32 protein-coding genes and 3 pseudogenes are annotated in these 47,599 nt (G+C 74.3%); 12 read left to right on the forward strand and 23 right to left on the reverse strand.

Annotated features, from left to right (window positions below; all coding sequences use genetic code 11):
• Positions 1-634, reverse strand: a pseudogene (locus AB0E96_RS05980) (hypothetical protein); the annotation flags it as partial.
• 547 nt (positions 635-1,181) lie between these two features.
• On the opposite strand from AB0E96_RS05980, the gene AB0E96_RS05985 reads away from it, so the two are divergent.
• From AB0E96_RS05985 to AB0E96_RS06000, 4 genes are all read left to right on the forward strand, one after another.
• Entirely contained in the window at positions 1,182-2,333 is a 1,152-nt protein-coding gene (locus AB0E96_RS05985; RefSeq protein ID WP_359819137.1) for a 3-deoxy-7-phosphoheptulonate synthase, read from the forward strand.
• A gap of 128 nt (positions 2,334-2,461) precedes the next feature.
• Positions 2,462-3,232, forward strand: coding sequence for a 2,3-dihydro-2,3-dihydroxybenzoate dehydrogenase (locus AB0E96_RS05990; protein ID WP_359819061.1), 771 nt, complete (start codon positions 2,462-2,464; stop codon positions 3,230-3,232).
• A 27-nt stretch (positions 3,233-3,259) separates the two neighbouring features.
• Positions 3,260-3,883: an isochorismatase family protein gene (locus AB0E96_RS05995; RefSeq protein WP_359819064.1), complete on the forward strand. Its 624-nt coding sequence runs from the start codon at positions 3,260-3,262 to the stop codon at positions 3,881-3,883.
• Positions 3,880-5,868, forward strand: coding sequence for an anthranilate synthase family protein (locus AB0E96_RS06000; protein WP_359819067.1), 1,989 nt, complete (start codon positions 3,880-3,882; stop codon positions 5,866-5,868). The genes AB0E96_RS05995 and AB0E96_RS06000 overlap by 4 nt, the downstream gene beginning before the upstream one ends.
• A 69-nt stretch (positions 5,869-5,937) precedes the next feature.
• Here AB0E96_RS06000 and pcaB read toward each other — a convergent pair whose 3' ends face one another.
• The 5 genes from pcaB to AB0E96_RS06025 all read right to left on the reverse strand — a co-directional run bounded on the left by pcaB (position 5,938) and on the right by AB0E96_RS06025 (position 12,730).
• A complete protein-coding gene (pcaB, locus tag AB0E96_RS06005) occupies positions 5,938-7,314 on the reverse strand; it encodes a 3-carboxy-cis,cis-muconate cycloisomerase (RefSeq protein WP_359819139.1) in 1,377 nt (458 codons plus the stop codon).
• Positions 7,315-7,397: 83 nt separating this feature from the next.
• Complete coding sequence (locus AB0E96_RS06010) at positions 7,398-9,377, reverse strand: FAD/NAD(P)-binding protein (protein WP_359819070.1); 1,980 nt, start codon at positions 9,375-9,377, stop codon at positions 7,398-7,400.
• Positions 9,374-10,588, reverse strand: coding sequence for an FAD-dependent monooxygenase (locus AB0E96_RS06015; protein ID WP_359819073.1), 1,215 nt, complete (start codon positions 10,586-10,588; stop codon positions 9,374-9,376). The genes AB0E96_RS06010 and AB0E96_RS06015 overlap by 4 nt, the downstream gene beginning before the upstream one ends.
• A 2-nt stretch (positions 10,589-10,590) precedes the next feature.
• Entirely contained in the window at positions 10,591-12,168 is a 1,578-nt protein-coding gene (locus AB0E96_RS06020) for an AMP-binding protein (RefSeq protein WP_359819076.1), read from the reverse strand.
• Positions 12,169-12,187: 19 nt separating this feature from the next.
• Complete coding sequence (locus AB0E96_RS06025; protein WP_359819078.1) at positions 12,188-12,730, reverse strand: SRPBCC family protein; 543 nt, start codon at positions 12,728-12,730, stop codon at positions 12,188-12,190.
• A gap of 146 nt (positions 12,731-12,876) precedes the next feature.
• On the opposite strand from AB0E96_RS06025, the gene AB0E96_RS06030 reads away from it, so the two are divergent.
• Both AB0E96_RS06030 and AB0E96_RS06035 read left to right on the forward strand, forming a co-directional pair.
• Positions 12,877-13,887: an NADPH:quinone reductase gene (locus tag AB0E96_RS06030; RefSeq protein WP_359819081.1), complete on the forward strand. Its 1,011-nt coding sequence runs from the start codon at positions 12,877-12,879 to the stop codon at positions 13,885-13,887.
• Between the two features lie 96 nt (positions 13,888-13,983).
• Complete coding sequence (locus tag AB0E96_RS06035; protein ID WP_359819083.1) at positions 13,984-15,621, forward strand: MFS transporter; 1,638 nt, start codon at positions 13,984-13,986, stop codon at positions 15,619-15,621.
• Here AB0E96_RS06035 and AB0E96_RS06040 read toward each other — a convergent pair.
• The 4 genes from AB0E96_RS06040 to AB0E96_RS06055 all read right to left on the reverse strand — a co-directional run bounded on the left by AB0E96_RS06040 (position 15,549) and on the right by AB0E96_RS06055 (position 19,579).
• Positions 15,549-16,382 (reverse strand): class I SAM-dependent methyltransferase, encoded by an 834-nt coding sequence (locus AB0E96_RS06040; RefSeq protein ID WP_359819085.1) that lies wholly within the window; start codon positions 16,380-16,382, stop codon positions 15,549-15,551. The two genes, AB0E96_RS06035 and AB0E96_RS06040, sit on opposite strands and share 73 nt — an antisense overlap.
• A gap of 267 nt (positions 16,383-16,649) precedes the next feature.
• On the reverse strand, positions 16,650-17,141 hold the full coding sequence (locus AB0E96_RS06045; protein ID WP_359819088.1) for a DoxX family protein: 492 nt from the start codon (positions 17,139-17,141) through the stop codon (positions 16,650-16,652).
• Positions 17,142-17,318: 177 nt separating this feature from the next.
• Complete coding sequence (locus AB0E96_RS06050) at positions 17,319-18,881, reverse strand: 4-hydroxyphenylacetate 3-hydroxylase N-terminal domain-containing protein (protein WP_359819091.1); 1,563 nt, start codon at positions 18,879-18,881, stop codon at positions 17,319-17,321.
• Between the two features lie 38 nt (positions 18,882-18,919).
• Positions 18,920-19,579 (reverse strand): NAD(P)H-dependent oxidoreductase, encoded by a 660-nt coding sequence (locus AB0E96_RS06055; protein WP_359819093.1) that lies wholly within the window; start codon positions 19,577-19,579, stop codon positions 18,920-18,922.
• 331 nt (positions 19,580-19,910) lie between these two features.
• Between AB0E96_RS06055 and AB0E96_RS06060 the strand changes: the two genes are divergently transcribed.
• The 3 genes from AB0E96_RS06060 to AB0E96_RS06070 are packed head-to-tail and all read left to right on the forward strand — an operon-like array spanning position 19,911 to position 22,011.
• Positions 19,911-21,194 carry a Rieske 2Fe-2S domain-containing protein gene (locus AB0E96_RS06060; protein ID WP_359819096.1) on the forward strand — a complete coding sequence of 428 codons (1,284 nt, stop codon included), beginning with the start codon at positions 19,911-19,913 and terminating at the stop codon, positions 21,192-21,194.
• Positions 21,195-21,229: 35 nt separating this feature from the next.
• A complete protein-coding gene (locus AB0E96_RS06065) occupies positions 21,230-21,715 on the forward strand; it encodes a nuclear transport factor 2 family protein (protein ID WP_359819099.1) in 486 nt (161 codons plus the stop codon).
• A complete protein-coding gene (locus AB0E96_RS06070; protein ID WP_359819101.1) occupies positions 21,715-22,011 on the forward strand; it encodes a ferredoxin in 297 nt (98 codons plus the stop codon). The genes AB0E96_RS06065 and AB0E96_RS06070 overlap by 1 nt, the downstream gene beginning before the upstream one ends.
• Positions 22,012-22,077: 66 nt before the next feature.
• Here AB0E96_RS06070 and AB0E96_RS06075 read toward each other — a convergent pair whose 3' ends face one another.
• Positions 22,078-23,133, reverse strand: a complete 1,056-nt coding sequence (locus AB0E96_RS06075) for an alpha/beta hydrolase (protein WP_359819104.1) — start codon at positions 23,131-23,133, stop codon at positions 22,078-22,080.
• A gap of 623 nt (positions 23,134-23,756) precedes the next feature.
• Between AB0E96_RS06075 and AB0E96_RS06080 the strand changes: the two are divergent.
• The 3 genes and pseudogenes from AB0E96_RS06080 (at position 23,757) to AB0E96_RS06090 (ending at position 28,540) form a co-directional block, all read left to right on the forward strand.
• Positions 23,757-25,477, forward strand: a pseudogene (locus AB0E96_RS06080) (amidohydrolase).
• A 442-nt stretch (positions 25,478-25,919) separates the two neighbouring features.
• On the forward strand, positions 25,920-26,285 hold the full coding sequence (locus AB0E96_RS06085; protein ID WP_359819142.1) for a LuxR C-terminal-related transcriptional regulator: 366 nt from the start codon (positions 25,920-25,922) through the stop codon (positions 26,283-26,285).
• A gap of 350 nt (positions 26,286-26,635) precedes the next feature.
• Positions 26,636-28,540 carry a DUF4157 domain-containing protein gene (locus tag AB0E96_RS06090; RefSeq protein WP_359819145.1) on the forward strand — a complete coding sequence of 635 codons (1,905 nt, stop codon included), beginning with the start codon at positions 26,636-26,638 and terminating at the stop codon, positions 28,538-28,540.
• 113 nt (positions 28,541-28,653) lie between these two features.
• On the opposite strand, the gene AB0E96_RS06095 is transcribed toward AB0E96_RS06090, so the two are convergent.
• From AB0E96_RS06095 to AB0E96_RS06150, 12 genes and pseudogenes are all read right to left on the reverse strand, one after another.
• Entirely contained in the window at positions 28,654-30,120 is a 1,467-nt protein-coding gene (locus tag AB0E96_RS06095; protein WP_359819107.1) for a DUF6519 domain-containing protein, read from the reverse strand.
• A gap of 56 nt (positions 30,121-30,176) precedes the next feature.
• On the reverse strand, positions 30,177-32,411 hold the full coding sequence (locus tag AB0E96_RS06100; RefSeq protein ID WP_359819109.1) for a hypothetical protein: 2,235 nt from the start codon (positions 32,409-32,411) through the stop codon (positions 30,177-30,179).
• On the reverse strand, positions 32,408-36,151 hold the full coding sequence (locus tag AB0E96_RS06105; RefSeq protein WP_359819112.1) for a putative baseplate assembly protein: 3,744 nt from the start codon (positions 36,149-36,151) through the stop codon (positions 32,408-32,410). Before AB0E96_RS06105 ends, AB0E96_RS06100 begins: the two co-directional genes overlap by 4 nt.
• On the reverse strand, positions 36,148-39,414 hold the full coding sequence (locus tag AB0E96_RS06110; RefSeq protein WP_359819115.1) for a putative baseplate assembly protein: 3,267 nt from the start codon (positions 39,412-39,414) through the stop codon (positions 36,148-36,150). Before AB0E96_RS06110 ends, AB0E96_RS06105 begins: the two co-directional genes overlap by 4 nt.
• Positions 39,411-39,818 carry a GPW/gp25 family protein gene (locus tag AB0E96_RS06115; protein WP_359819118.1) on the reverse strand — a complete coding sequence of 136 codons (408 nt, stop codon included), beginning with the start codon at positions 39,816-39,818 and terminating at the stop codon, positions 39,411-39,413. Before AB0E96_RS06115 ends, AB0E96_RS06110 begins: the two co-directional genes overlap by 4 nt.
• A gap of 64 nt (positions 39,819-39,882) precedes the next feature.
• Positions 39,883-40,215: a hypothetical protein gene (locus AB0E96_RS06120; RefSeq protein ID WP_359819120.1), complete on the reverse strand. Its 333-nt coding sequence runs from the start codon at positions 40,213-40,215 to the stop codon at positions 39,883-39,885.
• A 14-nt stretch (positions 40,216-40,229) separates the two neighbouring features.
• Positions 40,230-40,739: a phage baseplate assembly protein V gene (locus AB0E96_RS06125; protein WP_359819123.1), complete on the reverse strand. Its 510-nt coding sequence runs from the start codon at positions 40,737-40,739 to the stop codon at positions 40,230-40,232.
• A gap of 68 nt (positions 40,740-40,807) precedes the next feature.
• On the reverse strand, positions 40,808-41,965 hold the full coding sequence (locus AB0E96_RS06130) for a hypothetical protein (RefSeq protein ID WP_359819126.1): 1,158 nt from the start codon (positions 41,963-41,965) through the stop codon (positions 40,808-40,810).
• Complete coding sequence (locus tag AB0E96_RS06135) at positions 41,958-42,311, reverse strand: hypothetical protein (RefSeq protein WP_359819129.1); 354 nt, start codon at positions 42,309-42,311, stop codon at positions 41,958-41,960. Before AB0E96_RS06135 ends, AB0E96_RS06130 begins: the two co-directional genes overlap by 8 nt.
• Complete coding sequence (locus tag AB0E96_RS06140; RefSeq protein ID WP_359819131.1) at positions 42,308-42,955, reverse strand: hypothetical protein; 648 nt, start codon at positions 42,953-42,955, stop codon at positions 42,308-42,310. The genes AB0E96_RS06135 and AB0E96_RS06140 overlap by 4 nt, the downstream gene beginning before the upstream one ends.
• A complete protein-coding gene (locus AB0E96_RS06145; RefSeq protein ID WP_359819134.1) occupies positions 42,952-43,548 on the reverse strand; it encodes a hypothetical protein in 597 nt (198 codons plus the stop codon). The genes AB0E96_RS06140 and AB0E96_RS06145 overlap by 4 nt, the downstream gene beginning before the upstream one ends.
• Positions 43,549-43,583: 35 nt before the next feature.
• Positions 43,584-47,599: pseudogene (locus AB0E96_RS06150) on the reverse strand (hypothetical protein); the annotation flags it as partial.

The raw sequence follows: 47,599 nt of genomic DNA on the forward strand, positions 1-47,599 counted from the left end.
GACACAGTAAGGGGGCCCGTATGGACGCCTTCACGGCCGGAATCCGGCAGCGCCGGGCCGGGCCCGGCCGCCCGGCGTCGTACGGGTCCCGCGGCCCGCCGCCGTACGGGGCGCCGGGCGCCTCGCGCAGGCTCTGGCACAGCCGGCTGAGCACGTCCACGACGGTGTCCGGCTCCAGGCCGAACTCCGCCGCCACCTGGTGGACCGGCGTGCTGGGCTGCGGTGCGGGCGGTGCCACGGTCCCGGTGAGCCCGGTGTGGCGCTGCGCCGCCGGGCGGGGGCGGTCCAGCCGGACCAGGTTGTTCGGCGGGGGCCCGGGCGCCTCCGGCTCGTCCCCGTCGAAGAAGACCACGTCGATGGACTGGTCGCCGCGCAGTTCCGCGGCCTTCAGCCGGTGCATTCCGTCCAGGATCCGCATCGTCCTGCGGTGCACGAAGATCGGCGGCAGCCGGACCGGCGACCGGGCGAGCGTGGTGATGTATTCCCGGTTCTCCCCGCGGTTCCCGGGGGATTCCCCGGGCCGCAGAATGCGAATGGGAATCGTGCAGGTCTGCGGAGCCGTCGGCGGCTCCGGGGTCGAAAGGACCTCGGCCGCGCTGTCGACCTGGGTGACCGCAGCTTGTTCCCGGCGCATCGGTGTCCCCTCATCCAGTGAGTCCGTGTGGGTGTACCTGGAGAAAGCGAATCGGTGGGATGGCCGGCCGGTGTGCCGCGTGCCGGGCGCGAACGAAGTGCGCCACGCGGTACTCGATTCGGGAGATTCCCCCGACGGATCCCCGGCTCATACTGAATTCACAGATCGTGGCTCCAGGCTATACAAGCACCCGAAGGACAACAAGGGTCCGAGTCGATCACCCCGGCACCCGCGCCGCGGATTTCCCCTCCCCAGTCGGACGGTACCCGAAATGCCCAGTCGGACGGGAAGCGCGGAAACCGGGAAAATGCTTCGGGGTGGTCGTCGGCCGCCCCGGGGGCGCACCGCCGAAGTCCGACCTGATGCGGAAGCACCCCACCTGACACAGTGCCCGGACGGGCATTGGCCCCACCGCGGACGAGCCGTGAGACTGAGGCGCAGCCGGCCCCGCCGAATCCCACCGGGGCGAGTGCACCCGCCGCTTCGGGAGACCACCGTGCCCACTCGTTCATCACCCAAGGACGCACCGGCCGCCGCCGGGCGCGTCCTGGAGCCGGGCCCGGCGGACCAGCAGCCCCGGTGGCCCGACCCGGAACTCGCCCGGCGGGTCCGCTGCCAACTGGCCGCTCTCCCGGGGCTGCTCGAGGCCGAGGAGGTGCTCGCGCTGCGCACCCACCTGGCCGCGGTCGCCACCGGTGCGGCCCTGGTGGTGCAGGCGGGCGACTGCGCGGAGGACCCCGCCGACTGCACGCCGGGCGACGTCGCCCGCAAGGCGGAGCTGCTGGGACTCCTGGCCGGCCGGATGGCGCGGGGCACCGGCCGGCCGGTGCTGACGGTCGGCAGGCTGGCCGGCCAGTTCGCCAAGCCCCGCTCCGCGCCGACCGAACGGATCGGCGGCCTCGAACTGCCCGTCTACCGCGGCCACCTGGTGAACGGGCCGGAGCCCTCCGCGCGGTGCCGGCGCCCCGATCCGACCCGGATGCTCTCCGGCTACCGGCTCGCCGACGCCGTCCTGCGCTACCTGGGCTGGGCCGACCGGGGCGCGCACCCGCGCCCCGAGCCCGGGGTGTGGACCAGCCACGAGGCCCTGTTGCTCGACTACGAGGAGCCCCTGGTGCGCCGCTCGGCGGCGGGCCGGGCCTGGCTGTCGTCCACCCACTGGCCGTGGATCGGCGAGCGCACCCGGCAGGTCGACGGGGCCCATGTCGCCCTGCTCGCCCGGGTCGTCAACCCGGTGGCCTGCAAGGTCGGCCCGACGGTGACGGCCGGTGAGCTGCTGGCCCTGTGCGCACGGCTCGACCCGCACCGGGAGCCCGGCCGGCTCACCCTGATCGCCCGGATGGGAGCCGACCGGGTCTCCGGCCGGCTGGCCGTCCTCGCCGCGGCGGTGCGGGCCGCGGGGCATCCGGTCATCTGGCTGTGCGACCCGATGCACGGCAACACCGTCACCACCCCGGACGGGTTCAAGACCCGCCTCCTGCACCGGATCGTGCGGGAGGTGACCCGCTTCCAGGACGCGATCGGCGAGGGCGGCGGCGTCGCCGGCGGCCTGCACCTGGAGACCACCCCGGACGACGTCACGGAGTGCGCCCGGACCTGGGCGGACGTCCCGCACGTCGGGGACACGTACACCAGCCTCTGCGATCCGCGCCTCAACCCGGACCAGGCCGTCGAGGTGGTCTCGGCGTGGCGGACGTGAGCACCGGCCGGTCCGTGACCGGTGGGCCCGCGACCGGGCCCCTCGCGGCCGGCCCGCAGCCAGCCGGCGGCCGCGGCCGGCAGGAACCCGAACGAACTCGCGCACACCCTGCATGGGAGGTCCGAACGATGGAGGACGCAGTCGCCCTGGTCACCGGGGCAGCGGGCGGGATCGGCGCGGCCGTGGCCGGCGCCCTGGCCCGGCGCGGCACGCCGGTGGCCGCGGTGGACCGGGACGCCGGACGGCTGGCGGAGGTGACGGGCAGGATGGCCGCCGAAGGCCTGCCCGTCACGGCGTTCCCCGCCGACGTCACCCGCGCCGCCGAGGTCGCGGAGCTGGTGGACGCCGTGGAGCGCACGCTGGGACCGGTGGACCGGCTGGTCAACGCCGCCGGGGTGCTTCACCTGAGCCCGGTGCGCCGGCTGACCGACGAGGACTGGGCCGCGACCTTCGCCGTCAACACCACCGGGGTGATGAACGTGTCCCGCGCGGTGGTCGACCGCATGGTGCCGCGCGGCCGCGGCGCGATCGTCACCGTGGCGTCCAACGCGGCCGGCACCCCCCGTACCGAGATGGCCGCCTACGCCGCGTCGAAGGCCGCGGCGACGATGTTCACCAAGTGCCTGGGCCTGGAGGTCGCCCGGTACGGCATCCGCTGCAACGTCGTCGCCCCCGGCTCCACCGACACCGCGATGCTCCGCTCCATGTGGCACGACGAGACCGGCCCGCGGGCGACGATCGACGGCCGGCCCGAGGCCTACAAGGTGGGCATCCCGCTGGGCAAGCTGGCCCGGCCGGCGGACATCGCCGACGCCGTGGTCTTCCTGCTCTCCGAACAGGCAGGGCACATCACCCTGCACGACCTCACCGTCGACGGCGGCGCCACCCTGGGCGTGTGAGGAACCTTGGGCGTGAAGGAGAAGGCGATGGCAGGGATACCCCCCATAGAGCCCTACCCGATGCCGTCCCCGGGCGAGCTGCCCGCGAACGTCGCCGGCTGGGAAGTCGATCCGGACCGGGCGGTGCTGCTCGTCCACGACATGCAGCGCTACTTCCTGCGGCCGTTCCCGGACTCCCTGCGCGACGAACTGGTCGGCAACACCGCGCAGTTGCGGGACCGCTGCGCGAGCCTCGGGATGCCGGTCGCGTACACCGCCCAGCCGGGCGGGATGACCGAGGAGGACCGCGGCCTGCTCAAGGACTTCTGGGGCCCCGGCATGAAGGTCGACCCCGCCGACCGCCGGATCGTCGACGAACTGGCGCCGGCTCCGGAGGACTGGCTGCTCACCAAGTGGCGCTACAGCGCCTTCTTCCGCTCGGACCTGCGCGAGCGGATGGCCCGCCACGGCCGCGACCAGCTCGTCATCTGCGGCGTCTACGGACACGTCGGGGTGCTGACGACCGCCGTCGAGGCGTTCACCCGCGACCTCCAGACCTTCCTCGTCGCCGACGCGATCGCGGACTTCTCCGCGGACCACCACCGGATGACGCTCGGCTACGCCGCCCAGCGCTGCGCGGTGGTCACCACGGTCAAGGCGCTCTGCGCATGACCGGGCCCAGGAGAGCCGCGGCGCCGGACCTGCTCGGACTGGTCCGGTCGCCGCGGCCGCCGGCGTTCGCGCTGATCCACCGGCCGGAGCGGACCGGCGGCGAGGTCTTGGACGTCCTCGTCGGCGAGGTCGCCGAGGTGGCCGCGCTCGCCGACGTCCCGCTGCCCGAACGGGCCCCGGACGCGGGCCACGAGGTCCTGGTGCTGCTGCCGTTCCGGCAGCTCGCCGAGCGCGGCTTCGCCTGCCCCGACGACGGCGAGCCGCTGCTGGCGATGACCGTTACCGCCCAGGCCCGGGTGTCCTGCCGGGAGGCGCTGGAGCGACTGCCCGACCTGCCGCTGCGGTTGACCGGCGAGCACTTCGACGTCTCCGACGAGGCCTACGCCGAGCTGGTGCGGACCGTCGTCACCGAGGAGATCGGCCGCGGCGAGGGCGGCAACTTCGTCCTCAAGCGCTCCTGCCTCGCGGAGATCACCGACTACACGCCCGCGCACGGCCTGTCGCTGTTCCGCCGGCTGCTCCGGCAGGAGACCGGCGCCTACTGGACGTTCATCGTGCACACCGGCGAGCGGACGTTCGTCGGCGCCACCCCGGAGCGGCACATCAGTGTGCACGGCGGCACCGCCGTGATGAACCCGATCAGCGGCACCTACCGGTACCCGCCGGGCGGCCCGAACCTCCCGGAGGTGCTGGCCTTCCTCGACGACCGCAAGGAGACCGACGAGCTTTACATGGTCCTCGACGAGGAGCTCAAGATGATGGCCGGGATCTGCGAGCGCGGGGGCCGGGTCGTCGGCCCGTACCTCAAGGAGATGGCCCGGCTGGCGCACACCGAGTACTTCATCGAGGGGCGCACCGACCTCGACCCGCGCGAGATCCTCAAGCAGACCCTGTTCGCCCCCACCGTGACCGGCAGCCCGCTGGAGAACGCCTGCCGGGTCATCGGCCGGTACGAGCCGGCGGGCCGCGGGTACTACAGCGGGGCCCTCGCGCTGATCGGCGGCGACGGGCGCGGCGGCCGCACCCTGGACTCCGCCATCCTGATCCGCACCGCGGACATCGATCGGGGCGGCCGGCTGCGGATCGGGGTCGGGGCGACCCTGGTGCGACACTCCGACCCCGCCTCGGAGGTCGCCGAGACGCGGGCCAAGGCGGCGGGGCTGCTCGCCGCCCTGCGGGCCGACCGGCCCGCCGCTCCCGCCGTTCCCACCGCTCCCACTGCCTCCGCCGTTCCCACGGCCTCCGCCGATGTCGCCGGCCCGGGCGTCGGCGCCGACCGGCCCGACCGGCCCGCGCGGCTCGCCGACGACCCGCGCGTGGGCGCCGCACTGGCCCGCCGCAACACCGGCATCGCCGACTTCTGGCTGACCGCCCCGGACCGGCGCGCGGCCCCCCGGCCCGCGCTGCGCGGCGGCCGGGTGCTGGTGGTCGACGCCGAGGACGCCTTCACCGCCATGCTGCGCCACCAACTCGTCTCCATCGGTCTGGATGTGACGGTCCGTCGGTTCGACGACCGGTACGCCCTCGACGGGTACGACCTGGTCGTCATGGGCCCCGGGCCGGGCGACCCCCTGGACACCGGCCGGCCCAAGATCGCCCGGCTGCACGCCGCGATCGACCGACTGCTGGCGGAGCAGCGGCCGTTCCTCGCCGTCTGCCTCAGCCACCAGGTGCTCAGCGCCCGGCTCGGACTGGAGGTGATCCGCAAGGAGGTGCCGAACCAGGGCCTCCAGCGGGTCATCGACCTGTTCGGCCGCCGGGAGCGGGTCGGCTTCTACAACTCCTTCGCCGCGCGCAGCGAGGAGGACAAGGCGGAGTGTCCGGGGATCGGCGCGGTGGAGATCAGCCGCGATCCGGCGACGGGGGAGGTGCACGCGCTGCGCGGGCCCCGGTTCGCCTCGGTGCAGTTCCACGCGGAGTCGGTGCTCACCGTCGACGGGGTCCGCGTGATCGCCGACCGGATCGGTGAGGCGCTGGGGCGCTGAGGCGTGACCGGACCGAGGGGCGGGGCGCGCGACGCCCCGCCCCTCGGTCCGGTCACCCCGTCAGCGCGGTCACTCCTTCAGGGCCCGATCGACCAACGGCCCCGCGGCGCCGGTGTAGTGGGCCGGGTCGCACAGCCGCTCCAGCGCGCCGGCGGTCAGCCGGCCGTCCAGCTCCGGGGCCTCGGCGAGCACCGCGGACAGCGGGCGGCCGGAGCGCTCGGCGGTCGCGGCGGCCTCGGTCAGCAACTGCCGGGCGCCGGCCGGGCCGAGGGTGCGGCCCAGCACGGCGGCGACCCGTTCCGAGACGATCCCGCCCCCGGTCAGGGCGAGGTTGTCGCGCATCCGGTCCGCCCGCACCCGCAGCCCCTCGGCGAGTTCCACCGCGGTGTGCGCGGATCCGCCGGTCAGCCGCAGGCACTCGCGCAGCAGCAGCCACTCGGCGTGCCAGCCGCCGGCCGACCGCTCGTCCTCGACGCCGAGGCACTGCGTCAGAGCGGCGGCCAGCACCGGTACCTGGAGCGCGGCGCTGCGCAGCAGGGTGGCGAGCACCGGATTGCGCTTGTGCGGCATGGCGGAGGAGCCGCCGCGGCCGGGCGGGCCCGGTTCGGCCAGCTCGGCGATCTCGGTGCGGGCCAGGGTCTGGACGTCGAGCCCGATCTTCCCGAGGGCGCCGGCGGTGAACGCGAGCGCGGCGGCGAGGTCGGCGATCGGGGTGCGCAGCGCGTGCCAGGGCAGTCGGGGCCGGGCGAGCCCGGTCTCCGCGGCGAACGCCTCGGCCAGCGCGTCGGCGTAACCGCCGGGGTCGACGGGATGGACGAGGTCGACGGGGCCGTCCGGGCCGGTGGGCGCGTCGGCGTGCGCGAGGTAGCCCGCGAGGGTGCCGGCCGCCCCGCCGAGCGCCACCGGCAGGCCGTCGCGCAGCACCCGGTCCACCCGCTCGGCGGCGTCGAGCACCAGGCTGCGCCAGCCCGCCGCCTTCAGCCCGAAGGTGGTGGGCACCGCGTGCAGGGCCAGGGTCCGGCCGGCCATCACGGTGTCGCGGTGCCGGGCGGCGAGGCGGGCCAGCGCCTCCGCCGTCCGTTCGAGGTCGGCGCGGACCAGGCGCAGCGCCCGGTCGGCGACCAGCATGGCGGCGGTGTCGAGGACGTCCTGGCTGGTGGAGCCCCGGTGCACGTACCGGGCGGCGGCGGGGTCGTCGGCGGCGACGACCGCGGTGAACGCCTTCACCAGGCCCACCACCGGGTTGGCCGTCTCCCGGGCCTCCAGGGCGAGTCGGCGCAGGTCGAGGCGGTCGGCCCGGGCCGCGGCGGTGATCGCGGCGGCGGCCGGCGCGGGCACGGTGCCGAGCCGGGCCTGGGCCCGGGCCAGGGCCGCCTCGGCGTCGAGCATGGCCTGGAGCCAGGCCCGGTCGCCGACGGCGGCCTCGACGGGCGTGCCGGCCCGCACGGGGGAGAGCAGCCCGGAGTCGAGGTCGCCGCCGGGGTCGGCGCCGGGGTCGTGGCCGGGGTCGGGGTCGGGCGTCGGCGTCGTCAAATCGGCACTCCCGTCAGTTCGGTCGGCTCGCCCACGCCCCCGGTCGCGACCGGCTCGCGGACCACCGGCGGCACGGCGAGCAGGGCGCGGGCGATGGCGTCGGCGTCGGCGAGGATCACCGAGTCGACCCCGGGGCGGATGCCGGCCGCGGTGACCCAGTGCACCGCCTCGGTGGGGACACCGTAGGCGAAGCGGCGCGGGTGGGCCCGCCCGCGGGCGTCGAGCAGCCGGTAGGGGCGCTCGGTGACGGCGAGTCCGCCGGTCTCGTGGGTCCCGCCCCGGGCGTCCGGGATGCGGTAGGTGGCGCACTGCTCGGTGCGCAGCAGGTGGAGCAGGAGCGGGTCCGCGGTGCGTCGGAGGTCCGGCTCGGGCAGCCGGGCCTCGACGAGGACCCCGGAGCGGACCGCGGGCCCCGGGGCGAGGGGCGAGTTGGCGACGAAGCCCGGGGTGACGGTGTCGATCCGCACCTCGGTGCCGGGCCCGGTGAGGGTCAGGACGCCGGCCTCGATCAGGGCGATCATCTCCTCGACCCGCGACACCGGCGGGCCGATGGAGAGGAAGGCGTTGAGCGGGGTGTACCAGCCGTCGAGCTCGTCGCGGTGCGAGTCGCCCTCCAGCCCGCCGTGGTCGACCGCGAGCCGGATCTCGTTGCGCAGGTCGCGGAGCACGTCCAGGGCGGCCTTGAGCGGGCCGCTGACGTTGCCGGCCCTCGCCTCGCGTACGTCCCGTTCCAGGTACGCCAGCAGCCAGCGCCGGAAGTCGGCGCGCCCGGCGAACTCCCGGCCGGCGCAGGGCCGGGCGATCCGCTGCCAGTCCCAGCGGTCGGCCGGGGCGATGCGGTGGGTGTCCAGCAGCCGGGCCCGGTCCGCCGGGTCCGGCAGCGCCAGGTACCGCTCGGTGAGGGCCTCCCGTTCGGCCGGCCGGCCCCGGGAGGTCAAGAGTGTGCCGTAGTAGACGGCTTCCACCTCCCGGGAGATCAGCGGCCACAGGTCGGTGCCGAATCGGACCGGGCGGCCCGCGCGCTTGCGCCCGCGCAGTTCGTCGAGGAACCGGGGGGTCAGCAGGCGGGGCCGGTGGCGTTCGGAGGCGCCCTTCTCGTTCTCCCCGCGGGCCTGGTGGGGGACCCCGCGGCGGGAGAAGGCGTGCAGCCGGGGCTCGTCCCCGCCGGGCCGGTAGCGCAGCCGGCCGCCGTCGCGGACGAAGGCGCCGCCGCGGCCGACGGTCAGCAGCGCCATGTAGTCGAAGAAGTTCAGTCCGAGGCCGCGCAGCAGCACCGGGCGGTCGGGTTCCACGGCACCCAGGTCGGTCGTGGCGGGGTTGCCGGGCGGGACGTAGCCGAGGTGGTGGATGCGGGCCAGACTGGCCGTCCGTTCCTCCCGCGGGGTCAGCCGGGCCGGGAGGTGGCCCTGGGCCAGCACCACGGCGTCCAGGTCGTCGAGCCGGGTCCGGTTCTCCAGCCGGACGCCCTGCGCGCCGCCGGGCACGCCGTGGGTGTCGGCCATGGCCACGGCGCGCGACCGGTGGACCCGGACGCGGACCCGCTCGGGGGCGAAGGAGACCACCCGCCGGAAGGCGTCCCGGAGGTAGTGCCCGTACAGCGCCCGGGTGGGGTACGAGTCGGGGCCCAGCGCCCGTGCCTCGGCCAGGGTCTCCTCGTCGTAGTCGGCCGGCGAGCCGAGCATCGCCACGTTCCGCGCCCAGTCGTGGAGGCTGGGGCCCGGTTCGATCGGCCCGTCGATGCGCGAGCCGGCGTCGGTGTAGACGGTGATCTGCGAGGCCACGGTGTTGGCCAGCAGGTGCCGGGACTGCCCGGTCCGCCAGACCGCGCCGGCGCCGGGGGCCTCCGGGTCGACGACGTGCACGGTGACGGCGGGTCCGGCCGGGTCCTGCCGGGCGTTGGCGCACAGCCGCTCCAGGACGGACAGCCCGCGGGGGCCGGCCCCGACGATACACAGTTCCAGGTGCCGGTCGGTCATCGGGCCGCCTCCGGGTGGGGGAGGGCGGCCGGGGCGCCGGTGGTGAAGTCCCGTGCGCCGTGCATCCAGGCGAGGCGGTCGTGCAGGTCGGTCGGCGACATTCCGGACAGCGCCGCGTTCCTGGCCTCGGCCGCCGTACCGGCGGGGTGCCACAGCGCGATGCTGGCGAGGGAGGTCCGCTGGACGGCGGCGGTGCGGTCGCGGCGAAGCCGGTTGTACTCCGCGAAGCACCGGGCGAGGTCCGTGCCGTCGCCGTCCAGCAGGTCGCCCAGGACCACCGCGTCCTCCAGGGCCTGGCAGGCGCCCTGGGCCGCGTAGTGCAGCATCGGGTGGGCCGCGTCCCCGAGCAGGGCGACCGGGCCGTCGGTCCAGTCGTCGACCGGCGCCCGGTCGATCAGCACCCAGGACTTCCACTGCTCGCCGAGGTCGAGCAGCCGGCGCGGTGTCGCGGCGAGCCCCCCGAACAGCTCGCGGACGACGCGCCGCTCCACCGGTACGCCGGCCAGCGCCCGGGTGGCGCCGTCGTCGTAACTGGCCGCCAGGTTCAGGTACCTGCCGCCGGCGATCGCGTAGTGCACGAAGTGGCAGCCGGGGCCGGCCCACCACGTCACGGCGTTCCACCGCAGCGGCTCCGGCACCCGGTCCATCGGGATGATCGTGCGGTGGACGGTGATGCCGGAGATCCTCGGCGGCCCGTCGCCGACCAGCTGCCGGCGGACCGCGGAGTGGATGCCGTCCGCCCCGACCAGCGCGTCACCGGTGATCCGCCCGCCGTCGTCGAGGACGGCCGCCGCGCCGCCGCCGTCCCGCTCGTACCCGGCGACCGGCCGGCCCGGGCACAGCTCGATCCGTGCCTCGGCGCGGCAGGCCGCGAGCAGCAGCCCGTGGAGCTCGCCGCGGTGCACGACCACGTACGGGTTGCCGAACCGCTGCCGGTAGTCCTCGGTGAGCGGCACGCTGGTGACGTGCTCGCCGGTGACGCCGTCCATGAACCGCAGTTCGGCGACGTGCACCGCGCGGGCCAGGACCTCCGGGCCCAGCCCGAGGCGGGTCAGGGCGTGGATGCCGTTCGGGGCCAGCTGGAGCCCGGCGCCGAGTTCGGCGAAGCGCTCGCCGCGTTCGAGGACCACCACGTGGTGGCCCCGCCGCGCGATGCCCAGGGCGGCGGCCAGCCCGCCGATGCCGCCGCCGGCGACGATGACCTTCGCCATCGCTATCGGCCCCGGTTCCCGTTGTCCGGGGCACCGTCGCCCAGGGCCCTGGCGAGCTCCAGCCGCTTGATCTTGGTGGTGGCGGTCTGCGGCAGGTCGGCCCGGCGCCACTGGACCGGCTCCGCCATCGGGGGCAGTCCGGCCGTGGCGCGGGCCCACGCCGCCGGGTCGAGCGGCGCGTCGTCCCGGGTGCACACCACCGGCACCGGCCTGCGGTCCGAGCCGGGCACGATGATGACCTCCGCCAGCTCGTCCAGCGCGGAGAAGAGGCTGTCCTCGGCGGCCAGGGTGCTGCCGAAGCCGGGGATCACGTCGACCTCGCGGTCGAGCAGGTGCAGGCAGCCCCACCGGCTGCGGTAGCCCACGTCGCCCATCCGCCACCACGCGTCGTGCTCCTGCGCGGCGTACCGCTCGGCTTCGCCCAGGTACGTCAGGACCCGGCCGTTGGTGCGGACCTCGATGAACCCGGGGGACGCCTCGGACACCGGCAGGCCGTCCTGGCTGACCACCCGGACCGCGGTCATGCCGGGGAAGGCGTGGCCGACGCAGCGGCCGTCGGCGTCCTCGCCGCGCCACCGGGTGAAGATCCGCCCGACCACCGGGCCGGCCTCGCTCTGGCCGTACAGCTGGGCGAAGACCGGCACCCGGTGCCGGGAGGCCCCCAGCATCCGGCGCACCGTCCGGGGGTGGATGGCGTCGAAGGTGCTGCTGAAGTACTTCACCTGGGCCAGCGGCCGGCGCGGGTCGTCCACCAGCTCCTCCCAGCGCATGAAGGTGTTCGGGTGGGCCTCCACCACGCCCGGGCGCAACCGGGCGAACAGGTCGGCGGTGCGCCGCGGTTCGTCGTCGGCCAGCATGATGAGCGGGAAGCCGCGCAGCAGCGCGATGGCCATCGCGGTGAACAGCCGGGAGTGCACGAAGGACACGTGCACCGCCACCGGGCGCCGCTTGCGGATCAGGGCGACCGGCGCGGCCTGCGGCCGGTAACGGGCCTGCAGCGTCCAGCCGGTGTGGACGGCCAGCTTCGGCAGGCCGGTGGTGCCGGAGGTGTGGGTGATCAGCGTCGGATGGTGGGGGGACACGGTGACCGGCGCGACCCGGGGCGTCCCGGCCAGGTCCGCCAGCGGGAGGGCGCCGGGGTGCTCGCCCGAGGTGAGCAGCACCCGGCGCGCGTGCCCGAAGACCTCGGGCGGCAGCTCGGTGTCCAGCTTGGCCCGGTCGGTGACGAGGTAGGGCCGGTCCACCCGGGCCACCAGCTCGGCGACGGTCGCGCCGTCGAGCTTCGGCGACAGCAGCACCGGCACCGCGCCGATCCGGGCCGCCACGCAGGCCAGCAGGGTGATGTCGAAGCCGTTCGTCTTGTAGACGACCACCCGGTCCCCCGGCCGGACCCCGGCCGCCCACAGCCGGGACGCGAAGTCGGCGACCAGGCCGGCGATCTCCCCGACGGTCAGCCGGCGGCCGGGCGCCAGGTCGGTGTCGTGGTCGAGGATCACGACGTTGGCCGGGTGCCGGGCGGCCGCCCGGTCGAAGAGCGTGCCCAGCCGGATCCCGCGGTTTCCCATCCGTTGCAGCAGCATGTCCCGCCCCTCCTCCCGATCAGGCCTTCTCGACGATCGCCTTGACGCGCAGCACCGTCGCCCGGAGGTCCCCGGTCAGCTTCTCGGTCCACTCGGCGAGGAACTTCGCCCTGGTGGCCTCGTCCATCTCCGCGGTGATGCCCCGGATCCCCTCGGTCGCGGCGCCCATGCGCAGGCCGTGCGCCAGGACGCAGCCGTCGCCGTCCGCGGCGATCTCGTACGACCAGACGCTGTCCTGCGGGTTCCCGGCGCGGTCCCGCATGGCCCAGCGGAAGACCCGCCCGGGCTCGGCGGCGACCACCTGGGACTCGGTGTGCCAGGTGCCGCGGACGACGGGCGCCCACGCGACGACGGACTCGGCGCGCAGGTTCTCGCCCCGGAAGACGGCGCCCACCGTCGCCGGGCTGCCGGACACCCAGGTGCCGCCCAGGCACTCCGGGCTCCACTCGGCACTGCGCGGCAGATCGCTGACCACCGCGTACACCTCGGCCGGCGTCGCGGCGATCCGGGCCTGCGCCCGGACATCGAACAGGGGCGTGAGCGGGAAATCGGTTGAGGTCATGGATCAAATCTGGTGGGGGCCGCACCGGCAGTCAAAGAACAGTCGGCGGATGCGTCAAGTCGGGGCTTCCTGTGTGAACTGACGAAGGCTCAGGAGATTTCCCGGCGCATTCCCGACCGCGGTCCGCCGGTGCCAGAATCGGCGGCGTGCTGGCTGCCTATGTAGACCGACTCGGTTCGCCCGAAGAGATTCGGCACGGTGCGCTCCCGGCCCCGCGGCCCCGGCCGGACGAGGTGCTGGTCGACGTCCTCGCCACCACGGTCAACCCGGTGGACACCTTCGTGCGCTCCGGGCAGTACCGGACCGCGCTGACCTTCCCGTTCGTGATCGGCCGGGACGCGGTCGGCGTGGTCGCCGAGACCGGCGCCGAGGTGTCCGGTTTCGCCCCCGGCGACCGGGTGTGGTGCAACAGCCTGGGCCACGACGGCCGGCAGGGCGCCGCCGCGGAACGGGCGGTGGTGGCGGCCGACCGGCTCTACCACCTGCCGCCGGGGGTCGAACCGGCCGCGGCGCTCGCCGTGGTGCACCCCGGTGCCACCGCCTGGCTCGCGCTGTTCCGGCACGGCGGCCTCCGGCCGGGGGAGACCGTCCTCGTCGCCGGCGCCGCGGGCAACGTCGGCAGCGCGCTCGTCGTGCTGGCCGCCGGGGCCGGGGCCCGGGTGATCGCCACCGCCGCCCGCCACGACCTGGCCTACTGCCGCGGCCTCGGCGCGGCCGAGGCACTCGACTACGCGGACCCCCGCCTGGCCGACCACCTGGCGTCGCTCTGCCCCCGGGGCGTCGACGTGCACCTGGACACCTCGGGCCGCAACGACCTCGGCACCGCCGTCGACCTCCTCGCCCCCCGGGGCCGGATCGTGCTGCTCGCCGGGGCCCGCACCCGGCCCGTCCTGCCGGCGGGGGCGCTCTACACGAAGGACGGCTCGGTCCGGGGCTTCGTCATCTCCCGTGCCACCACGGACGAACTGGCCGGGGCCGCAGACGCCCTCAACCGGCTGCTGCCCACCGGGCGGCTGCGGGCCCGGAGCACGGAGACCCTGCCGCTGCCCGCGGCCGCCGAGGCCCACCGGCGCATGGAGGCCGGTGAACTGCGCGGCAGGCGGCTGATCCTGGACGTCGCCGGGGCCGCGGGGCTCCGACCGTCCTCCACCTCCTAGAGACCGAGCCACCGCGAAGACCACCGCGAAGACCACCACGAAAGCCACTGCAACAGCCACTGCGACAGCCACTGCGAAGCGAGGAGGCCCCGCCCGATGGAACGCCGATGGTGGACGCTGCTGGTGGTGTGCGCGTCGATGTTCATGCTGCTGATCGACGTCAACGTGGTCGTCGTCGCCCTGCCGGACATCCAGCACGCGCTCGGCGCGGGCTTCGGCAGCCTGCAGTGGATGACGGACGCCTACGCCCTCGCGCTGGCCGCGCTGCTGCTCACCGCGGGCTTCCTCGCCGACACGTACGGCCGGCGGCGACTGTTCGTCCTGGGCCTGGCCGTCTTCACCGCGGGCTCGCTGCTCTGCGGCCTCGCCCCGAACGCGCCGGCGCTGGTGCTGTTCCGCGCCGTGCAGGGGGTCGGCGGCGCGATCCTGTCGGCCACCTCCCTGGCGCTGCTCGCCGGCGCCTTCCAGGGCCGGCAGCGGGGGGTGGCCTTCGGCGTCTGGGGTGCGGTCGCGGGCGTCGCGACCGGCCTGGGACCGGTCCTCGGCGGGGTGCTCACCGGTGGCGTCGGCTGGCGGGCGATCTTCCTGGTGAACGTGCCGGTCGGCCTGGCCGCGCTGGTCGTCGCGGTGCGCCGGGTGGACGAGTCCCGCGCCCCCGGGCGCCGCCGGATCGACCGGCCGGGCGTGCTGACCCTGACGGCCGGGCTGTTCAGCCTGGTGTACGGGCTGATCACGGCGAGCGAAGCCGGCTGGGGGCAGCGCGGCGTGCCCCTGTGGCTCGCGGCGGCGGCGCTGTTCCTGGTGGCGTTCGCGGTGGTCGAACGGCGGGTGCCGGAGCCGATGTTCGACGTGTCGCTGCTGCGCATCCCGACCTTCGTCGGCGGTTCGGTGGCGGCCTTCGCGATGAACGCCTCGCTCTACGCGGTCTTCGTCTACCTCGTCCTCTACCTCCAGAACGGCCTCGGCGGCAGCCCCTCGGTCACCGGGGTCCGGCTGCTGACCGGCTCCGCCGTCACCTTCGTCGCGGCCTTCGCCGCGGGCCGGCTGACCAGCCGGGTGCCGGTGCGGTGGCTGATCGGCCCGGGCCTGGTCCTGGTGGGCGCCGGGCTGCTGCTGATGCGGGGCCTGACCGCCGGGTCGGACTGGACGCACCTGATCGCCGGGCTGGTCGTCTCCGGCCTCGGCGCCGGCCTGGTCAACCCGCCGCTCGCCTCGACGGCCGTGGGCGTGGTGGCGCCGCAGCGCTCCGGGATGGCGTCGGGGGCCAACCAGACCTTCCGGCAGATCGGCATCGCGGTCGGGGTCGCCTGCTACGGCACGGTCTTCTCGGCCACCCTGGCGGCGGCGCTCCGGGACCGGCTGACCGACGTCCCGGCGCTGAGCGGCCAGGCCGGGCGGATCGCCGACGCGGTGCACCGGGGGGTCGCCGACCGGGCGGTGGCGCTCGCGCCGGAGGAGGCCCGCGAGGCGCTGGCCGGTGCTATCCGCACCGGGTTCGCCGACTCCCTCGACGCCGTGCTGCTCGTCGCTGGCCTGGTGGCACTGGCGGGCGGCGTACTGGCCGCCGCGCTGATCCGGGGCCGGGACTTCGTGCCGGCCCCGGGCCAGGGCCCGGCGGGGCGGGCCCCTGCTCCTGCCCCGGCGGGGCGGGCTCCGGCCGGTCAGACCACGGAGGCGAGCAGGAACGACTCGCCGACGTCCGGTCGCAGCCCGTCCGGGCGCCCCGCGAAGTAGCGCTCGGTCAGGTCCGCCGTCGAGACGTGCCGCACCTCGTGGAGCCCGCACTCGCGCGCCAGCCGCAGCATCTCCTCGGCGGAGAAGAAGCTGCGGAAGCGGATCGGGTAGTGCGGCCGCTCGCCGCCGGCGGCGACGGTCTCGGGCGGCAGCAGGAAGGTCATGGCGAAGGCGGAGCCCGGGGCCGTCTTCGCGGCCTTGGCCAGGGTGTCCGCGACGGCGTCCTTGGTGAGGTACATGCTGACCCCGGTGCTGGCCAGCACGGCGGGCCGGTCCGGGTCGAAGCCGGCCTCGACCAGCCGCTGCCACCAGTCCTCGTCCGCCTCGAAGTCGACCGGCACCAGCCGCAGCCGGTCGGGCACGCCGTGGCCGAGCTCGATCAGCCGCTGCCGCTTCCACTCCTGCGGGCCGGCCTGGTCGACCTCGAACACCCGCATCCCGGAGGCGAGTTCCGGGCGCCGCTGGGCGAAGGTGTCCAGGCCGGCGCCGAGGATCACGTACTGCCGGACGCCCTCGGCGAACCGCTCGGCGACCAGGTCCTCGACGAGCCGCGCCCGGGCGACGACGCCCGCGCGGAACCCGCTGGTGGCCTTCCTGCCCATGTCGGGGCGGCGGCGCCAGTTCTCGCCCGGGGCGACGAGCTCCAGGCCGATCTCGTCCTCCAGGACGTGCGGGGGCGCGTCGACCTGGACGTGCATGGCCCGCCAGAGGGCCACTCGCACGGCGGTCGACTCGGGCGCGACGGTTCGCTGGGCAGGCATGGCGTACTCGCTCTCGATGGGTGGACCACCGATCACGTTAGGTCATGCGCGGGGCCCGCGCGGTGGCGTGCGGGGCGGTGTGCGGGGCGGGTCCGTCGTGCCCGGCCGGTGTGCCGGGGCCCGTCCCGCCCGGTCGATTTCACCCGATGGGATGATGCCGTTCGGCAGCTTCCCGGGCGCCGCGGACGGTGCGGTCCGAGGAGCCCGGGAGCCCGTGGTCCGCGGAGCCCGGGAGCGCTGGGAGCGGGTGGGCCGAGCGGCCCGGGATCAGAACCTCTCGTCGCGGAGCAGTCGCCACACGGCCGTCCCGGTGGCGACGCCGAGCGCGACGGCGCCCAGCCCCCAGGCGGGGCCGGTCCGTTCGCGGCCGAGCGCGCGGTCGACGGAGAACGCCCCCGGGCCGTCCCACGCCAGGCAGGCCGCGGCCGTGGCCAGCACCAGCGGGTACTCGTAGCCGCCGTTCTCGGCCCACAGGCCCTCGTTGCGGTGCACGGCCGCGGCGTTGACCATCTCCCCGATGAGGGCGGCCGCCGCCAGCGGGGTGGCCGTGCCGGTCACCAGCCCGACGCCCGCGGTCAGTTCGGTGACGCCGGCCAGGGTGGCCATCGAACGGCCGTCGCGGTAGCCGAACTTCTCGAAGTTCTCCGCCGTCCGCTCGTGGCCGGCTCCGCCGAACCAGCCGAACAGCTTGCGGCCGCCGAAGCCGATGGCGAGCCCGCCGACGACGCCCCTCATGACCAACCGGCCCGTACCAGCCATCGCCGTCCTTCCGTCCTCCCGGCCGTGCCGGGGATCGAGGTGCCCGCCGGGCGCCGCCACCGGCGACCGGGGGAGTCAGTGCTAGCATCCTAGCAGTGGCCTCCCCGGGCCGCCGGTGGGCCGGGTGTGCGAGTGGGGAGATTCCCCGATCGCACACCCGGGCCGGGCGGCGGAGCGCTACGAGGACGGCTGGCTCCTGGCGGGGTACATCCCGGTGAGCGGCCTGGTGGGCGCGGGCGGCGGAGCCATCTCCAGCACCTCCGGCGAGAGCGGGATGTCCAGGCTCCGGTCCGAGCCGGCCAGCGCCCGGTCGACCGCCCGGTGGATCTCCGTCTTGTCCGCGCCGAGGTAGAGCCCGGCGGTCAGCCGCACCGGGTCGCCGCTGTAGTAGTCGACGTACTGCATGAGCCGCTGGCCGAACCCGTCGCCGGCCACGTCCCAGGCGAGCTTGAACAGCCGGACCCGCTCCTCCGCCGAGACGCCCGGCCGGCCCCGCACGAACCGGTCGATCAGCGGGCGCAGCTCCTCGTTGGCGAAGTCCCCGCTGGACGGCGCGTAGAAGAAGTTGCCCGCCGCCAGGATCCGGATGACCTCGACCATCCGGCGGTGCGTCGGCGCGGTCTGCATCAGGAACGCCATCATCCCCGGCAGGTACGGCACCCAGGTGCCGTCCGGCAGCGGGGCGGCCAGCGCCTCGGCGCCGTAGAACAGCGTCCGCAGGGTCTCCAGCCGGGAGATCAGGTCGCCGAGCTTCTCCTGGACGTGCAGGAACTCGTTGATCCCGGTCGCGTCCGCGACCCTCGTCGCGATGCCGCACAGCAGCTCCAGCGAGGCCAGGCTCCGGGCGCCGTTGACCACCAGGACGCTCGGGTCGTTGCCGAGCACCCGGTTGACCAGGTCACGGCTGCCGGGCCGGCCGTCGACGACCACCCGGTCCCACGGCACCAGCACGTCGTCGAAGATGGCGATGCAGTCCATCTCCTCGAACCGGCTGCTGAGCGGGTGGTCGAACTCCGTCCGGCCGGCCGGAGCCACCGGCTCGCGGCAGATGAACTTCAGCCCGGGGGTGTCGGTGGGGATCGCGAACACCACCGCGTAGTCGTCGTCGCCCGGGGCGATGCCCCCGAACGGGACGACCACCAGCTCCTCCGCGAACGGCGCCATGGTGCTGAGCATCTTCGCGCCGCGGACGACGATCCCCTCGTCGGTCTCGCGGACCTTCCCCAGGTGGAGGAACGGGTCCTCCTGCTGGGAGGAGGTCTTCGACCGGTCGATCGCCGGGTTGATCAGCACGTGGGTCAGGAAGAGGTCGTTGTCCCGCACGTGCTCGTAGTACCGGCGGGCGTTCGCGCCGAACCGCTCGTCCAGCTCGCCGAACACCGGGGCGTTGGTGTTCCAGCCCAGGACGAAGGCGTTCATGAAGTCCGGGGACCGGCCCATCATCCCGAAGGTGTGGTCGGCGCGGAGCTTGAAGTGCCGCCGCTTGGCGACCAGGTCCTCCTTGCTCCGGCACGGCTGGAACGAGCGCGACAGCCGTTCACCCGTCACCGGGTCGGGGTAGGTGCAGACGTCGACGTACCGCGGGTCCAGCTGGAGGTCGTACTGCTCCGCTATGGTCCGCAGCGGGCCGGCGAAGACCGGCTCCTCGGTGACGTGGGCGATGCGGCGGCCGTTGAGGTAGATCTCCGGCTGGAGCGACTTCAGGTTGTCCAGGTACTGCTTCCCGGTGCGTGCGGGCACGTTGTCCTCCTTGTCGGGCGGTGGGCGGGAGTCGCGGCTCAGCCGAGGACGGTGCTCCCGTGCCGGGCGAGGCTCCGGCCCGCCGCGCGGGCCTGCTCCTCGGCCGCGGCCCGGGTGCGCGCGGCGAGTTCGGTGAACCGGTCGAGTGCCGGATCGACCCCCACCAGGGTCAGCTCCCGTTCCACCACGGAGAGCCGCATCTCCCAGACGTCGCTGAACATGCGCCGCATCCAGCCGATGGCGTGGTCCCAGCCGTCCCGCGGGGTCCCCGGCCCGTAGGCGCCGCCCCGGGCGGTGACCAGCACCGCCGGCTTGCCGGTCAGCGGCTTCTCCCCGCCCGGGGCCATCCGCGGATCGGTGAGCACCACGTCCACCCAGGTCTTCAGGTGCTGGGAGACGCCGAAGTTGTAGAGCGGCGCGGCGAGGACCACGGCGTCGGCGGTGACCAGCTCGTCGGTCAGCGCCGTGGCCAGGGCCAGGGCGTCCCGCTGCTCCGGCGTGTGGTGCTCCGGCGGGGTGAACCGGGTGGACACCGCGGCGGCCCAGGCGGTCGGCGGCAGCGGGTCCTCGCCGAGGTGGCGCCGGACCACCCGGGCGTCCGGCGCGGCGGCGCGCCACTCGTGCTCGACGAGGTCGGCGAGACCGGCCGTGCTGGACCGGGGGCCGAGGATGCTGGTGTCCAGCCGTAGGAGAGACATCACGAACTCCGGAAGGGTCGGGGGTGGCGGTTTCCTGTTTCCTGAGCAGGTCGATGCCCCGTCCGAGGGTCATCGGGAATCCACCGGCTGTCAATCACGCCGGGAAATGCCCCGGGGGTTTGTCCGACTGGGAGTTTTCCGGTTCTCCGGGTTCCCCCGCGCCATCCGTCGTGATCACACCGGCGGACCGGACGGGAGGGCCGGTTCTCCCCAGTCGGACAAGGGCTTCCGCGCCGTGCCGATCGTTGACGACGATCTCGGCCGGTGGCCACAATCGTCGCGAATCTTGTACGGGCAGGGCGGCATTCGCATGCCCCTAGGGAGGTGGCCCATGAAATTGAGCCCGGATTTCGGCACCGATCTCGCCGGCGGGGTGGTGGACCGGGAAATCTACACCAGCGAGAAGATCTTCGCGTTGGAGCAGGAAAGGATTTTCACCCGGACCTGGCACTACGCCTGCCTGACCCGTGACCTGAAGAACCCCGGTGACTACTTCACGGTCTCCGTCGCCAACCAGCCGGTGCTCGTCATCCGGGGCAACGACGGGGAGATCCGCGCGTTCCACAATGCCTGCAGCCACCGCGGCGCGGTCCTGACCGGGGAGCGGTGCGGCAACCAGGGCCAGGTCCTCAAGTGCATGTACCACGCCTGGTCGTTCAACCTGAAGGGCGAGCTCACCGGGGTGCCCTACCAGGAGGGCTACGGGCCGGACTTCGACCGCGGCGCCTTCGGCCTGAAGCCGGTGCACTGCGACACCTTCCACGACCTGGTCTTCGTCGCGATCCGGCCGACGGTGCCCTCGCTCACCGACTTCCTCGGCGAGATGACCGACCACCTCGCGCCGTACGTGCAGGGCATCGAGCCGGTCGGCCGCAACAGCTGGATCTACGACGGCAACTGGAAGTTCTGGCACGAGAACTTCAGGGACGACTACCACGCCGAGTTCACCCACCGCAGCATCCGCGACCTGCTGGTCGGCACCGCCACCAAGGGCTGGAACTGGGGCGCCTCGCCGGGGCACTCGGTCCTCCAGTGGGCCTTCCCCCCGCTCGACCCGCCGAAGTACGCCCGCGCCCTCCAGCGCTTCAGCGGCGTGGACTTCCCGGACGGCACCATGCCGGTCGGCTGGAACAGCATGCTCGCCCAGGGACCGCCCGGACCGCCGGAGGGCTTCGAGGGCTTCGGCGGCGGGGAGCCGCCGGAGATCCGGCAGGAGGTGCTCGCGCTCTTCCCCAACCTCGACGTCCAGCCCGGCCCCAAGGACACCCCGCGCGGCATGAAGGCCGGGTACATCCAGACGGTCACCCCGCTCGGCGTCGACCGCGCCCGGGTCGACATCACCGTCTACTCGGACGTCGAGGACGACGAGGCGGCCCGCCAGGAGGTGCTGGAGAACCTCGCCGACACCCAGGGCTCCTGGGGCAAGATCAGCTGCGACGACACCGAGGCGGCCGTGCGCTGCCAGACCGGCGTGCGCGGAGAGGGCGGCCGGTACAACCTCTTCACCCGCGGGGTCGAGCCCGGCCGGGGCGGCGCCGGCGCCGACGTCCGGGACGAGTACTCGCAGCGCGAGTTCTTCCGGGTCTACCAGCAGTACCTCCAGGACGAGTCGTGAGCGGCCCGACGACGGAAGGAAGGCGCGACACCGCCATGTCCACAGCGGCCATCAGCACCGCCGGCCTGCGCAGCGAGGTCGAGGACCACTACGTCTCCTACGCCCTGGCGATGGACGACAAGCGCCCCAACGACTGGGTCGACCTGTTCCTCGACACCGGGCTGTACGCGGTCGGCACCCACAACAACGTCTCGACGACGGGCATGTGGTGGTACACCGACCGGGGTCTCGGCGCGCTGAAGGAGCGCGCCGCGTACATGAACGGCTACCTGCGCCACAACCCGACCCGGACCCTGCACACGATCGGCAACGTGCGGGTCCGGGAGACCGAGGACGGCCTGGTCAAGGCCGAGGCGTACGTCGTGCTGTACGTCTCCGACCGCGTCGAACCGTCCCGCTTCCACGTCTGCGGCCGCTACGACGACATCCTGACGCGGACGGCCGACGGGCTGCGCTTCGTCGAGCACCGCGTCGTCCTCGACGCCGAGACCATGCCCGGGAACATGGGCGTGCTGCTCTGATGCCGCCGCGGCGGGAACAGGACGGGACGGCCGGGCCGACGGGGTCTCGCATCGCGCGCGTCGAGGTGGACCTGACCCGCTGCGCCGGGTACGGGCATTGCGTGGACGCCGCCCCCGAGGTCTTCCGGATGAGCGACGTCGCGGAGGTCGCCGAGGTGCTGCGCCCCGAGCCCGGGCCCGAACTGGCCGACTCCGTACGGGAGGCGGCGCGGATCTGCCCGGCGAACGCCGTGTTCCTGTTCAAGGAGCGATCCCCGGCCGGGTCGGCCGGAGCCGCGGACCCGCCCGCCGACTGAGCGGGGCAGACGGCGGCAGCCGAGTGCCCGATGGCGCCCTCACGGGGGCCATCGGGCGCTCGCGCGTCAGCAGGGTCCGACGACCCGGTCCAGCCAGTCCACGGTCGTGCTCTGGAGGACCCCGGTGTTCGGCACCAGGTTCAGGCCGTGCCCGGCGTTCGGGAGCAGCAGCACCTCGAAGCTGGGCGCCGAGGTCCAGAACGGCGCCTCCTGGGCGCGCAGGCCGGCCGCCGAGGTGCAGTCCTCGTACCCGGCGCCGCACATCAGCGGGTCGTGGTCGCCGAGGGCGAACAGGACCGGGACGTCGATGGCCCGGCTGACCGCCGGATCGGTGATGAGCGGGTCGCTCGCCTCCATGAAGACGTCGACGTCCTTGGTGAGTTCGTCCGCGAGGAGGACGCCCGGGTCCATCGGCTGGTTCGCGTAGAAGACGGTCGCCCGGCTGCCCGGCTTGGTGGTGGCGTACCCGGCGTCGTACGGGTGCCGGCCCCCGGTCACCGGGTCGGTGTTCGGGTCCTGCCCGTTCTCGATGATCGCCTGGGTGCCCGCCGGGTTGTTGTAGTGGCCCAGGGCGGTGACCAGCAGCGCGTCGACGTCGTGGTACGTCGACGCCTCGATCTCGGACACCGCGGAGCCGAGCGAGTAGCCGGCCAGCACCACGTTGTCGAAGGCGGTGCCCCCTATTCGGCCGGCCCGCAGGTCCTGCACCACCTTGTGGATGTGCCCGGCCTCGGCGGCCAGGGTCAGCTGGGAGCTCGGCGGCACGGTGCTGTTGCCGGTGCCGAGCCGGTCGACGACGAAGGTGGCGTACCCGGCCCGGTTGAGCTTCCGGCTGAACGAGTAGGTGTCCGGCTGGTACGGGAAGTCCCAGTAGTGGTGGTTGTACGTCGCGCCGTGCACCATCGTCACCACGGTGCCCGGCGAGGACCCGGCCGGACGGCACAGCTTGCCCCACAGCTGCCCCGTGCCCGAGCCCAGGGGGACGTCGACGGTGGCGGTCCGGCAGACCGGGGCGGTGAGGTCCGCGGCGGGAGCGGCACCCGCGACGCCGACCGACAGGAGCGACGCCGCGGCGCACACCACCGCGAGGCGCCGTAACGCGGAGAAGGTCCGATTCCCCATCAAGTTCGTCCTCGTTTCGTCGAAACTGTCGTGACCGGCGACGGGCGCCGCGCGGCGCCGCTCCGTACCCGGAGAAGAGGAGGAGGCGCCCGGAGAACGGAATCCGGCGGCGCGTCCCGGCGCCGGCGCGAAGTCCCCGTCGTGCTCCGCGGATCCGCATCCGGGCAGGAACGGGAAAGCACCCGCGCACGCGTCGATTCCCCTGGGGCAGCCACGATCGGGCAGGTGATACTGCGCGAGCATAACCGCCCGGCCGCGCACCGGTACACCCTTCCCCGCGATCGGGCCGCCACTCGGCGAAGGCGCCAACTCGCCATGCGAAGCGGGGCATTGGACTCTCCTGCCGGGCCTTTCGGAGTTCGCCCGGCCACTCCGCGCCGAGGCCGCGCGGCAGGGCCGGCGGCCGGACGTCGCCGTGGCGGCTCGATGCCCCGGGCTCTTGACTTCCGGGAGCTCGGAAGCACCAGTGACGTCACTGTCGGGCCGCCCGACGGCCCCGGTCCCCGCCCGGGCCGCCGTATCGGTGGGATGACCGATGTGTGGCGGGCGGGGGCGCGGCCATAGTCCTCGGGAGGGCGTTCGCGGGGTGGCCGCGGCGCGCCAGGCCTCCGAAGGGACGTTCCATGGACACGCACGCCGATCTGGTGTTTCTCGACGGGCGGGTGGTCACGGTCGACGCCGGGTTCTCCGTGGCCTCGGCCCTGGCGGTGACCGGCGGGGTCATCAGCGCCGTCGGCGGGCGGGAGGACGTCGCACCGCTCATCGGCCCCGGCACCCGCGTCGTCGACCTGCGGGGAGCGACCCTGCTGCCCGGCATCAACGACTCCCACCTGCACGGCTGCGCCTTCGGCATGGCCACCCCGCCGCTCTCGCTCGCCCTCGGCCACCCCGCCGTGGCCTCGCTCGGGGACGTGGCCGAGGCGGTGCGGGAGGCCGCCGGCCGGACCCCGGCCGGGCAGTGGATCACCGGGCACGGCTGGGACACCGGCTACCTCGACGAGTGCGTCCGGGACCCGTCGCGGGAACCCTCCCGGCACGACCTCGACGCGGTGAGCCCGGACCACCCCGTCGTCCTGTACTCCTTCTCCGGCCACGCGACGTGGGTCAACTCCAAGGCCCTGGAGCGCATCGGGATCGACCGCCACACCGTCGCCCCGCCCGGCGGGGCCGTCGTCGTGGACGAGGACGGGGAGCCCACCGGGATGCTCCACGAGGGGGCCCAGGCCCTGGTGCAGAACGCGCTGCCGCCGCTCAGCCGGCGGGAGCGGGCCGACGCGATCCGGTCGACCCTCGCCACCCTCGCCCGGCTGGGTGTCACCAGCTACACCGAGCCCGGGCTCGGCCCCGGGGGCGAGGGCATCATGCGGGGCGCGCTCGGCGCGGAGACCCTGGACGTCTACCGCGAGCTGCTGGCCGCCGGCGAACTGACCGCCCGGGTCGGGGTGTTGCTGCTGCCGACCGGGATGACGAGCACGACCGAGGAGTTCGCCCGCGGCCTCGCGGCACTGCCCGGCCCGGCGGCAGTGCCCGGCCCCGGCGGCGCGGATCCGCGCCACCTCGCCATCCACGGGATCAAGGTGTTCGCCGACGGCGTCGTGCCCAACCGGACGGCCTGGATGCACGAGCCGTACGTCGGCGGCGGCTGCGGATCCCTGTGCGTCGGCGGCGACACGGACGGCGAGCGCGCCGCCGAGATCGCCGAGATGATCCGGCTCGGCCACGCCGCCGGGCACCAGCTGGGCGTCCACGTCACCGGCGACCGGGCCATCGACACCGTCGCGGACGCCTTCGCCGCGGCCATGGCCGGGCACCCGCGGCCCGACGCCCGCCACTACGTCATCCACGGCGACTTCCTGACCGCGCACAGCATGGAGGTGCTGGCCGCGCACGGCTTCGGCGTCAACATGAACCCCACCATCAAGTGGACCGTCGCCGACCTGGAGGAGGAGTTCGTCGGCGCCGAGCGGGCCGCCTACGCGTGGCCCTACCGCGACGCGGTCGACGCCGGCGTGCGGGTGGCGAGCGGCTCCGACGCCCCCGTCACGCACCCGGACTGGCGTCAGGGCGTCGCCACCATGGTGCTGCGCGAGTCGAAGGCCACCGGCCGGGTCAGCGGTCCCGAGCAGCGCATCGCGCTGGCCGAGGCGATCCGCACCTACACGATCGACGCGGCCTGGCAGGACTTCGCCGACGACTGGAAGGGGTCCCTGGAGCCGGGCAAGGCCGCCGACCTCTGCGTGCTCGACGGGGACCTGCTCGCCGCCGACCCCGCGACATCCCGGCGATGCCCGTCCTCCTCACCGTCGTGGACGGGCGGGTCGTGCACGACGCCCTGCGCGATTGACGTACTCCGGGAACATGATCATCCTTGGTGGGTGGCACCGGAACGGACGAACGCGGACATCCTGGACGCGGCCCTCCGCGTCCGCGAGGCCGCCAGGGGCGCCGCGGCCGGCACCGCCGACTTCGACGCGGTCCTGACGGCCCTGGCGGAGGTGGTGGCGTACGACCACGCCTCGCTGGCCCGGTGGGATCCGCTGCACCGGTGCCACACCACCCTGGCCGGGAGCTACCCGGACGACGCCACCGCCTACATCGAGACCCGCCTCCACCACGACCCGGTGTTCGCCCTGCTCCGGAGTCCGGCCCGGGGCGGACTCCGGCTCGGGGACGTCCCGGGGCAGCTCCTGGCGGCGTCCCCGGGATTCCGGCAGGTGCTGCGCCCGCTCGGCATCGAGGACGGCGTGGCCCAGTGCCTGTTCGCCGCCGACGGCCGGTACGTCGGCATGCTGAACGTCAGCACCCGCCGGCCGCGGCACGCGCCCGACCCGGCCCGGGCCGTGGTCACCCTGCTCACCGAGGCCCTCGCCGCGGCTGTCACCCCCCGCCCTGACCGGCGGTCCGATCGGACCGCCGGTCAGGGCGCTCCCGATACCCACGCCCCTCGGCCCGGCGGGCTCTCGCCGCGGGAGCTCCAGGTGCTGGCCGAGCTGACCGCCGGCCGCACCAACCGGGAGATCGCCGAGCGGCTGCACATCACGCCCCGCACCGTGGGGACACACGTCGAGCACATCCTGGCCAAGCTCGACCTCCCCAACCGCGCGGCCGCCGCGGCCCGGGCCGCGGCCTGGGGGATCCGGCCTGCCCGCTGACGCTCCGTCGGCCGGACGCACGATCAGCCGACACGAGGCGGTGACCATGCCGCCCGCCATGGCTCCGTCCATCGACCACGTCGCTCAATCGGACCCGGCCCCGCCGGGGAGGGAAGACGGCGAGGCCGGTGCCGGGCACCCGTCCGCCGTTCGGCGGGAGCCCGACCGGGGTGGCCGGGACGTCCCGTCGCCCTGCCCCCGGCTCTGCCCGTCCACCCCTGGTGCCGCCGGGCCCCACCCCGTACAGAGGAGGGACCGACACGGCGAACCGGAGACGAGGACCCTTGCACGACCACCAGCGGAATCGGGACACCGAACCACCCACCCGTCGCACCCCGGCCCCCTCACCTCTGCCGTCGTCGGCGCCGGGAGCCGTCCGGAACGGCCTCCTGGGCCTCCAGGCCACGGCCGGCAACGCGGCCGTCGTCCGGCTGCTCCGCCGGGCCGCCGAGGACCGGCCGTCGCCGGACGGCCCGCCCGCCGTCCAGCGCTCCACCGTTCACCAGGTGCTCCGCGCGCCCGGCCGGCCGCTGGACGACCGGACCCGCGGCGACATGGAAGCCCGGCTGGGCGCGGACTTCTCCGACGTGCGCCTGCACACCGGTGCCGCGGCGAAGGACTCCGCGGCCGAGGTGGGTGCCCGCGCGTACACCTCGGGCAGCCACATCGTCATCGGCGAGGGAGGCGCGGACCGGCACACCCTCGCACACGAGCTCACCCACGTGATCCAGCAGCGGCGCGGACCGGTCGCCGGGACGGACCGCGGTGACGGCCTGTCGATCAGCGACCCGTCCGACCGCTTCGAGCGGGAGGCGGAGGCCAACGCCCACCGCGCCCTGTCCGGCCCGGGCCCGCGCTCCGCCCCACCGGGACAGGAGCCCGTCGCGGCCGGCCGGACGCACCACCCGGCCGTGCAGCGCTTCATGGCCCCCGAGCCCAGTGGCCCCGCGGCCGAGTGGGAGCAGGCCGCCCGGGCCTACCTGATGGAGAACTGGAACGGCATAGCGACCCGCTACACACGCGTGGTGCTGGGATCCGGGGACGAAGAGACCGTGGAGCAGGCGGACCTGCTGACCGCCATCAAGAAGGTGTCGCCGGGCATCGCCAAGACCCTGGCGCAGGTGAAGGGCAACGCCGCGGTCGAGGCGGGAAAGCTCAGCGCGGCACTCCGCGGCCTGAACATCATGGAGGAGGAGACCGCGCTGGCGACGACCTCCGCCAAGCAGGACATGTCCACGCCGGTGAAGGAGGTCCTGGTCGGCACCGAGTTCACCTTCAGCGACGACGTGCTCAACGGCCAGAAGGGCATCGGCAAGAACCCGCCCTACGCGCTCCGGGTGGACATCGGCGGACTGACCGGGGTGGAGGACGCCAGTGCCCAGCGCACCCTCACCTACGCGCGGACGAAAGCGACGGCGTGGTCCGCCGCGGTGAGAGCGGCCGGCGCGCCGGGGGACTTCACGCTGGCCGTGACGGAGGTGACGGTGAAGGGGCATCCCGGAACCCGGTTCACCTACACCAACGGCACCGACGAGTGGTGGTGGGAGATCACCCTGGACGACGGCTGCCTGGAGACCCGCACCTCCCCGCTCTCCATCGAAGGGCTGGGCGCCAACCACATCAGGACCATCATCCGCACCCACATCTTCGACGCGGCCGCCTCCGTGGGGCTCACCGTGGACCAGACCAAGTACGGCGGTGGCGGGCACCTCTCCCTGGACGGCAAGACGGCGTTCGGCGGAAGCGTCGAGCTGTTCGTCGAGTCGATGCGGAAGTGGGAGACGGACTGGGAGGAGTGGAAGAGGACGTTCGGCGCCGCCCCGCGCGAGTCCGACACGGAGAACGCCCCCTGGACCGGCGACCTCCCCGACAACCCACTGCCGGCGCTGCTGACGCTGCTCGACGAGATCCGCGCCCGGGCACGGGCCGGAGAAACCGACCTGGCGAAGGCGATCCGCGACCTCCAGGCGCACCTGCGGGAGCTTCCCCTGCACGCCGACGCCAGCCGGCGACTGCGCGACAAGGTGCAGGAGCACCCCGGGGACCGACTGCACTACCAGGCCGTGAACCTCGAACACATGGGGGAGGACACTCCGGCGGACCAGCGCCGGGTCGAGTTCCGCGACATCCAGGCGCAGCGGGACTACGCCCAGCTCCTGACGGACCTGAGCTACCTCGGCCGCCTCCTGCAAGGAGTGCGGATGGAGGTCCAGATCGAGCAGGGGAACCGCCTGGCGGACCGCCACGCCCCCTGACCGGCAACCATGCCGGCGCGATGATCACCACTGGCCTCCGGCCGGCGCCTCTCCCCCCGTGGTTCCGCGTTCCCGGTCACGATCGGGAGCGCGGAACCGCGTTCCGCGCCGGGTCAGGCTTCGGCCGGGGTGGGGGCGGTGAGGGGGGAGAAGGTCTGGCGGAGGTCGACGACGGTGGTCGGGCCCTTGACCCAGGCGAGCGGGGCGTGGTGCACCCGGACGCCGGCCGGGGGTCGGAGGAGCGCTTCGCCGGCCGCGTTCCGCGGCCACTCCACCGAGCCGGTGGCGGTGCGGGCCGGGACGAGCCAGTAGTCGCCCCGGGTGTAGGTGCCGCACGGGCGGAAGTACACCTGGACGCCGTCCTCCAGGTCCAGCCAGGTGCCTTCCTGGATCCTCAGGGCGCCGCCGTCCAGGGGCAGGGCGTCCCGGCCGCGGGGTGCCCGGTGGTCCCAGCGGCGCAGGAAGGGGTGGCGCTCCGCGGACCGGCCGACCTCGGGCGCCGGTTCGGCGGACAGCCGCACCCGGCGGCCCGGCAGGTCGATCTCCTCGACCTGGAGCAGGTCCGCGGCCTCGCCCCGGCTGACGTAGGCGCTGTCCGCGACCTCGACCCAGTCGCCGACGGAGAGGCCGAGCTTGTCGTCGTCGCCCAGCGAGGAGAGGTCGACCCAGACGCCCTCGATCGCGGCGACCGGCAGGACGACCGAGCCGTTCTCCCGGGACCACGTGAAGGTGGCGCCGCCTTCGGCGGATCGGCTCTCGGCCGACCCGCCCTCGGCCGAGCCGCCGCGGTGGACCTCGACCCGGTACAGCTGGTTCTCCGGGCCCCGGTAGGCGGCCTCGGGGTGGGTCAGGCACGGGTCCTCGCCCGCCCGTTCCGGACGCCGGGCGCGCGCGGCCAGCCGGGAGGCGGGCTGTTCCCGCGGCTCGGCCCACGCGTCGAAGGCCTCCCGCACCCGGGACGGACCGCCGTCCGGCACGTTCAGCTCCGCGGCGGGCAGGGCGAGCACCTGCCAGACGACCTTGGCCCTGGCCGCCGTGTCGGGCATCGCCGCGCCGAGCGCGACCTCGCGCAGTTCCGGGTCCTCGACGGCGGTGACGCTGCGCTCCCAGACCTTCAGGTAGACCAGGTACGGGAATTCGGCGGGCAGCCGGTCCTCGGGGCGGTCCTGGTCCCGGTAGGCGTCGGGCTGGTCCCAGTACGTCCAGACGGCGGGTTCCTGCCGGGCGGCGGCACTCCCGTCGTCGCCGCCGTCGCCGTCCCCGCCGTCGTCGGGCACGGCGGTGCCGGGCTCGGGCCGGTAGGCCTCGCACAGGATGCCGTCGACGTAGTACCGGCCGCCGCCGATCGTGAGGTCGTCCACCTCGTGGTTGCCGGGCACGTGGTCGATCGCGAATCCGGCCGCGCCGGCCGGTCCGCCGCGCCGGCCGATCAGGTCGGCGGCGAGCGTGCGCAGGTGGTAGCGCTCGATCGCGGCCTGCTCGTTGGCGTCGGCGTCGAGCTGGACCCGGCCCTGCTGGGTCAGCACGGCGGAGTAGTGCTTGCCGGGCCGGAAGGTCAGGCGCGAGAAGTCTGCGTGCACGGGGTCCCTCTCACAGTCAACGGTCGTCAGTCGGTGGGGAGTTGCTCAGGGGTCGGTCAGGTGGCGAAGAAGATCCCGGCGTCGGTGCCGGCCGGGGTGTACTCGGCCAGCCGCGCCCGCAGGTTGTCCTCGCGCTGGGGCTGGAACAGGTCGTGGAAGGCGCCGAGTTCGGAGCGGTCCTCGGCGCCGCGGGTGATCTCCGGTGCGCAGTCGGCGGCCGGCCGGCCGTACGCGGGCGTGCCGTACCGGAGGGAGGCGAACAGCGGGCGGACCCGCGCGGTCTCCACCTCGCGCAGCCGGGCGGCCTGCGCGGGGTCCAGTTCGCCGCGCTCGACCAGCTCGGTGACCGCCGAGCGCACCAGGTCGGGCTGGCACTCGTAGCGGCGCGGGGTGCGCGAGCCCGGGGGGACGTAGCAGAACCGCAGGCAGCCGAGCGAGCGGCGGGCCACCCGCATCCGCCCGGTGAAGACGCTGTCCTCGGCGAGCGGCACCGCGTGGGTGTGCACCTCGCCGACCACCGTGGAGCGGTGCGCGTGCAGCAGCGCGTGGGCGTGCTCGCAGTCGGGGCCGGCGAGGGCCGGCCGCCCGTGCCCGGTGGCGTCCAGGACGCTGTCGGCGAGGTGGACCTCCAGCGGGTCGTCGTCCACCTCGTCGCCGACGACCTGGATCGCGCCCAGGATGCTGCGCTCGATCCGGACGCAGGCCGTGGTGTGGTCCAGCACCAGGCTGGGCTCGTGCGGCGCGTGCGGTTCGCAGTGCGGTTCCAGCGACCAGCCCGGCACCAGGGTGCAGTGCCGCAGGGTGACGGAGGCCAGCGGCCCGGTGACGTTGACCCCGCGTCCGGTGATCAGCAGGCCGTCGAGGACCAGCCGCCCGCCCGGGCACACGCCCCGGACGTTGAGCGCGTCCGGCCGGTTGCTGTACCAGTCGAGCAGCCGGATCACCGGCCGGGCGCCCTCGGCGGCGCGCAGTTCGAGGCGGTCGTCGGCGCCCAGGTCGAAGTCCAGCTGCTCCTGGTAGGCGCCGCTGTGGGTGATCTCGATGACGGCGGAGCCGCCGGCGCTGCCGTCCTGCTGGTCGGCGCGCCACTGCTCGTAGGCGTCGTTGATCCGCTCGTACGGCCCGCCGGGGCCGACCGGGTAGACCGTCCGGTGGCGGGCCGCCGGGCGGTCGCGCGGGTACTCCCCGCCGCCGGTGTCGTCGCTGAACGCGTAGTGGTAGTCGACCCGGACGCCGCGGCGCGGGGCGGAGCGGGAGCCGAAGGCGATCCGGCCGAGCAGCGGGTCGACGGCGACCTGGCCGCGCCTGGGCCGGTACGTCCAGTCGGTCAGGTCGGCCACCGTGATCTCCGCGGGCGGGATCGGCTCCTGGGCGCCGTCGCGCCAGATGGCGAAGCTCCTGCCGGGCCCGTAGAGGTCGGGCAGGTGCTCGGCGAGCTGCCGGCGCCGGATCGGGGCCGGCACGTTGTCGGGCTCCGCGATGTGGGCCGCCGACGGCTCCGGCTCGGGCCGGGTGACCAACTGGGTGTCGTTGCCGAGGACGGAGAAGGTGAACAGGTTCCTGGCCCGGTCGATGCAGTAGGCCGGCGCGCGGGTGACGGAGTAGGGCTTCAGCCGCCAGACGTACAGGGCGACCCCGGCCGGGGTGTACCCGCCCGGGCGGCGGGTGGAGGCGGCCCGGCGGACGTCGACGGTGTGCGCATGTTCGTCGAACGGCCCGCCGAGCAGGTCGAGTTCGGCGCCGCGCCGGACGTCGACCAGTCGGCCCCGGCCCAGCCGCCGGCGGTCGGCCGGCTCCTCGTCGGGGCGCAGCAGCCGCACCGGCTGGGTGGCGCCGAGCAGCCGGGAGAGTTCCACGGCCCGGGCCGGCCAGTCGGCGACGGAGGCGGAGAGCTCCTCCAGCAGGGCGAGCGTGCCCTTGCGCCGGCGGTGGGCGACGGTGTTCGCGACGTCCTGCCGCGGCGCCAGCCGGGCGGCGAGGCGGTCGCGGGCCGCGGCCCGGTCCGGGGAGGCGCCGCCGTGCAGGCCGGTGGCGAGCACCTCCTCGTAGCCGGGCAGGATCCGGTAGCCGACCAGGTCGCCGAGGTAGGCGACCGCCCAGTCGGCGGCGGTCTCCACGAACCAGTCCCGGTAGCCCTGGTCGATGCCGCCGCGGACGACGTCGACCTGTTCGGCGATGACGGCCAGCAGCGCGCGCAGCGGCTCGCCCTCGTCGGCGTCCCGCAGCCGGTGCCACCGCGGCAGCAGTTCCAGCAGCCCGTCCGGGTCCCGGCCGTCCCACTGCTCGGTCATGCGCGGATCTCCTTGAGGATCAACGTGTCGGGCAGGTTCGGTGACAGTACGGCGAGTCGGGCCGGGCGGATGCCGCGGAACACCGTCAGCACCCGGCCGGGGGGCAGCGGGCGGGTGTCGGTGACGTCCGGGTTGAGGCGCAGCAGCTCCGCGACCGGAATGCCGTGCCGGGCGGCGACGTCGGTGAGCGTCTCCCCGGTGGACTCCCGTACCCGGTAGCGCTGTTCGTCGAAGTGGGCGAGGTGGGCGGGGACGGTCCGCTGTGGCGTGGCGAGCCGGTCGGCCAGCTGCTCCAGGCCCTCCGGGGTGATCCCGGCGGGTACGCCGGTGAAGGCGTCGACCTCGACCCGGTCGACGCCGGGGACGGCCTGGGCGACGGCCAGCACCTCGGACAGGTGGGCGCTCTGGCCGAGCCGGCGTCCGGCGAAGCCGAGCCGTTCGAGCAGGGCGCGGCGCAGCGCCGGTTCGACCACGTCCCAGGAGTGGTCCGGGTCGACCCGGACGCGCACCGCGACGATCAGCAGGACGAGTTCGCGCACCGCGACCTCGACGGGCAGCCGCGGGTCGCCGTAGGCGGCGAGCGAGGCCTGCAGGGCGCGGAGCAGGTCGGAGTCGGCGGCGAGCGGGATGTCGTCGATCCCGGCCACCGTGACGTGGACGAGCTCGCGCCGGCCGTCCGAGAGCCGGGTGGCGGAGGCACGCCCGATGCCGGCCCGGGAGCGGGTGAAGTCCTCGTAGTCGGGCACCGAGACCAGCCGGTCCAGGGCGGTGACGGCGAGCGGGACGGTGTGCCGGGCGAGGTCGGGGCCGTCCGGGCCGGCGCCGCCGGTGGCGGGCAGCGGGTTGACGACGGCGGAGACGCCGAGCGGGCGGGTGGTGAGCTGGGTGATCCGGCCGGCGCCGACGTTGCCCGCCTCGCCGATGCCGATCCGGTAGCGGGCGCGGACGTTCTCCCGCCCGGTGGGCAGGCGCGAACCGTGCACGCCGTCGCCGAAGGTGACGGTGGTGCGTCCGTTGTCGCCGGTGCCGGTGGCGTAGACCCGTTCGTCGGCGCCGCGCCCGGCGAGGCTGTCGACCTCGTGCCAGAGCACCCCGTCGACCCGGATCTCCAGGGTGCTCCGGGCGCCCCCGGGGGTGTCGGCGGCCAGCCAGGTGAGCGGCGACTGCCAGAGGGTGAAGCGCTGACCCGGGACGCCGGCGTCGCCGCTGCCGATGGCCTCGTCGCGGGTGGCGCCCTGGGTGGCGCGGACCACGTTGCCGAGGACCTGGACGGTGTCGCGGCGGTAGCGGTGGGCGAGGCGGGCGCTGAGCGTGATCGTGGTGCGGACGGTGTCCCCGGGCAGCCGCGGGTCGACGCCCTGCTCGACGCCGGCGATCATGGCGAGTTCGGTGCCCCGCACTCCGGTGCTGCCCGGGATGTCGGTCCGTTCGCCGCCGACCACGATCCACCGGCCGGGGGTCAACCCGTCGTAGAGCCGGGCGAGTTCGATCCGGTCGCCGTGGACGTCCTCGGTGACGGGCTCGTCGGCGAGGCGCAGCGACTCGCCGCGGGCGTACACGGTGGCGTCCCGGATGTCCGAGAGCTGGGTGTCCTTGTCGTCCAACCAGGGCTGCTGCAGGGACAGTTCGGTGACCTTTCCGGTGATGCCGAAGTCGGCGCGGGAGATCACCCGCACGTCGGTCACCCGGGTGATGACCTCGGCGAGGTCGCGGCTGCCGGGAATGCCGCCGTCGATGCCCTTGCGCGGGCGCTGGATCACCACCCAACTGCCGGGCGCGATCTGGTCGTACACGGCGTCGAGGGTGAGGACGGTGCCGGAGACGGGCTGCAGCTTGGTGGTGAACACCACCTCGACCGCGGGCGCCGTCTGGTCGGTGCCGGCGTAGCGGTGCAGCCGGACGTTCAGCTCGCCGGACTCGCCGGTCTGCTCCTGGCCCGGGTCGAGCAGGTGGTCGAGTGCGGGGCCGGGCCCGCCGTCGATCCGCACGTGGACGCGGCCGTCGGCCCGCGGGCGGGAGATGAAGACGGTGCGTTCGGGCAGCTTGGCCAGGAACCGGGCGCTGATGCCGGGTTCCGGGGCGGGGGCGGGCACGGCGGCGTGCGGGTCCGGCTGCGGAGGGTCGACGGTGGTCAGCGCGACCTGGCCGGGCCCGAACGGGAAGGTGTGGTCCCACGGCAGCGAGAAGCCGCTGTGCACCAGGCTGCCGGCCTCGACGTAGGTGAAGTCGGCGGTCTTCGGGACGGTGCCGGCGGTGTCGAAGGCGACCCGGACGCCGACCAGGGTGCTGCCGGAGAGCGGCCAGTCCACGTAGCGGTCGATCCGGCCGTCGTCGCCGAAGACGGGCTTGAGCGGCGCGGTGGCGCCGAACGGGGTGGCGACCACCCGCATCGCCTGGATCTCGTGCACGGCGAGCGGTGCCGTCAGGTCGACCTGCCGCCACGCGGGGTAGAGGCCCTCGCGCAGCCGGGGGTCGAGCGCGGACAGCAGTTGCGCGCCGAGGTCCGAGCCGGGCGCGAAGAGGCGCCGCGGGTCGCGGGCGAGGTCCCGGGCGCTGAGCGGGGGCCGGGTGGGGGCGGTGCGCAGCGCCGCCAGCAGCGGGCCGAGTCCGCGCAGCGCCGGGTCGGCGGCGCCGGGGGCGGGCTTCTCGGGGGCCTGCGCGGGCTCCAGCTGGTGGGCGCGGTCGCGCAGGCCGGCCAGTTCGTCGCCGAGCCGGCCGAACCAGGCGGCGACCGGCTGCTGGGCGCGGGCCAGTTCGGCGGCCTCGGCGGTCCGGACGATCACCGGGGCGAGCCGGTCGGCGAAGTCGGCCGGAGTGCCCAGCGGGCCGTCCGGCCGGTCGAGGTCGGCGCGCAGCGGGGCCAGCACCTGGTCGTCGAAGTCCCGCAGGATCCGGCTGTGCCCGGGCCGGGGGTCGGGGGCGTCCTCGGAGACGGTGATCCAGGCCGCGAGTTCGGCGCGCAGGTCCTTGAGGGTGCGCAGGTCCCGGGGCAGTCCGATCACCGTGACGTCGTTCTCGCGGTCGAGCCGTACTTCGGGGACGAGCCGCAGCACCCGGTGGACCGGATCGGCGGCCTTGTCGGCGCTGAAGACGAACAGCAGCCGGTCGCCGGCCCTGATGTTGTTGGCGGTGCCGGCGGCGAACAGCTCGGCCCGTCCGCCGGGGTTCAGCAGGCCGGGCGTCAGCTGGTACGGGCGGCGGCGCAGTACGGCCAGTTCGTTCCAGGCCGCGCGGGCGGCGAGGTCCTCGGCGGTCTCGAAGGACTGCGGGTCCTCGCCGGGGCCGGGGACGCTCTGGCTGCGGGCACCGCGCGGGACGACCACGGTCGGGTCCTCGGCGGCGCGCGGGTCGTGGTCGAGGGTGTAGGCGAGGTAGGTGTCGGCGGCGACGCCGGGCCGGGGCCGGTGCCCGACCAGCCGGCCGAGCAGGGTGAGCGAGCCGTCCTCGGTGGCGGTGCGCAGGTAGCCCTCGTTGGCGATCCGCTCCGAGTAGAAGGTGAGCACGTCGGCGAGCACGGCCCAGGCGTCCAGCAGGGCGATCGCCGGGTCGTCCGGGGTGCGGACCGTCAGGTCGCGCAGCGCCGGGTGGGCGGGGCCGGACAGCCGCGCGAGCAGGCTGTCGAGGAAGTCCCCGTAGCGGCCGACGCGGTAGTCGAGGGCGTCCAGTCCGGGCGGGTTGAACAGCGCGGCCGGGGTCGCGGTGGCGGTGCCGGAGCAGCCGCAGGTGCACTGGCCGGTCATCGGCCGCCTCCGATCACGATCGAGAGCCGGCCGTGCTCCGGCCGGTCGGGGTCGTTGTCGCACTCGGCGATCTCCAGCGCGCCGAGCCGCAGCAGTCCGTCGGCCGGTCCGCCGTCGTCCCGGCCGAACTGCCGGCGCAGCCGGGTGACCTGCGCGTCGACCACGCCCGGCACGGCGGCGGCCGCCGCCACCAGCCGGGAGGCGCGCACCGGGTCGCCGAAGTCCAGCGCGTCCGGGTGGAAGAAGCCGGGCCGGCCGTCCGGCCGGGTGCGGTTGCCCAGGACCCGCCGCAACTCGGCGAGGACGTGGCCGCGTTGGTGGCCGGCGGCGACGCAGACCCGCAGTTCGACGTCGAGCGGCACCAGCAGGGCGGGGCGGACGACCAGGTCGTGGCCGATCCGCCGGTACGCCTCCAGGCCGTCGCCGACCGCCTCCAGCAGGGCGGTGTCCGCGGTGGCCTGCCCGCGGGGTTCGACGGCGACGTGGACCTCCTGGACGCTGCCGGTCCAGCGGAGTTCGGCGGCGGCCCGCCGGACGCCGGGCAGCGCGGCGGCCAGCTCCGCGTAGTCGGCGGCGGTGACGGCGCGCAGCCGGGTGCGGCTCAGCGCGAGCGGGGCCGCCTGCCGGACCTCGTCGAGCGGTTCGGGCTCGGTGCCGCCGGTCGCGGGCAGCGGGTTGCGGACCCGGAGCACCGCGTCCTGCGGCCGGGCGGCGGTGTCGGTGCGGGCGGTGTCGGTACGGGTGGTGCCGGGGCGGGCGGTGTCGGGGCGGGCGGGGCAGGGCGGCTGCTCCCGGCAGACCACCAGGTGGTTGACGGCCTCCGCGCCCACGTTCCCGGCTGTGCCGTTGCCGATCCGGTACGAGACCCGCAGCTCCGTGCCGGGCCGCGGCGGCAGACCGTGGCGGCCGTCGCCGAAGCGCAGGGCGAGGCGGCCGTCGTCCTCCGGCTCGCCCACGAAGTTCCGGTCCCGCGGTCCGGCGGAGAGCAGGTCCCGGCGGGGTGTCCACTCCCGGTCCTCGGAGGTGGCCCGGACGCCGGGCAGCGCGGTGCGCGGGTCCTGGACGGTGATCCCGCTCGCCGGGCCGGCCAGGGCGGGGGTGTCGGGGGCGAGCCCGGCGGCGTACCGGGGGCCCCAGCTCTGGGCCACCTCCCAGACGGCGGGCGGCCCGAGCGGCACGCCGGAGCGGGCGCGCGCGATCAGCACGTCGAGGCGGCGCAGCTTGGCGGCGAGCAGCCGGGCGCGGCGGGCCAGCAGCTCGCGCAGCCCGGCGGCGGGCCGCTCGGCGAGGTTCAGCCCCTGGACCGTCCGGGCGCCGAACAGCACGGTCAGTTCGGCGAGTTCGGCGCGGGAGAGGTCGTGGCCGCGGCTCGCCCGGTGCCACAGCTCCTCCAGCCGCTGCCGGACGCGCTCGGGGACACCGGCGAGCAGGGCGGCCTGGCCGGCGCTGACGTGGGCGCGGTCCGGGTAGAGCACGGCCCGGGTGACCGGCGCCTGGTCCAGCACCGGGCGGAAGGGCCGCGGCAGGACGGGGTAGCGGGTCTGGTCGAGCAGCGTCTCCAGCGCCGCGGCCTGGGCGTCGGCGGTGGGCGGCTCGACGACCGCTCCCGAGCCGTCCCCGCCATCGGCGCCGGAGCCGGGCGCGAGCCGGATGCTCAGCCCGGCCCGCAGCACCGCCGCCTCGCCGACCAGCGCGTACAGCTCGCGGACCTCCTCCGGGCCGAGCCTGCGGCCGGAGCGGGCCCGGTCGAGCAGCCCGTGGATCGCCTCGGCGGCGGGGCTGCCCTCCGCCCGGTCCGCGCAGCCGGAGCCGCCCGGCCCGCAGGGCGCCACCACGACCGGCTCCGGCGGCACCGGGAAGGTCTCGGGTGCCGCGCCGCAGAAGGTGAGGGTGCGGCCGTGGTCGACCAGGGCGACGTTGCCCCGGGCGACACTGACGTCGTCGATCGGCCCGCAGTCGCTCCCGCCGTGCGTGGAGAGGCAGACCGGGAAGGTGAGCGCGTCCTCGGGCGCCCAGGCGACCTCGACCACGGGCTGCCCGTACAGCTCGTCGACGAGACGGGTGACCTCGGTGAGGCGGACGGCCTGGCGGTGCGCGGGGTCGGCGTCGGCGGCGGCGCCGGTGCGCGGGCCGAGCACCTCCTCGATGACCAGCAGGTCGCCGGGGCGCAGCGCCAGGTGCCGGGTGCGGGCCTCCGGACGGTCGGACGGGTGCCAGTCGTCGCGCAGGGTGGCGCCGGTCGCGCCGCGGGGCAGGACGCAGTCCTGGTCGCCCCAGGTCCAGAACCGGATGGTGTTGTGCGCGGGGCGCAGCTCCAGGTCCGTCCCGCCGAGCGGCTCGAACACCTCGACGGCGGCGGTGCGGCCGAGCGCGTCCAGCTCCTCGTCCGGGATCACCGTGGACAGGTCGGGGCGGTCCTGCGGGGCGAGCCGGCCGGTGTCGACGGCGGCGAAGCGGAAGGTGCCGCGCCGGAGGGTGAGCGGGCGGTCCGTCGACAGCGCGACGAACGCCCGGGCGTTGCAGCCCTCGTGCACGGTGTAGTCGATCAGCCGGGCGTGCCGGCGCACCGACACCCGGCGGCGGGCGGTGTCCAGGTAGGCCTCGGTGGCCACCGCGTCCTGCTGGTAGGAGAGTTGGTCGGCGGTGTAGGCGAGCAGCTCGACCAGGGTGATGCCGAGGTCGGGCAGGTGCCGCTCGGTCCAGCCGGGAGCGGTCAGGCTCATCCGGTCCAGCACGAGCCGCCGCAGGCTCTCGTAGTCGCGGGCGGTGTAGTCGATCACCGGGGCCGGACGGCGCGCGGACGGGCAGTCCTCCTCGGTGCGGCAGTCGTAGGGGGAGGGGCAGTCGGCGCCGAAGGAGAAGCCGGTGCTCGCGTACCTCGGGTCGAAGCCGGGGTACGGGCGGGTGCCCGGGCGGCCGTAGGCGTCCGCCTCGACGACGCTCAGCCGGTAGCGGGAGGTGTCGCCGGCCCGGTCGAGGGTGACCAGCATCCGGTCGTCCAGCTCCGGGTCGTCGGCGCGCTCGATGTCGACCGCGAGGGCGCGCAGGCCGGTGATCCGGCGGCCCCCGTCGACGCGGATGTTCTCCGGGCCCAGCTCGGCCGGCGCCCGGCCGAGGAAGGTCACGTCCAGCGTGCGCCCGTCGCCGTCCGGTTCGGCGCCGTCCAGGCCCAGCAGGTGCGCCGCGCGCACGTCGGCGCGGCGCGGCTCCGTGCCGCACCGGGCCCCCGCGGACCGCCCGGTCGCCTCGGATCGGCCGGTCATGCCGCCACCCCGCCCTCGAACACGTCCTGCCGCGGCGAACCGGTGCGGCGCACCACGTACGCCAGCTCGACCCGCACCACGTTGTCCTCGCTCTCCACGTCGAGCGAGGCGACCTCGATCACGTCGCCGAGCCACCGCTGCAGCGCCGCCTGGACGGACAGCTGCAGGGTGGCCGCCAGCTCCGGGCTGTTCGGGGCGAAGACCAGGTCGAGCAGCCCGCAGCCGAAGTCCGGGTGCATGACCCGCTCGCCGGGGCTGGTGAACAGCAACTGCTCGATCAGGTCGCGCACGTGGTCGTCGTACCCGACCTCGGCGGTGCGCCCCCGGCTGTCGATCCGGAAGGGGAACGCGAGGTCCGTGCGCGCCGGTCCGGCGCCGGTCGCGGGGTACCCGGGGGCGGTCATGCGCCCACCTCGCCGCGCCCGGCAGGGGCGTTCGCCCGTGCGCGCCCTTCGACGGTCCGCCCGCTCATGCGCCCACCGCCCGCTGCTGGACGACGGTCACGACCGGCGCCCCCTGCGGCACCTGCTCGGCGCTCTGGCAGAGCCCGACGGCGGACTGCGGCAGGGCGGGGGAGCCGTTCACCCGGATCCGGGCGGACGGCACCACCCAGCGGATCGTGACGCAGGGCTGCGGCTTGCCGGCCACGGTGAACGGGCAGCCGGTCACGGTGTACGGGTCGGCGGTGGCGGTGACGGCCTGGCCGGCGACCAGCGCCCGGGCCTGGGCGGGCCGGGCGGTCGCCTGGCCGCCGTGCGGGCAGGTCACCGTCGCATTGACGTGCAGCAGATTTCCGGGCACGAGTCTCTCCCCCGTCAGGTCACGCTCAGGGCGTCCTGGTTGATGGAAACGGTGGCGCCGACGAGCGAGATCGAGGCGCCCTGGCCGTTGCTGATCCGGATGCCCGAGTCGTTGATCACGATCGAGGCCCCGCTCGGGGTGCGGAGGGTGATCCCGGTCGTCGGGTCGTCGGACAGGACGATCACCCGCCGCCCCGAGGTCTCCAACACCGTGTTCGGCACGCCCGGCGGGCCGGTCGTCGCCTCCACCGGCACCTCCGAGGCGGAGCCGTACCAGCAGCCCGTCCAGATCGGGTAGCTCTGGTCGCCCTGCTCGAACTCCACCCACACGCCCGCCCCGACCGGCGGAACGGCGTAGTGCCCCATGCCCGGACCGGCCACCGGGAAGCACGGCATCGCCCAGGTCGACGCGACGTCGCCCAGCACGTCGGGCACCTGGGCCTGGATGCGGCCGATCCCGAGCGGGTCGACGTTGTTCACCACCGTCCCCCGGAACTTGCCGAGGTAGCGGGTCGGTTCGGCCATGCTGGCAACTCCTGCCGGTCGGTCGGAGGTCGGTCGGTCGGAGGTCGGTTGGTCGGAGGTCGGGGCGGCTACGGGACGACGGCCGGTTGGAGGGCGATCAGGCCCTCGCGGGTCAGCGTGAAGTTCTGGGTGTACGAGCCGCGCCCGAGGTTGTGGGTCACGCTCTTGACGAAGTACAGGCCGTCGTAGGTGATCCCCGCCCCGCGGACGCCGACCAGCTCGCGCGGCCGCAGCACGTGCCCGTACCGCACGACGTCCAGTTGGCCGGAGCCCGTGACGGCGTCCGAGGAGGCCATCGCCTTCGCGAGGGTCTCGGCGACGGCCTGCGAGGAGTCCTTCTTCGCGGTGTCGGCGATGACCTTCTTCTTCAGCGCCGGCGCGGGCCGCAGCGCCAGCGGCGGGCGCAGGATGCTGACCTCCGGCACCGGCAGGACCGCGGACACCTTCGTCGCCGGGAGCTGGATGCGCGCCTCCGGCTCCTCCCGGGCGGTCCCGTCGAAGGCGAACGTCAGCTGGTCGACGTTGGACAGCGCGTCCATGTTCACGTTCAGCGCGTGCTGCGGGACGCCCAGCCGGTTCTCCGGCCCCCAGTAGGCGCGGCTCATCCCCGGGACGGGGCCGGGGTCGAGGTAGAACACGTACCCGTTGGCCTTCGCCAGCTCGTTGACGTACCCGAGGTCCGTGCCCTTCTGGAAGTCGATCCGCCGGGTGGGCATCGGCGTCTGCGGCACCAGCTCGGGGATCACCAGCGGGACGATGCCGTACTGCCCGTACTTCGCGATGATCGCGGCGACCCGGGCCGCCGGGGACATCGCGGGGAACGGCACGCCCGCCTGCTCCTCCAGGTCCATCAGCACCGTCAGGTCCTCGCCGGTCACGGTGAGCGTGGACTGCCCGGGCTGGTTGCTGATACCGACCTCCTGGCGGATGATCACCCCGTCCATCAGCACGGCCGGCGTACCGGTCACGGTCGCCGTCAGCACCACCCTGATCTTCGGGTCGAAGAAGCCGCCCGGCAGCAGCGCGGTGTTGATCAGCCCCTGCTTGGACAGGTCGAAGGCCAGCTGGAACCCGCTGCGCTGCCCGGACGCCACCGTGACCTGCGCCGACAGCAGCGCGTCCGTCACCGGCTGCGGCACCGGCACCGGCAACTGCGGGCCCATCAGCAGGCTCAAGTGGATCGACCCGACCGGCCCGGCCCCCGTCACCGCCGCGAGATCAGGCATTCCCCACCCCCGGCACCGCACCGGGCAGCGCCACCACCAGCCGCCGGCCCGGCGTCGCCGTCAACTCCCGCGGATCGAGCACCGGGTTGGCATCGGCGATCCGCCACCACTGGTCGGCGCTGCCCAGGTAGCGGTAGGCCAGCAGATCCGGGCGGTCACCGGCACCGACCGTGTGCTCGGCGAGCGGAGTCAGACCGTCCGCGCTCGGCAGCAACCGCCGCCTCAGGTAGGGCACCTGGCGTCCGTCCGCTTCCGCGTGCAACGCGACCGGAACGCCGTGGTACCGGCTGGTCAACGGATACGGCGAAGCCGCGGGCAGCGCGTTCAGCGCGTTGTCGATGGTCATCGGATTCCCCCTCCCAGGCCGAGCGCCCCCAGCCGACCGCCCGCCGCGGCGCCGACCAGACGCTCCTTCTGCGCCAGATGCGCGAGGTACAGCTCGGCGCCACGGTGGCCGGTCGGCAGATCGGTCACGGTCAGCACCCGCAGACCGATCGCGACGGCGGCCCTGATCGGATTGAGCTCGGTGTCGAACGCCTCTTCGGTGATGGTCAGTTCCGTCAGCCGCACGGGCAGGATCCGCTTGCTGCCCCAGGTGAACAGGGTCAGCGGCGCCTCGATCGGTGTGATCTCCAGCGTGCCCGACGCGGCCAGCCCCTGATTGGCCCTCAGCCGGTCGCTCGCCGGCTGCACCAGCAACTCCAGCGTGGCCAGCTGCGGATGGATCCCGTTCGGTGCCGGCACCTCCAACTGGTCCGTCGCGTCCAGCTCCGCCGTGAACTTCCACGTCTCCACGGCCGGCCCCTTCAGCCGCAACGCCTCCGTCCGGTCCCCGCTCCCGTCCGCCCCCGCCGCCTGCGGCGCCAACGACCGCTCCAGACTCTCCGGATTGAACTGCAGCACCACCACCCGCTGCGCCGTCCCCCGCTGGGCGTCCACGACCACCAGCCCGGCCCGCACGGGCTTGGGCACGTCCATGTACCCGGTCATCGCGCACCGGCCTGCGACTCGAAGGCCGCCGCGATGCTCGTGGCCCGCGACCGGATCCACTCCACCTGGTCGTGCGAAGCGATCTCCCTGATGCGAGGGAGGAACTGCCGGTAGCCGGTGTACGTCGCCGCCCACAGGCCCGCGAGCCGGACCTGGGCGTCGCTGTCGGTGTACGTCCCGCTGATCCTGCGGAACGTCTCCCCGTCGAACTCCGCGGGCGCGGCGAGCCCGATCCGCAGGGTGTTCCTGACCCGTTCGCGGGGCTCGTCGGCCTCGTCGAGTTGCCCGAACAGCTCCGGGAGAGTCCACGGCCGCAGCTGATCGAGGACCGGGCCCAGAAACGGCTCCACGGCGGATCGGCTCGGCCCGGCGAGGACGACGTAGCCGATTCCCGACGTGGCATCCACGACGTAGTGCAGCGAGACGTCGTCCGCGCCCAGCCAGATCAGCTGTCCGTCCAGACCCGCGTCCTTGTCGCGGGCGATCTCCTGGACCAGTTCCCAGCCGAGGTCGAGGGCAACGGCATCGACGTGTTCGGCGCCCACCCCGGGTCGCAGGACATGTCGGTCGGACTGGTAGTCGTACTCGGTCACGCTGGTCATCCTTCGTTGCAGTGAGCGGAACGCGGCTAGGCCGTCTTCCGGAGCTCGGCGAGGTACATCTCCTTCACGACGGCGCCGATCTTGGCGAAGAGCGCCTGCTTGACCCTCTCGTCCACCGGCTCGACGCTCTCCAGGTCGAACTCCTTGATGATGGCGGGAACCTTCTTGTCGATGCCGAAGTCCTTCATCCACGCGGCAACGGATCTGACGTGGCGATCCGCCAGTTTGTCGGCGTTCCTCAGGGGGCGCATTTCCCTGTTGTACCTGTTCTTCGACTGCTTGTTGAACTCCTTCACCTGCTCTCCGGTGACCGCCGGGTCCGCCCGCATCTCCTTCAGTTTGTTCACGTCGGCGGCCCGCTCCGCCTTGACCCGACTGCGCTCGCTCTCGATGGAACGGGTGCCGGCCAGGTCCTCGGTCAGCCATTCGCCGCCCTTCTCGGAGCCGGAGAAGGCGGCGGGAAGGGACTCGAAGATCCCCTTCAGGGTTGCGGGCTGGTTCTTTCCCCCCTTCTCCTTGACGAGGCGCTGCACCAGGAGGGCATTCGTCACCAGGGCCTGCGGATCGCGCTCGACCTCCTGACCGCCCAGCAGCCAGGCGGTCTTGAGCATGTCGGTCCGCTCCTTCTTCGGAATCCCGGGCGCTTGCTCCCTGCCGCGGAAGAAGTTGTCCATGAAGGCGACCTGGTCGTCCCATTGCTTTTTCTTCTTCAAGTCGTCGGGTATGCCGAGCGTCTTCTTTCCCTTCTGGGTCCTCGTCCGATAGAAGTGACTCAGCTGTTCCTCGGTCGAGTACCCCTCCCCGACGACCACCTTGTTGGCGGCTTTGTCACCCGACTGGGTGCGACGGAGCGATGCCACTTCCCCCTGCTCGTCCGGGAAGTCCAGGACATCCTGTTCCTGCTGCTTCAGTGGGGCGAGTGCCCGCGTCTTCCTGGTGATGGCCGGTGCCGGGACGGGCTCCCGCACGAGGTGCCGGGGAATGACGCCCGGCTGCTTCTGCGCGATGTCGACCTTCCCGCTCGCCGTCACGATCTCCGGGGAGTTCTCGATCTCGATGGCGAGCCGGTGGAGGAACTCCAGGACCTCGCGCTGCGGGATCGTCACGCGTTGCCCCCTGACGACCAGGTCCTCCGGGTTGAGAAGGGCGATGATCCCGAAGTGCTCCGTGCCGCGGACGGCCAGGTCCGAGAGCCGGTACCACGCGCGCATGCCGGCCAGCGCCGCCCGGAGCACCGGGCGCGGAACGCCACGGCCGAGCAGGCGTTCGACCTTCGGGCGGATCCTGGCCACGATCAGGTCCAGACGTTGCTTCTTCGCCTCCGGGGAGTTCTCCCGCTTGTGGCGTTCGGCGCGTTGCTGCTGTCGCTTCCGGTGCCAGTCGCGCAGGCGGTCGCGTTGTTTGCGGTAGGTGTCGCGGATGCGGTGGGCGCCGTTGGTGAGGGCGCGGCCGAGTTTGCTGTTGCGGAGTTTGCGGCCGAGGGCGTGGGCGGCGACGCGGACGCGGTTGAGGACCGCTCTGACGGTCTGGCGGGAGCGGTTGAGGGCGCGGCCGACGGTCGAGGTGGGGCGGCGGAGCGGGGTGGCCTTGGGGTGGGTGACCTCGCGGCGCGGGCGTCCGGTGGTGGTCTGCGGGCGGTGCTCGGCGCTGTGGACGGTGTGCCGGGCGGGGCCGGTGCGCGCGGGGCGGCCGCGGGTGGGGGAGGGGCGTCGGCGCAGGGCCCGGGTGGCCCGGCGCAGGCCTTCCCGGGCTTTGTTGACGGCCCGTCCGGCCGCCTTGCGGGTGCCCCGGCCGGCTTTGGCGAGGCCTTTGAGGATCTTCTGGGCGATGCCCTTGAGCTTGGTGCCGACGGCTTTGCCGGCCGCTTTGAGCTTGCTGAGCAGGAAGTTGGAGATGAAGTCGAGCAGTGCGACCACGCCTGCCGCGACGGCTTCGGCGAAGAGGCACGCGGCCGGCCCGGCTTTGACGGCCTTGAGGAAGGTGACGAATTTCCCGATCGCCGCGATGATCTTGCTGATGGTGTTCCAGGCGGCCATGAGGCCCTGGATGATCGTCATGATGGCGCCGGCCGCCGGCACGATCATCGAGACCAGCTTCTCGACGACGATCGAGACGATCATTCCGGGCAGTGCGGCCACGATCGCCTGCCAGGCCATCCGCCCGATCTGGGCCATCGAGATGCAGCCCTTGACCAGGACGTTGACGATGGTGGAGGTCAGGCCGACGACCGACTCGACCTTCTCGTCGAACCAGGTCCGCACCGCGCTCTTGACGGCGCCCCACAGGTGGTGTTGGATGCCGTCGACCGCGGCGGTGCCGAGCTTCTTCAGCCACCCGCCCGGGTCGGGGGCGATGTCGCCGATCAGGGCCGCGAATTCGCCGAAGACCGCGATCGCCTTCTGCACGAAGTCGATGGCGTCCATGACGGCCTTGCGGACGGCTTCGATGGCGGCCTTGAGCCCTGCCTCCAGCGCGTCCAGCAGCGCGTTCAGCCCGGCGGCCAGGGCGTCGAGGAGTCTGTTGACGGCGTTCTTGAGCTTGTCGGCCCACTCGTTGACCTTGGCGACGGCCTTGTCGCGCCACTCCTCGATCTTCCTGCGGAACTTGTCCCGCAGTTCGGGGAAGGCCGCCAGCAGGACGTCGCAGATCTTGATCAGCGCGTCCGCGAGCTTGTTGATCAGGTCGACGGCGAACTTCCGGGCCTGGTCGATCGCCCAGTTCGCGAACTTCCGGAAGCCGTCGATGATGTCGTTGATCAGGCCGCGGAAGAAGTCGAAGACCTTGGTGACGGCCTCGACCAGCGCGTCGAAGGCCGCTTTGACCTTGGACTTGACCCAGCCCCACCAGCCTTCGGACTCCTCCTTCTTGCGGTCCTTCTCCTTCTGGGCCTTCTCCTCGGCCTCCTTCCGCTTGTCCTGGATCTTCTGGTTGTCCTGCCGCTGCCGCTCCTGGACGTCCCGGTCCGTTCCGGTGCGCTTCCTGTCGATCTCGCCGGTCTTGTCCTTGTGTTCGGCGTCGGCGTCCTGGTCCGCGCCGGTGACCTTCTGGTCCTGTTCGGTGCGCCACTGCTCGCGTTCGGCCGTGACCTTGTCCGCCGCGTCGCCCCGTTCCCCGGCCTGGGCCCGGGCGTTGTCGGCGACCGCCTGGTCGATCTCGGCCTGGTTCTGCCGGCGGGCGTCGGCCTCGCCCTGCTTCTGCTTCGCCTGTTCGGTGCCCAGCCGGCCCTGGCCCTCGCCGACGGCGGCCTGGATCTGCGGTCCGCGCTCCTGCTGGGTGACGATGCCGATGCCCGGCTCGGCGTCGACGGCGCGTCCGGGGCCTGCGCCTGCGGGCCGGCCGCCGCCCCCGGGGACGGAGGCGGTGAGGGTCTCCTGCGGCACGTCCGGGTAGATCCGGTCCTCGCCCATCGGCTTGGCGGCGTCGTCCCGGCCGACGCCGAGGATCCTGGTGGAGCTGTCCTTGAGCTTCGCCGTCTGCCGGTCGGTGCGCGCCGGGTCGCTCTCGCCGGTCAGTTCGACGGCGGGTGCCCGGCCGACGGTGGTGTTGAGCGCCGGGTCGGTGGAGGGTACGCCGTCGACGGCGACCTGGGCCTGCTGCACCTCCTGCGCCGAGACCTGGTTGCCCGCGTCGTCGGCGACGTGCGGATCGGCGACCCGGTCGCCGGGGTTGCGGCCCTCGACCTTCTTCCGGTCGGCCTGCTGCTGCCCGCCGTCCGCGCCCTCCGGGCCGACCCGTTCCAGCCGCTCTGTCACCGCCTCGGCGGGCGGCGCGGCCTCCGGCGGGCCGGAGCTGGTCTGCGGGGCCCCGGACGGGCGCCGGACGGCCGGTGGGGCGCCCTGGAGCCGGGCGTGCTGCTCGCCGACCGTACGGTCCACCGAGCCGTCCACGCCGTCCAGGGTGGCGGCCATCTGATCGGGCGGCAGGCTCGCGGCGGTGGCGAGGGCGGCCTGCGGGTCCTGGCCGGAGACGTCGGGCGGGGCGGGTTTCTCCTGCTGCCGCGCGGGGGCCGCGCCCGCGGGCCCGCCCGCGCAGCCGCCGCCGG

It is taken from the genome of Kitasatospora sp. NPDC036755 (genome assembly GCF_040636595.1).
GTDB lineage: Bacteria > Actinomycetota > Actinomycetes > Streptomycetales > Streptomycetaceae > Kitasatospora.

Coding starts and splice junctions, on each gene's coding strand:
- AB0E96_RS05990 (WP_359819061.1), top strand. CDS start 2,462: ATGGAGGACGCAGTCGCCCTGGTCACCGGGGCAGCGGGCGGGATCGGC.
- AB0E96_RS05995 (WP_359819064.1), top strand. CDS start 3,260: ATGGCAGGGATACCCCCCATAGAGCCCTACCCGATGCCGTCCCCGGGC.
- AB0E96_RS06000 (WP_359819067.1), top strand. CDS start 3,880: ATGACCGGGCCCAGGAGAGCCGCGGCGCCGGACCTGCTCGGACTGGTC.
- AB0E96_RS06010 (WP_359819070.1), bottom strand. CDS start 9,377: ATGACCGACCGGCACCTGGAACTGTGTATCGTCGGGGCCGGCCCCCGC.
- AB0E96_RS06015 (WP_359819073.1), bottom strand. CDS start 10,588: ATGGCGAAGGTCATCGTCGCCGGCGGCGGCATCGGCGGGCTGGCCGCC.
- AB0E96_RS06020 (WP_359819076.1), bottom strand. CDS start 12,168: ATGCTGCTGCAACGGATGGGAAACCGCGGGATCCGGCTGGGCACGCTC.
- AB0E96_RS06025 (WP_359819078.1), bottom strand. CDS start 12,730: ATGACCTCAACCGATTTCCCGCTCACGCCCCTGTTCGATGTCCGGGCG.
- AB0E96_RS06035 (WP_359819083.1), top strand. CDS start 13,984: ATGGAACGCCGATGGTGGACGCTGCTGGTGGTGTGCGCGTCGATGTTC.
- AB0E96_RS06040 (WP_359819085.1), bottom strand. CDS start 16,382: ATGCCTGCCCAGCGAACCGTCGCGCCCGAGTCGACCGCCGTGCGAGTG.
- AB0E96_RS06045 (WP_359819088.1), bottom strand. CDS start 17,141: ATGGCTGGTACGGGCCGGTTGGTCATGAGGGGCGTCGTCGGCGGGCTC.
- AB0E96_RS06055 (WP_359819093.1), bottom strand. CDS start 19,579: ATGTCTCTCCTACGGCTGGACACCAGCATCCTCGGCCCCCGGTCCAGC.
- AB0E96_RS06060 (WP_359819096.1), top strand. CDS start 19,911: ATGAAATTGAGCCCGGATTTCGGCACCGATCTCGCCGGCGGGGTGGTG.
- AB0E96_RS06065 (WP_359819099.1), top strand. CDS start 21,230: ATGTCCACAGCGGCCATCAGCACCGCCGGCCTGCGCAGCGAGGTCGAG.
- AB0E96_RS06070 (WP_359819101.1), top strand. CDS start 21,715: ATGCCGCCGCGGCGGGAACAGGACGGGACGGCCGGGCCGACGGGGTCT.
- AB0E96_RS06075 (WP_359819104.1), bottom strand. CDS start 23,133: ATGGGGAATCGGACCTTCTCCGCGTTACGGCGCCTCGCGGTGGTGTGC.
- AB0E96_RS06085 (WP_359819142.1), top strand. CDS start 25,920: ATGCTGAACGTCAGCACCCGCCGGCCGCGGCACGCGCCCGACCCGGCC.
- AB0E96_RS06100 (WP_359819109.1), bottom strand. CDS start 32,411: ATGACCGAGCAGTGGGACGGCCGGGACCCGGACGGGCTGCTGGAACTG.
- AB0E96_RS06105 (WP_359819112.1), bottom strand. CDS start 36,151: ATGACCGGCCAGTGCACCTGCGGCTGCTCCGGCACCGCCACCGCGACC.
- AB0E96_RS06110 (WP_359819115.1), bottom strand. CDS start 39,414: ATGACCGGCCGATCCGAGGCGACCGGGCGGTCCGCGGGGGCCCGGTGC.
- AB0E96_RS06115 (WP_359819118.1), bottom strand. CDS start 39,818: ATGACCGCCCCCGGGTACCCCGCGACCGGCGCCGGACCGGCGCGCACG.
- AB0E96_RS06125 (WP_359819123.1), bottom strand. CDS start 40,739: ATGGCCGAACCGACCCGCTACCTCGGCAAGTTCCGGGGGACGGTGGTG.
- AB0E96_RS06130 (WP_359819126.1), bottom strand. CDS start 41,965: ATGCCTGATCTCGCGGCGGTGACGGGGGCCGGGCCGGTCGGGTCGATC.
- AB0E96_RS06135 (WP_359819129.1), bottom strand. CDS start 42,311: ATGACCATCGACAACGCGCTGAACGCGCTGCCCGCGGCTTCGCCGTAT.
- AB0E96_RS06140 (WP_359819131.1), bottom strand. CDS start 42,955: ATGACCGGGTACATGGACGTGCCCAAGCCCGTGCGGGCCGGGCTGGTG.